The following is a 57671-nucleotide window of genomic DNA, read 5'->3' on the forward strand; positions in this document are numbered from 1 at the left end:
GCGTGGTTTAACGGGGCGCCTAAGATCAAGATCAAAAGCAAGAGCACAGCGGCCTACCGGCCGGCTTGAGTGTTTTAGAGCAACAGCAAAATCAAAAGCTAAAGCGGGCACGGTCCAAATGTGGGAGCGGGCTTGCTCGCGAAGGTCGTTAACGATGACGTGGGCATTCTGAATGAACGCGGCGACCTCAGGTTTTTCGCGAGCAAGCCCGCTCCCACAGAAAAGCAGATCTGTTTTCGCTCTGGATCTTGCCTTTGCTTTTAACACTCAAGCCGGCCGGGAGGCCGCTGTGCTTTTGCTTTTGATCTTGATCTGACTGCCCCATTCAGCCCGAGGCCGAACGCAGGCAGTGCGGAGCGGGTAAACCGGCAGGACGCCGGTTTAGCCGCGCCGGGCCATGGATGGCCCGTCGCGGCGGCCCGCGGAGCAATGCCGGAGTGAGGAAACACCGAGCCTAAGCGAGGTGCCGACAGGCGGGGCAGAGCCCTTTGCTTACTTTGGGGCTTTTCCAAAGTAAGCCGCTGTAAGAGCGGAACCATAGGTGGCCGTTACCTAAATAACGGATATACACACAAACCCCCAGGCATCTATCACCTTCATAGGTGGAGTCAAACCGCCCTACCCCCTAGAATCCCCCCCACGATTAAAGGAGACGACTTCATGCTGACGGTGATTTCACCCGCCAAAACCCTCGATTTCGAGTCAAAGCCGGTCACCCCGCGCTTCACCCAACCGCAATACCTCGACCACTCCCAGGAGCTGATCGAACAACTGCGGGAACTGAGCCCGGCGCAAATCAGCGAGTTGATGCACGTCTCCGACAAAATCGGCGGCCTCAACGCCGCACGCTTCGGCAGCTGGACCCCAGCCTTCACCCCCGCCAACGCCAAGCAAGCCCTGCTGGCCTTCAAGGGCGATGTCTACACCGGCCTCAACGCCGAAACCTTCAAGGACGCCGACTTCACCTACGCCCAGGATCACCTGCGCATGCTCTCCGGCCTGTACGGCCTGCTGCGCCCACTGGACCTGATGATGCCGTACCGCCTCGAGATGGGCACCAAGTTGCCCAACGCCCGCGGCAAGGACCTGTACGCTTTCTGGGGCACCCGCATCAGCGAGTGGCTCAACGAAGCCCTGGCCGAACAAGGCGATGACGTGCTGCTCAACCTGGCCTCCAACGAGTACTTTTCGGCAGTCAAACGCCCGGCACTGAACGCGCGGATCATCAACACCGAGTTCAAGGACTTGAAAAACGGCCAATACAAGATCATCAGCTTCTACGCCAAAAAGGCCCGGGGCATGATGAGCCGCTTTGTGATTGAAGAACGCATCAACGACCCGGCCAGGCTCAAGGAGTTTGACGTGCAGGGTTATCGCTTCAATGCGGAGCAGTCGAAGCCGGATAACCTGGTGTTCCTGCGGGATCACGCACCGGAATAACCTGACAACGAAGACCCAAATGTGGGAGCGGGCTTGCTCGCGAAAGCGGTGGTTCAGTCGATGCGTGTATTGCCTGAGACACCGCCTTCGCGAGCAAGCCCGCTCCCACATTTTGTTTGCATTCCAATCTCCAATTCGCCATTTATTTGGCGTCAAAAATATTTCTTCAGATTTCCTAACATTTATTTCACTCGACATTCGTCAATTTTTTTCGTAGTGGCACGACTCTTTTTAAAGAGTAGTGGCACAAAACTATTTACCCTGCGTAACTCCCCGCAACTACTGGCCCAAATAGCAAGTGCTATCACAATAGTACTAGTGCCATCTTTCCTAATATTTCAAGAAATTTCCGGAAACAGGATGAGTGGGCAGGAACTATGTCCTAAAGCACCGCTCATACCACCGGTAACGATTATCTCTGCAGATGTAAGAGATGAATTACGCGGCGACCAAGGGAAGTAGCAAAGTTGTCATACAGCTTTGACTCAATGGTCAAATCATCAACTGATTAGTTGAAGGCGGACGAAAAGGTTTTACTACTTTCTCCGACAAGGCCAAGGCTGAGCTCACCTGTATGGGTCAGTGAGACAACCCAAGCCGTTGATATATATGGGCTTAAAGCCCCTATCAGCGCCTTGCGGCACTGGCGCCAGGCCCTTCCCCAGGAAGGCTGGCTGCATTTCAGGGCAAGCCCCAACAATAAGGCCAAGTTGCGCACAACTTGAGTGCATTAGTTAGTCACTCGACTTTTAGTATGCCTGCACTGGATATATCGACGTTTATTCGTCGCACTTTCCAGCGCCTGAGTGACGCTTCAAAACATGAACTCCGGCCATCTAGTGGCACGATTAACAATGAGGTAAATGCGATGCGCATCAGCATATTTGGTTTGGGTTACGTCGGCGCGGTATGTGCCGGTTGCCTGTCTGCACGGGGCCATGAGGTCGTTGGCGTAGACATCTCCAAGGAAAAGATCGACCTGATCAACGCGGGTAAATCCCCCATCGTTGAACCGGGTCTGGGCGAACTGTTGAGCCAAGGTATTCAGACCGGCCGACTGCGCGGCACTACCAATTTCGCCGAAGCTATCCGTGATACCGAGCTGTCGATGATTTGCGTCGGCACGCCGAGCAAGAAAAACGGCGACCTGGAACTCAACTACATCGAATCGGTGTGCCGCGAGATCGGTTTTGTCCTGCGTGACAAGACCACCCGCCACACCATCGTGGTCCGCAGCACCGTGCTGCCAGGCACCGTGGCGAATGTGGTGATCCCGATTCTCGAAGACTGCTCGGGCAAGAAAGCCGGCGTCGACTTCGGCGTCGCGGTCAACCCTGAGTTCCTGCGTGAAAGCACGGCCATCGCCGACTACGATCTGCCGCCAATGACCGTTATCGGCGAGTTCGACACCGCTTCCGGCGATGTCCTGCAATCGCTGTACGAAGAACTCGACGCGCCGATCATCCGCAAGGACATCGCCGTCGCCGAGATGATCAAGTACACCTGCAACGTCTGGCATGCGACCAAAGTGACCTTCGCCAACGAGATCGGCAACATCGCCAAGGCGGTAGGTGTCGACGGTCGCGAAGTGATGGAAGTGGTCTGCCAGGACAAGACCCTCAACCTGTCCCAGTACTACATGCGCCCGGGCTTTGCCTTCGGCGGTTCCTGCCTGCCCAAGGATGTGCGCGCCCTGACGTACCGCGCCGGTTCCCTCGACGTGGATGCGCCGCTGCTCAACTCGCTGATGCGCAGCAACGAGTCCCAGGTGCAGAACGCCTTCGACATCGTCTCCAGCCATGACAAACGCAAAGTCGCCCTGCTGGGCCTGAGCTTCAAGGCCGGCACCGATGACCTGCGCGAAAGCCCGCTGGTGGAACTGGCAGAGATGCTGATCGGTAAGGGTTTCGACCTGAGCATCTACGACAGCAACGTCGAATACGCTCGCGTGCACGGCGCCAACAAGGACTACATCGAAGGCAAGATCCCTCACGTGTCGTCCTTGCTCAACTCGGACTTCGACGAAGTGATCAACAACTCCGACGTGATCATCCTGGGCAACCGCGATGAGAAGTTCCGTGCCCTGGCGCACAACGCACCCCACGGCAAGCAAGTGGTCGACCTGGTGGGCTTCATGTCCAAGGCCACCAGCGTGAGCGGTCGTACCGAAGGCATTTGCTGGTAACAGCAACGGCAAGTTTCAAGCGGCAAGCGTCCTGATCCCCGGCGCTTGCCGCTTGAAGCCTCCTTCACTTGCGGATGACGCCTATGTCCAAGTTAAAACACGTACTCCTCCAATCCGCCGGCTGGCTGTTTTTCCTCAGCCTGCTGATGGGTCTCGCCCTGCTGTTGCCGGCGAGTACGTTCGACTCCGAGTCGAAGAATTTTATTTTCCTGATTGGTGCCGTCGGTATCTGGCGCTACTCGATGGGTGCTACGCATTTCTTTCGCGGCATGCTGTTCCTGTACGTGGTCTACCCGCACCTGCGGCGCAAAGTGCGCAAGCTGGGCAAAGCGGCAGACCCGTCCCACGTATTCCTGATGGTCACCAGCTTCAGGATCGACGCGCTGACCACTGCCCAGGTCTACAGCTCGGTGATCCGCGAGGCCATCGAATGTGGCTTCCCCACCACCGTGGTCTGCTCCCTGGTGGAAATGTCTGATGAGCTGCTGGTCAAGAGCCTGTGGGCCAGGATGAACCCGCCCGACCACGTCAAGCTGGACTTCGTGCGTATCGCCGGTACCGGCAAGCGTGACGGCCTGGCCTTCGGTTTTCGCGCCATCTCCCGCCACCTGCCGGACGACCGCGCCGTGGTGGCCGTGATCGATGGCGATACCGTGCTCGCCGAGGGCGTCGTGCGCAAGACCGTGCCGTGGTTCCAACTGTTCGGCAATGTCGGCGGCCTGACCACCAACGAGTTCTGTGAAGTGCGCGGCGGCTACATCATGAGCGAGTGGCACAAGCTGCGCTTCGCCCAACGCCACATCAACATGTGCTCCATGGCCCTGTCCAAGCGCGTGCTGACCATGACCGGCCGCATGTCGGTGTTCCGCGCCAACGTGGTCACCGACCCGGGCTTTATCGCCGACGTGGAAAGCGACTCGCTGCAACATTGGCGCCTGGGCCGCTTCAAGTTTTTGACCGGTGACGACAAGTCCAGCTGGTTCAGTCTGATGCGCCTGGGCTACGACACCTTCTACGTGCCGGACGCCGCGATCCACACCGTGGAACACCCGCCGGAAAAGAGCTTTATCAAGGCCAGCCGCAAACTGATGTTCCGCTGGTACGGCAACAACCTGCGCCAGAACTCACGTGCCTTGGGCCTGGGGATGCGTCGCCTCGGCCTGTTCACCAGCATTGTGCTGTTCGACCAGCGCGTATCGATGTGGACCTCCCTGCTGGGGTTGACCGTGGCAATCATCGCCACCTTCAAATACGGCGGCGCGTTCATCCTCGCCTACCTGCTGTGGATCGGCATCACCCGCCTGATTCTGACCCTGCTGCTGTCGTGCTCCGGCCACAAGATCGGCCCGGCTTACCCGGTGATTCTCTATTACAACCAGATCATGGGCGCGCTGGTGAAGATCTACGTGTTCTTCCGCCTTGATCAACAATCCTGGACCCGCCAGGACACCAAACTGACCCGCGATTTGGCCAGCTTTCAACGTTGGTTCAACACCTGGTCGTCTCGGACCATGACCTTCTCCGCCGGCAGCATTTTCGTCGCCGTGTTGCTGATGATGGTTTGACCCTGCCAAGCCTGAATTAACTAGGAACTAAACACCATGAATAGCCCAGTAAACGCCAACGTTGTCCACGAATCCGAAGCCCAGCGCCAACACGCCCGGGTCAAAATCCCGGCCAAGCTGCGCTTCTTCGGCGCCGACCAAACACCGATGGAAGTGCGGGTCATCGACCTGTCCGCCGGCGGCCTGGCGTTCAACGCTCCGCAGCAGCCGCTGAAAGTCGGCGATGTGCACAAGGGTCGCTTGCAGTTTGTGATCGATAACCTGGGCCTGGCGATGGACGTCGAGCTGCAGATTCGCTCCTACGACCGCCAGACCGGCCGCACCGGTTGCCAGTTCCAGAACCTCGACGCCCAGGACATCTCCACCCTGCGCCACCTGATCACCTCGCACCTGGCCGGCGACATCGTGACCATGGGCGACGTGCTGGCGACCCTGCAACGGGACAACTTCACCAAGGCGCGCAAGGTCAAGGACGGCGGCAGCAACATGACGGCGGCGGGCCGCCTGCGTGCGGTGACCTTCAGCCTCGGGATCTTTGTGGTGGGGTTGGCTGCCTTCGGTTTTGTCGTCAAATCGGTATACGGCATGTACTTCGTCAGCCACGCCACATCCGGCCTGGTGAGCGTGCCCGGGATGAACGTGACCATGCCTCGCGACGGCACCGTACAGAGCCTGATCAAAGGCGATGCGGTCGCCGCCAAAGGCGCGCCATTGGCAACCTTCAGCACCAGCATGCTCGATGTACTCAAGGGCCATCTGGACGAAGACCAGCTGCAACCGGCCAAGGTGGAAGAGCTGTTCGGCAAGCAAATGACCGGCACCCTCACCTCCCCGTGCGACTGCGTCGTGGCCCAGCAACTGGTCGCCGACGGTCAGTACGCCAGCAAGGGCGATGTGATCTTCCAACTGGTGCCGCGTGGCAGCCAGGCCAACGTTGATGCACGCTTCTCCTATCGCCAGTTTGCCGACGTCCGCCCGGGTACCCGCGTGAACTTCCAGGTGGCGGATGAAGAGCAGGTACGTACCGGCACCATCGTCAGCAGCACCAGCCTCAACAGCAGCGAAATGTCTTCCGACATCCGCGTGCAGATCAAACCCGATGCCCCGCTGGACAGCACCTACGCCGGCCGCCCGGTTGAAGTGACCAGCGACCGCGGCCCATCCCTGAACTGGCTGATCGACAAAGCCATGGCCAACGGTCTGTAAGCAGAGGACATGCCTGTGATGACTCTCTCAAAAACACCGCAATCCCTGTGGGAGCGGGCTTGCTCGCGAAAGCAGTGTGTCAGCCAACACATGCATCAACTGACAGGGCCCCTTCGCGAGCAAGCCCGCTCCCACGTGGGAACTGCGGCGTTGCTGGCTGTTGCGGTCAGCCTCGCCGGTTGCGCCGGCCTGCCCGACCAACGCCTGGCCAACGAAGCCTTGAAGCGTGGCGACACGGTCACCGCGCAGCAGAACTACCAGCAACTGGCAGACCTGGGCTACAGCGAGGCCCGGGTGGGCCTGGCGGATATCCAGGTCGGCACCCGCGACCCCGAGCAAATCAAGCAGGCCGAGGCGACCTATCGCGCGGCTGCCGATACCTCGCCCCGTGCCCAGGCACGCCTGGGTCGCCTGCTGGTGGCCAAGCCGGGCGCTACTGAAGCCGAGCACCATGAAGCCGAAGGCCTGTTGAAAAAAGCCTTTGCCAACGGCGAAGGCAACACCCTGATCCCGCTGGCGATGCTGTACCTGCAATACCCGCATAGCTTCCCGAACATCAACGCCCAGCAGCAGATCAGCAAATGGCGCGCCTCGGGCTACCCGGAAGCCGGCCTGGCCCAGGTGCTGCTGTATCGCACCCAGGACACCTACGACCAACATCTGGATGAAGTGGAAAGCATCTGCAAGGCCGCGCTGAACACCACCGATATCTGCTACGTCGAGTTGGCCACGGTCTACCAGAAAAAAGCCGAGCCGGAAAAACAGGCCGAACTGCTCAAGCAGATGGAAGCAGGCTACAGCCGCGGCACCGTCACCGCCCAGCGGGTCGACAGCGTGGCTCGCGTGCTGGGTGATGCAAGCCTGGGCAAGACCGACGAAAAAACCGCCCAGGCCCTGCTGGAAAAAATCGCCCCGGGCTACCCGGCCTCCTGGGTCAGCCTGGCGCAACTGCTCTACGACTTCCCGGAACTGGGCGACGTCGACCAGATGATGAAGTACCTCGATAACGGCCGCGCCGCCGACCAGCCCCGCGCCGAACTGTTGCTGGGCAAGCTCTACTACGAAGGCAAATGGGTCCCGGCAGATGCCAAGGCCGCCGAAGAACACTTCCAGAAAGCCGTCGGCCGCGAAGTGGCTGCCGATTACTACCTCGGCCAGATCTACCGCCGTGGCTACCTGGGCAAGGTCTATTCGCAAAAGGCCCTGGACCACTTGCTGACGGCTGCGCGCAACGGCCAGAACAGCGCCGACTTCGCGATCGCCCAACTGTTTTCCCAAGGCAAGGGCACCAAGCCCGACCCGCTTAACGCCTATGTCTTCAGCCAGTTGGCCAAGGCCCAGGACACGCCGGAAGCCAACGACCTGGCGACCCAGCTCGAAGCTGCGCTGCCCCCGGAACAACGCGCCGAAGGCCAACGCCTGGTGCAACAGGAGCTGGCCGTGCGCGGCACCCTGGCCCAGAGCACGCTGCAATTGCACGCCCTGCAAGAAGAAGACGGCGAGGAATCCCTATGAAGCTCAACCCATTCGTCAAGGCCGGCATCGGCCTGACCTGCGCCCTGCTGTGGTCGTGCCCGACCCTGGCCGCGCTGACTGAAGCCAAGAACTTCGGCCTGGAAGTCAAAGTCACCGGCCAGTCCGAAGATGACCGCGACCTGGGCACCCAGAAAGGCGGCGACGTCAACGGCATCGGCCTTGACCTGCGCCCATGGATCTACGGTGAAAGCGGCAACTGGAGCGCCTACGCCATGGGCCAGGCCGTGACCTCCAGCGACATCATCGAGACCGACACCCTGCAACAGTCCTCGGATGACGCCACCCAACAGACCAGCAATGACGACCGCAAGAGCAAGAAGAACTACCTGGCGATGCGCGAGTTCTGGGTCGCCTACGGCGGCTTCACGCCCTACCCCGGCGAGATCCTCAAGCTCGGTCGCCAACGCCTGCGCAATGACGACGGCCAATGGCGCGACACCAATATCGAAGCGCTGAACTGGACCTTCGACACCACCTTGCTCAAAGCCAATGTCGGTGTCGCCGAGCGCTTCAGCGAATACCGCACCGACCTCAAGGAACTGTCGCCCAAGGACAAGGACCGTCAGCACCTGTACGCCGACGCCGCCTATCAGTGGACGCCAGGCCAGTGGATCGGGCTGCGCGCTCACCACACCCATGACGACGGCAAGCTCGACTATCCGCAACCGGGCGTGGCCACCGACTCACTGGACAAGCGCGAGAACGGCGACCTGACCTGGCTCGGCATCGAAGCCAACAGCGATGCCTATAACTGGCGCAACACCAACACCGTCAACTACTGGGCGAGCGTCACCGGCATGCAGGGCGACCGCGACACGGTCAACGCCTTGAACGCCGACGGCACCCGCCCGGCCAATGCCAAGCGCAGCGATGACGTGAATGGCTGGGCCACCGATTTGGGTGTGCGCCTGCGCCTCGACCCGCAGTGGCAAGTGGGCGCCGCCTACTCCCGCGCCAGTGCCGAATACGAGCAGAACGGCCTGCAAAGCAACCGTTCGAACTGGACCGGTACCCAGTCCCGCGTCCACCGTTTCGGCGAAGCGTTTCGCGGCGAGATGAACAACATGCAGTCCATGAGCCTGTTCGGTTCGTGGCAGTTGCGTGAGGACTATGACGCCAGCCTGGTGTACCACAAGTTCTGGCGCGTCGACGGCAACAAGCCGGTGGGCAGCAACGGCATCGATGCCGTGCAGAACAACACCGATGACGTGACCGGCGCGATCCTGTCCAGCACGTCCCTGCCGCTTGAAGACGGCAAGAAAGACCTGGGTCAGGAGATGGACCTGGTGGTCACCAAGTACTTCAAGAAAGGCCTGCTGCCGGCCGGGCTCAGCCAGTCGATCGACGAACCGTCGGCCCTGGTGCGCTTCCGTGCAGGCGTGTTCAAACCGGGCGACGCCTACGGCAGCCAAGTCGACTCGTACATGCATCGCGCCTTTGTCGACGTGATCTGGAAGTTCTGATGGGAGCCTGCGCAATGAACCCTCAAGCCCTCAAAGGCTCGGTCAGCCTGCTGGTCGCAGCCATGCTGCTGGCCAGCACTTCGGCCTTCGCCGATGTCGCGCAGCAGGTCAAGGCGCCGACCATCGCCAAAGAGCTGCAACAGGCCAAGACCTACACCATCTCCAGCCCGCCGACCGCGCCGCTGGAGTTGGCCAAGCCTGCGCTGCCGGACGTGTCCGGCTACACCGCGGCGAATATCGCGAAAAAAATCGTGCGCAGCAAACCCGGCAAAATCAGCATCCGCCGGATGATGCAGGAAGACGCCCTGAAGGACTTCATCGGCGGCGACAACAAGATGGCTGAATGGGTAGTGCGCCAGCACGGCATTCCCCAGGCGATCTTCGTCGACGACGGCTACATGAACCTCAAGGACCTGCTGAACAAAGTGCCCAAGCAGTACTTCAGCAAAACCTCGCCGGGGGTGTTCCTGGCCAAGTTGCCGATCGTGGTGGGCCGTAAAGGCATCCTCGAAATCGACAAGCAGACCCAGGAGCTGCGCCTGTCCCAGGAAGCCGGTTCGTTCCTGATCAACGACGGCCAACTGTTTGTGCGCGATACCAAAATCACCGGTTGGAAGGAAAAGACCAACGGCCCCGCGACCTTCCAGTCGCCCAAGGAATTCCGTCCGTTCCTACTGGCGTGGGGCGGCACCGAGACCTACATCGCCAACAGCAAGATGGCCAGCTTCGGCTACGCCAACAGTAAGTCCTACGGCGTGAGTATTTCCCAGTACACGCCGAACATGGCCAAGGTGCTCAAGCGCCCTGAGCCGACGGGCTGGATCGTCGACTCCGAGTTCTCGGACATGTGGTACGGCTTCTACTGCTACGAAACCGCCGGCTTTGTGCTCAAGGGCAATACCTACAAAGACAACATCGTCTACGGCATTGACCCCCACGACCGTTCACACGGTTTGATCATCACCGACAACACCGTCTACGGCACGAAGAAGAAGCACGGGATCATCATTTCCCGGGAAGTGAACGACAGCTTCATCTTCAACAACCGCAGCTTCGACAACAAACTCTCGGGCCTGGTGATCGACCGGAACAGCATCAACAACCTGATCGCCGACAACGAGATCTACCGCAACCACACCGACGGCATCACCCTCTATGAGAGCGGCGATAACCTGCTGTGGGGCAACAAGGTGATCAGCAACCGTCGCCACGGCATCCGCATACGTAACAGCGTGAACATTCGCCTGTACGAGAACGTGGCCATGGCCAACGGGCTGACTGGCGTGTACGGCCACATCAAGGATTTGACCGACACCGACCGCGACATCGCCCTCGACCCGTTCGACACCAAGGTCTCGCTGATTGTGGTGGGCGGTGAACTGGCCGCCAACGGCAGCGGGCCGCTGTCCATCGACTCGCCGTTGAGCGTCGAGCTGTACCGCGTGTCGATGCTTGCGCCGACCAAATCCAGTGGCATCAGCTTCTCGGGCGTTCTCGGCGATCGCCAGGAAGAGATTCTCGACTTGCTGGTACGCCAGAAGAAAGCCGTGCTGATCGACCCCGTCGAACGCCAGACCGAAATGCAGGACTGAGGATGACCTTTATGCACCCACACATGATCAAACTGCTCAGCCTTTCGGGTTTGACCCTCGGCCTGCTCGCGGCCAGCCAAGGCGTGCGCGCCGAAGAAGTACAGGCGCCAACCTTCACCGCCGAACCGTGCTGCAGCCTGTGCCCGGCCGCCCACGACGCGAAGAACTACACCACCCGCTACCAGCAGAACTTCACCACCCTGGTGCAAGCCCAGGGCGACTGGTTGTTCCGCACCCAGGAAGACCTGCGTACCGAATTCGACACCAGCCCCGCCGGCTACAAACGCATGCAGCAGTTGCACGATGCGTTCAAGAGCAAGGGCGTGGAACTGGTGGTGGTCTACCAGCCAACCCGTGGTTTGGTGAACCGCAACAAGCTCAACCCTGAAGAAAAAGCCAAGTTCGATTTCGACAAGGCCCTGGGCAATTACAAGACCATGCTCGGCCGTTTCGCCAAGATGGGCTACGTCGTGCCGGACCTGTCGCCGCTGACCAACGAGCAACTGCCGGACGAGTTGCCGGCCCACGATTTCTACTTCCGCGGTGACCAACACTGGACGCCATACGGCGCCCAGCGCACCGCCAAAATCGTCGGTGCCAAAGTACGGGCGATGCCTGAATTTGCCGGCATCCCGCAACGTGAATTCGAGACCAAGCGCTCCGGGCGCATGGGCAAGACCGGCACCCTGCACAACATGGCCGGGCAACTGTGTGGCACCAGCTACGCGATCCAGTACATGGACCAGTTCACCACCGAGCCCAAGGGCGAAGCGGCGGACGGCGACCTGTTCGGTGATTCCGGCAACCCGCAGATCACCCTCGTGGGCACCAGCCACAGCGGCAAGAACTACAACTTCGCCGGCTTCCTGGAACAGGAAATCGGTGCCGACATCCTCAACGTCGCCTTCCCCGGTGGTGGCCTGGAAGGCTCGATGATCCAGTACCTGGGCAGCGAAGAATTCCAGAAGACCCCGCCGAAGATTCTGATCTGGGAATTCTCGCCGCTGTATCGCCTGGACCAGGAGACCATCTACCGCCAGATGATGTCGCTGCTGGACAACGGCTGTGAAGGCAAGACCCCACAGATGAGCGCCAGCACCACGCTGAAACCCGGCAAGAACGAATTGCTGGTGAACAGTTCGAACAAAGACCTGCGCAATGCCAGCCATCAGGTCGACATCCGCTTCGCCGACCCGTCGGTGAAAACCCTGCAAGCCACCCTCTGGTACATGAACGGACGCCACGAGGACATCAAGATCGAAAAACCCGAAACATCCGATACAGACGGGCGTTTCGCCTTTGAATTGCGCACCGATGAAGACTGGGCCACGCAAAACCTGCTGGCCGTGGAAGTGCAGGGCCCTGAAGCGGGCCAGGCCGCGCAGAAAGTCGAAGCGAAAATTTGCACACGCAACGTATTCCCCGCCAGTGGTCAACAGACCGCTTCGGCCGGGCAATGAGGTTACCTATGCAGAAGTTATTGATTCCATCGTTGCTGGGCCTGGCGATCTTCGCCGGCTCCGTCAATGCCGCCGCGCCATTGCGTCCGCCGCAGGGCTATTTTGCGCCGATCGAGGCGTTCAAGACCGGCGACTTCAAGAATGACTGCGACGCCATGCCGGCGCCGTACACCGGCTCGCTGCAATTTCGCAGCAAGTACGAAGGTTCGGACAAGGCTCGTTCGACCCTGAATGTGCAGTCCGAAAAAGCCTTTCGCGACAGCACCGCCGACATCACCAAGCTGGAAAAAGACACCAGTAAACGCGTGATGCAATTCATGCGTGACGGTCGTCCGGAGCAGCTGGAATGCACACTCAACTGGCTAACCAGCTGGGCCAAGGCCGATGCATTGATGTCCAAGGACTTCAACCACACCGGCAAGTCCATGCGTAAATGGGCACTGGGCAGCATGGCGTCGGCCTACGTGCGCCTGAAGTTCTCCGACTCCCACCCGCTGGCCAACCACCAGCAGGAGTCGCAGTTGATCGAAGCCTGGTTCAGCAAAATGGCCGATCAGGTGGTGAGCGACTGGGACAACCTGCCGCTGGATAAAACCAACAACCACTCCTACTGGGCTGCCTGGTCGGTGATGGCGACCTCCATCGCCACCAACCGTCGCGACCTGTTTGACTGGGCCGTGAAGGAATACAAGGTCGGCGCCAATCAGGTGGATGCCCAAGGCTTCCTGCCCAACGAATTGAAGCGTCAGCAACGGGCTTTGTCGTACCACAACTATGCCCTGCCGCCGCTGGCGATGATTGCCAGTTTTGCTCTGGTCAACGGTGTGGACCTGCGCCAGGAAAACAACGGCGCCTTGAAACGCCTGGGCGACAACGTGCTGGCCGGGGTGAAAGACCCGGAGATCTTCGAGAAGAAGAACGGCAAGGAACAAGACATGAAGGACCTCAAGGAAGACATGAAATTTGCCTGGCTTGAGCCCTTCTGCACCCTCTACACCTGCGCGCCGGATGTGATCGAGCGCAAGCACGGGATGCAGCCGTTCAAGACGTTCCGCCTCGGGGGTGACCTGACCAAGGTCTACGACCCGGCGCACGAGAAAGGCAACAAAGGCAGCTAGTCGCTGATCGTTCCCACGCTCCGCGTGGGAATGCAGCCAGGGACGCTCCGCGTCCCAAAAGCGGACGCAGAGCGTCCAGTGAGGCATTCCCACGCAGAGCGTGGGAACGATCACATAGCCCTCTCATTTCGGTGGGGGGGTTGGGGGGGCCGTTGGCCCTTGACTGTTGGTTAAACATGGAGAGATCGGGATGGTTTTCTCGTCCAATGTGTTCCTGTTTCTGTTCTTGCCGATCTTCCTCGGCTTGTACTATTTGAGCGGGCAACGCTATCGCAATCTGCTGCTGCTGGTTGCCAGTTATGTGTTCTACGCCTGGTGGCGAGTGGACTTCCTGGCGCTGTTCGCCGCCGTGACCCTGTGGAACTACTGGATCGGCCTCAAGGTCGGTGCGGCAGGCGTGCGCACCAAGCCGGCCCAGCGCTGGCTGCTGCTGGGCGTGGCGGTCGACCTGTGCATCCTCGGCTACTTCAAGTACGCCAACTTCGGCGTCGACAGCATCAACCTGATGATGAAGTCGGCGGGCCTGGAACCCTTCATCCTGACCCACGTGCTGTTGCCGATCGGGATCTCGTTCTACATCTTCGAGTCCATCAGCTACATCATCGACGTGTACCGCGGCGACACCCCGGCCACCCGCAACCTGATCGACTTTGCGGCGTTCGTGGCGATCTTCCCGCACTTGATTGCCGGCCCCGTGTTGCGCTTTCGCGACCTGGCCGATCAGTTCAACAACCGCACCCACACCCTCGATAAATTCTCCGAGGGCTGCACGCGGTTCATGCAGGGTTTCATCAAGAAGGTGTTCATCGCCGACACCCTGGCGGTGGTCGCCGACCATTGCTTCGCCCTGCAAAACCCTACGACGGGTGATGCCTGGCTCGGCGCGCTGGCGTACACCGCGCAGCTGTACTTCGACTTCTCCGGCTACAGCGACATGGCCATCGGCCTGGGCTTGATGATGGGTTTCCGCTTCATGGAAAACTTCAAGCAGCCGTATATCAGCCAGTCGATCACCGAGTTCTGGCGGCGCTGGCACATCAGCCTGTCCACCTGGCTGCGCGACTACCTCTACATCACCCTGGGCGGCAACCGTAAAGGCACGCTGACCACCTACCGCAACCTGTTCCTGACCATGCTGCTCGGTGGCCTGTGGCACGGTGCGAACATCACCTACATCGTGTGGGGTGCCTGGCACGGCATGTGGCTGGCGATTGAAAAAGCCATCGGCCTCAACACCGCACCGCGCAGCTTCAACGTCGTGCGCTGGGCCTTCACCTTCCTGCTGGTGGTGATGGGCTGGGTGATCTTCCGCTCGGAAAACCTGCACGTCGCCGGCCGTATGTACGGTGCGATGTTCAGCTTCGGCGAGTGGTCACTCTCGGAACTCAACCGCGCCAGCCTCACCGGCCTGCAAGTGGCAACCCTGGTGGTGGCGTATGCAACCCTGGCGTTCTTCGGCCTGCGGGACTTCTACAACAACCGCCCACCGGAAAAAACCAAGCCTGTGGTCAACACCCAGGCCGATGGCCCGGCCACTGCCCAACCCGGCTTGATCAAGGCCGTACCGGGCGATAACCCAGGCAGCATCCACGAGCCCGGCTACACCGTGGGCACCGAGGCCACCGTGCAACCGGCCTACTGGAGCGCCACCTGGCCACGCTACGCCATGCGCGCCGCCGTGCTGCTGCTGTTCGTGGCGTCGATTCTCAAACTTTCGGCGCAGAGCTTCTCGCCGTTCCTTTACTTCCAGTTCTGAGGGAGCCGACCATGACCCGTTCATTACGCGTCCTCTACATCGCCTTGTTCCTCGCCGTGCTGCTGGCGTTGGGCGCCTGGTCGATGCGCAGTTTCCTGGGCTTCAGCACCAACGCCGACGCCACCGTGCTCAACGGTCGCTGGACCAAGGCCGTCGAGACCCATTACGACGACCAGTTCCCGATCAAGCGCCTGGGCACCAACCTCTGGGCAGCGCTGGACTACAAGCTGTTCAATGAAGGCCGCCCTGGGGTGGTGATCGGCCGCGATCACTGGTTGTACAGCGACGAGGAATTCAATCCGATCGTCAACGAAGACCAGAACCTGCAAGGCAACTACGCCCTGGTGGAAGGCGTGCGCCAGAAACTCAAGGCCCAGGGCATCCAGCTGGTGATGGCGATCGTGCCGGCCAAGGTGCGCCTGTACCCGGAACACCTGGGTGAAGTGCAGCCGGCGAGCATCCACGCAGGTCTGTACCAGGACTTCCATGCCCGCATGGCCGCCGACAAGATCATCGCCCCCGACCTGATGGGCCCGCTGCAACAGGCCAAGCTGCACGGCCAGCAAGTGTTCCTGCGCACCGACACCCACTGGACCCCGGACGGCGCTGAAGTGGCGGCCAAGGAATTGGCCAAGACGATTGCCAATAAAACGCCCCTGAACGGCGAGCCTCAACGCTTTGTCACCGAAGCCGAGAAGACCGAGCCACACAAGGGCGACCTGCGCCTGTTCCTGCCCCTGGACCCGCTGTTCGAAAACCTGATGCCACCCAAGGAGCCGCTGCAAAAACGCGTGACGCACCTGGCTGAAACCAAAGGCGACGACGCCCTGTTCGCCGACAGCGAAACCCCGGTGGCCCTGGTGGGCACCAGCTACAGCGCCAACCCGAACTGGAACTTTGTCGGCGCGCTGAAGCAAGCCCTGGGCAGCGACGTCATCAACTATTCCGAAGACGGCCACGGCCCGATCCTGCCGATGCTCAGCTACCTGAAAAGCGACGACTTCAAGAACAGCCCGCCACAGGTGCTGATCTGGGAGTTTCCTGAACGTTATCTGCCTGTGAACAACGAAATCGGCGATGCCGACCCGCAGTGGGTTGCGCAGCTCAAACAAGCCGGTATGCGCCAACAGAACATGGCTATCAACACCCCCGCCGTTAAAAACATGAACTCCGAGACGCCCAACCGGGCGCAAAACTGAAAGAGAGGTAACTCACATGACTTTCACTACTACTCCGCGTCGTCTCGCAAAAACCTTTGCCCTCGTTGCAGGCATGAGCGTTATTTCGATGTCCGCCTTCGCCGGTGGCGACGCCGCCCTCTACGGTCCCGTCGCGCCAAAAGGGTCGAGCTTTGTGCGGGTGTACAACGCCAGCAACCAGGAAGTCAGTGCCACCGTCGGCAGCACCAACCTCAACGAGGTTGCCCCGCTGGCCAGCAGTGACTTCAGCTTCATGCCGGGCGGTGACTACAGCGCCAAGGTCGGCAGCCAGACCCTGCCAGTCAAGCTCGCCGCCGACCACTACTACACCCTGGTCAGCAGCGGCAGCGGCCAGCCGCAACTGATCGAAGAACCGCCGTTCAAGAACAAACAGAAATCCCTGGTGCGCGTGCAGAACCTCAGTGACAAGTCGCTGACCCTGAAAACCGCCGACGGCAAGACCGACGTGGTCCAGGCCGTGGCCGCCAAGGGCCGTGGCGAGCGCGAGATCAACCCGGTGAAGGTCAGCCTGGCCCTGTATGAAGGCGACAAGAAAGTCGGCGACGTGAAGCCGGTCGCCCTGGAACGCGGTGAGGCCGCCGTGCTGTACGTCACCGGCACCGGCGCCAACCTGTCGCCAGTGTGGGTCAAGCGCCCTGTGTCGACCCGCTGATTAGATTTTCAGATTGACGCTGCCCCCTGTGGGAGCTGGCTTGCCTGCTCCCACAGGCTCTAACCCAATTTGATTCAAGGAGAAACACCATGATCCCAGTCATCCTTTCCGGCGGTAGCGGCTCACGTCTTTGGCCGCTTTCGCGTAAACAGTTTCCCAAGCAGTTCCTGGCCCTGACCGGCGAGCACACCTTGTTCCAGCAAACCCTGGAGCGCCTGGTGTTCGAAGGCATGGACGCGCCCATCGTGGTCTGCAACAAAGACCACCGCTTTATCGTCAACGAGCAACTGGCCGCCCGCAAACTGGACACCCAGCGCATCCTGATGGAACCGTTCGGCCGCAACACCGCGCCGGCCGTGGCCCTGACCGCGATGATGCTGGTCAACGAAGGCCGTGACGAGCTGATGCTGGTGCTGCCGGCCGATCACGTGCTGGACGACCAGAAAGCCCTGCAACGCGCCCTGGCCCTGGCCACCGTGGCGGCCGAGCGCGGCGAGATGGTGCTGTTCGGCGTACCGGCCACCCGTCCGGAAACCGGCTACGGCTACATCAAGTCGACCAACGATTCGCTGCTGCCCGAAGGCGTCAGCCGCGTGCAACAGTTCGTTGAAAAACCCGATGAAAAACGCGCCACCGAATTCGTCAAAAGCGGTGGTTATTTCTGGAACAGCGGCATGTTCCTGTTCCGCGCCAGCCGCTTCCTCGAAGAGCTGAAAAAGCACGACCCGGACATCTACGACACCTGCGTACTGACCCTGGAGCGCAGCAACCACACCGCCGACACCATCGACATCGACGAATCCACCTTCGCCTGCTGCCCGGACAATTCCATTGACTACGCCGTGATGGAAAAAACCCAGCTGGCCTGCGTGGTGCCATTGACCGCCGGCTGGAGCGACGTGGGTTGCTGGGCATCGCTGTGGGACGTGAATGAAAAAGACGCCAACGGCAACGTCAGCAAAGGCGACGTGGTAATCCAGGACAGCAAGAACTGCATGATCCACGGCAACGGCAAGCTGGTGTCGGTGATCGGCCTGGAAAACATCGTGGTGGTGGAAACCAAGGACGCGATGATGATTGCCCACAAGGACAAGGTCCAGGGCGTCAAGCAGATGGTCAACACCCTCAATGAGCAGGGCCGCAGCGAAACCCAGAACCACTGCGAGGTGTACCGTCCGTGGGGTTCGTATGACTCGGTGGACATGGGCGGCCGCTTCCAGGTCAAGCACATCTCGGTCAAGCCGGGCGCGTGCCTGTCGTTGCAGATGCACCACCACCGCGCCGAACACTGGATCGTGGTCAGCGGCACCGCCGAAGTCACCTGTGACGAGAACGTGTTCCTGCTCACCGAGAACCAGTCCACCTACATCCCGATTGCCTCGGTGCACCGCTTGCGCAACCCGGGCAAGATCCCATTGGAGATCATTGAGGTGCAGTCCGGCAGCTACCTGGGTGAAGACGATATCGAGCGGTTTGAAGATATCTACGGTCGCTCTACCCCAATCGAGCGTGGCGTGTCGGTGAAAACCATCGCGCAGTAACAACGAGCAGCACAAGAAGCCCCCGTCCCACCGACTGCGTCCCCTATCCGCAGCCGGTGGCTCGGGGGCTTTTTCTTTTGGGGCCGGGGAACCCGAAGATGGTCAACTCCACCTACGCTTAGTTAGGATGCCCGTTCCGCTTTCGAGGTTGTTGCCATGTTCTTTGGTGTCTTGCTGATTATTACCTGGCTGATCCTCCTGCTGCGCTACCCCGCCAAGGCCTTACCGGTTTCCCTCGCGGCCGCCGTCGGCCTGGGCCTGGTGGCGGTATGGGTGGTGTGGCTGGACAACCGCGAGGCCCAGCAATTGGCTCGCCTGGAACTGCGTACTGTCTACGCTCCGAAAGAATGCCCGGCGGATCGCCCGCTCAAGCTCACCTTGAACAACGGCAACAACGTACCGCTGACCGAACTGCGTTGGCGCATCGCCGCTTATGCGCCGGGCGATACGATCAACCTGGCAGACAACGTGTACGCAGCCCCGCGCTATCGCGGCCCCGGCGAACTGCAGGCCGGCGCCACCTGGGAAGACTGCCTGCCAGTGCCACCGCTGCGCCCCGGCTACCGCCCGCAAACCCTGGAGTTTCGTGCCGAGCATTTGCAAGGCAGCTTCTCCGACTAATAACAAAGGACTGACCCATGCCCAACGTACTCATCACCGGCTGTTCCAGTGGCATCGGCCGTGCCCTGGCGGATGCCTTCCAGCAAGCTGGCTTTGACGTGTGGGCCAGCGCCCGGCGCAGCGAGGATGTGGCGGCACTCGGCACCGCCGGCTTTAAAGCGGTGCAACTCGACGTCAACGACTGCGCCGCGCTGGCACAACTGGCGGGGCAGATCGGCGAGCTGGACGTGCTGATCAACAACGCTGGCTACGGCGCCATGGGCCCGTTGCTCGACGGCGGCACCCAGGCGATGCAGCAGCAATTCGAGACCAACGTATTTTCCGTGGTCGGGGTGACCCAGGCGCTGTTCCCTGCCCTGCGTCGCCGTAAAGGGTTGGTGGTGAATATCGGCAGTGTCTCGGGTGTGCTGGTCACCCCGTTTGCCGGTGCGTACTGCGCCTCGAAAGCGGCGGTGCATGCCTTGAGTGATGCGTTGCGCATGGAGCTGGCGCCCTTCGGCGTGCGGGTGATGGAAGTACAGCCGGGGGCCATCGATACCCACTTTGCGAAAAACGCCGGTACCCAGGCTGAGCTGCTGATCAATGAGCAATCGCCCTGGTGGCCATTGCGCGAAAGCATCCGCGCCCGGGCCAAGGCTTCCCAGGATCGGCCGACGCCAGCCAGCCAGTTTGCGGCAGACGTGCTCAAGGCCGTGCAACAGACCACGCCGCCGCGCCTGTTGCGCTCGGGCAATGGTTGCCGGGCGCTGCCGTGGATGGCGGCGCTGTTGCCCAAGGGTTTGCTGGAGACTGTCTTGAAAAAACGATTTGGCCTGAGCGGCCAGCTGTAAGAGCCCCCCGCCACACGGTTTCTCGACTGATCAGCCTTTCATGAAATCAATGAAGGCCCGTACTTTCAGCGGCAGGTGCCGGGTATCCGGATACAGTGCATACACCCCCTGTGGCGCAAATCGATGACCCGGCAGCAGCCGTACCAAACGCCCGGCATCCAGGTCTTCCTGCACCAGCCACTGGGGCAGGATCGCCACGCCATGCCCGCGCACGGCAAAGGCCTGGAGAATGGCGGCGCTGTCCGCAACCAATGAAGCCTTGCCGGGCCCCGGGCGATACAGGTGCTCGACGCCAGCCGGATCAACCACCGCCAACTCCGTCAGCCGCCCATGACCCAGCTTGGGCAATTGCTCCAACTCATCCAGCGTGGCGACCCCGGCAAATTCCGGCGCGGCCACGGCAAAAATCTCGTAGCTCGACAGCTGCACCGCTCGATGATTGGAGTCGAGCATCCGTCCCAATCGAATGGCCACATCAAACCGTTCCGAGATCAGGTCAGCGTGGCTGGAGGATGTGGATAACTGGATGTTCAATTCCGGGTGCAGGCCGCGAAAGGTTTCCAGCGCCGGCACCACCACGGCCAATCCATATTCGACGGTGGTGGTGATGCGCAACGTGCCTTTGAGCTGGCTGTGTTCCGAACGGGCTTCCTCGACCGCCAGGCGCGCCTCCTCCAGCATCCGCGTGCAGCGCAGGTAAAAGCGCTCACCCGCATCGGTCAGTGCCAGTTGCCGAGTACTGCGGGTCAGCAGGGTGACACCCAGTTCGGCCTCCAGGCGCTTGAGGTTGAAGCTCACCACCGCCCGCGTCTGCCCGAGGAAATCAGCGGCTGCGGTCAACGAACCGGCCTCGACCACGGCCTTGAAGGTGTCGAATCGATCCAGGCTGACCATTGGCCTCACTCTCCTTTGTCAAAATATTTTTGACAAACTAACAGTCAAACCGCTGTTTCCCAAGTGCCCGCACCCGCCTACCCTGCCGCCATCCACTGCAGGAACCGCACAATGACCTACCGCTCGAAAGTCACCTGGATCTTTCTACTGGGCTTCGCCCTCGACCTGGTGAACATGTTTGTCGCCACCATCGCCTACCCGGACATCGCCCGGGAGTTGCACGCCTCAGTCACGCAACTGGCGTGGATCGGCAACGCCTATATGCTCGGCCTGACCGTGGTGATTCCCCTGAGCGTCTGGCTGGCGGCCCTGTTGGGCGAACGACGCCTGATTGCCGTAAGCCTGCTGCTGTTCGGTGTGGCCTCGGTGCTGGTGGGCCAGGCCGCGTCGATTGAAGCGCTGATCGGCTGGCGCCTGCTGCAAGGCCTGGGCGGTGGCTTGTTGATTCCTGTGGGACAAGCCTTGGCGTATCGGCATTTTGCGCCGGCAGAACGCAGCCAACTGACGGCCAAAGTCATGCTGGTGGCGCTGCTGATACCGGCGCTATCGCCGGCGTTGGGTGGCTTGGTAGTGGACAGTGTGTCGTGGCGCTGGATCTTTTTCGCCAACCTGCCGCTGGCGCTGATCACCCTGGCGTTGACCTTGTGCTGGCTGGAGGCGGACACGCTCGCGTCGACGCGCCCGGCGCTGGAACTCGGCAAAATAGTGCGTCAGGTTCGGCGCCCGATGCTGCGGGTCGCGATGCTGGTCTACCTGTTCATTCCGGGCGTGTTTATCGGCACCAGCCTGGTGGCGATTCTTTATCTGCACGGCCTCGGGTTTACTGCCAGCCACATCGGCGCGCTGATGCTGCCGTGGGCGCTGGCCTCGGGGCTGGCGATTGCCTTGAGCAAAAACCTGTTCAATCGCTGCGGGCCTCGGCCTCTGCTGTTGGCGGGCATGCTGCTGCAATCCATCGGCATCCTGTTGCTGATCGAGCCACACCCGACAGTCATCGTGCTCGCCTACCTCCTGATGGGTCTGGGCGGCAGCCTGTGCAGCAGCACCGCGCAAACCCTGGCCTTTCTCGACATTCCGGCCGAGCGCATGGGGCATGCCAGCGCCTTGTGGAACATCAATCGGCAATTGAGTTTTTGCCTCGGCGCCGCAGTGCTCAGTGGGGTGCTGGCCGCGCTGGGCTCCTTCACCGCGACCTTCGCGATTGCGGCTGCGTTGACCCTGTTTCCATTATTTGCCGTACTGTGCCTGGATGCGTCCAAGGTCCGGACACTGCTTCATCCTGCCAGCGAGCCCACACGATGATTGATTACCGCGATTTTTTTGATGAAGTGATCCAGGCCCATGTCGAGATCGAGCAATGGTTTGCCGGGACTGCCCCCGAGGGAACACTGGAGATTTTGCTCAGTCGTTTTTCGCCGGACTTTTCCATGGTTACCCCGGCAGGTAAGCAACTGGATTTTGCGCTGCTCAACCAGCTGTTCAGCCAGGCCGGCGGCAAACGGCCCGGGTTCAAGATCAGCCTCAGCGAGTTTGCCGGGATTGATCGACATGCCCGTGGCGCGACAGTGAGTTATCGCGAACAGCAGGTGGATGGCAGCGGTGCCCAAACCGATCGGCGATCGACGGTGGTGTTTGAAAAGCAGGCCAGCGGCGCCCTGCTGTGGCGCCACTTGCACGAGACATTTCTACAGGCCTGACAGGGTCAAAATGTGGGAGCGGGCTTGCTCGCGAATACGGAGTGTCAGCCACTGAATAGAGTGCCTGATCCACCGCTTTCGCGAGCAAGCCCGCTCCCACATTCAGTTCTGTGTTTGGTTGACGATCACGGTGCAGGTGATCCCCGCAGCCAAGAGCACACCCTCCGGCACTTCATCGATGTGAATCCGCACCGGCACCCGCTGGGCCAGGCGCACCCAGTTGAAGGTCGGGTTTACATCGGCGATCAGCTCGCGGCTCTCCGGGTTGTCCCGGTCGTAGATCCCGCGCGAGATGCTTTCCACGTGGCCCTTGAGGGTTTCGCCGCTCATCAGTTGCATGTCGGCCTTGTCTCCGACTTTGACGTGGGGCAGCTTGGTTTCTTCGAAAAAGCCGTACACCCAGAACGAGTTCATATCCACCACTGCCATCTTCGCCTCACCGATGCGTGCGTAGTCGCCGCGGTGCACGTTGAGGTTGGTGACGTAGCCGTCCACCGCCGCCACAACCTGGGTGCGCTTGAGGTTCAGTTCGGCCGCTTCGAGTTGCGCCAGCGCGTGCTGGTAATCCGCCAGGGCCGAGTCGGCGATGTTGCTGGCGTCGTCGCGGTTTTCCTTGGAGATCACCAGCGCATCGAGGTCGGCGCGGCGGTGGGCGTTGACCTTGCGCATCTCCCAGGTGGCCTTGCGTGAAGCTACCAGCGATTGCGCCTGCTTGACCGCAATCTGGTAATGCTCGGGGTCGATCTGCATCAGCAGGTCGCCCTTTTTCACCAGTTGATTGTCACGCACCGGGACATTGACCACCTCGCCGGTAACGTCGGCAGCAACGTTGATAATGTCGGCGCGCACGCGGCCATCGCGAGTCCACGGGGTTTCCATGTACTGCACCCAAAGCGTACGACCCATCCAGATCGCCAGGGCCAGTACCAGCAAGGTCGCGAACAGGCTGAAAAACTTTTTCATCGGGGCATTCTCAACGGTAGACGGTCAGCGCCAGGGCGCCGAACAAGCAAGCGAACAGGCTCAGGCGCAGCAGCGCCGAGTGCCAGAAAAAACGGTACAGGTCAAAGCCGGCCAGAAACCGGTCGATGGCCCAGGCCAGGCCCGCCGCGATCAGAAACATCAGGGTCATGGTGGGCATGTAGACGCCGTGGAAAGCGATTTCACGAGGCATGGGCGGGTCCTTCGGACTTGAGGGCAGCCAGGGGTGATTGCGGATCCAGCAATGAGGTGCGGATAAAGTGCAGGTAACTTTTCACTCGGCGCAGGGCCGAGGTGTCGAAGTGCGGGGCGAAGGGTTCGTCGGTGGCCTGCACCCGGCTGATGGCATGGTCCACGGCGATCAGGCTGCGCTCCAGGTTGCTGGCGCTGGGTTGCAGGAACAGCCGCACCAACGAGCGGCCCATCACCCGGATCGCCTGGCGCCACGGCTGGGATTCGGCATACGCAGGGTGCACCGGCAAGATCGCCTGTTCCTTGCGCAACTCGATAATCGCGTGGCCGACTTCCAGCACCACGAACATCCAGCGCAGCAGGTTGCGTTGCACCTGGGGTTGCCCGGCGGCGAAACCGTAGGCCTGGTGCAGCAGGTCACGGGTGCGGCTTTCGAAACCCGAGGCCAGGCCCTTGAGCTTGCCGCTGATGGCGAACACCACTTGCTCGCGCAGGTCCTGCTCCAGCCGGCGCCACAACCAGCGACTGTTGGGCGGCAGGATGATCGCGCCCGCCGCCGCACACACCAGCATGCCGATGACCATGGCGATGTAGTCATTGATGAAGGTGTAGGGGTTGTAGATCGTGAGGTTGTCCGGCACCGAGCCGGTGCTGAAGAAGATCAGCAACCCGACGCCCACCCCGGCGTACTGCGGCCGCGACGCCAGGAACGAACCGAAGATGATCACTGGGGCGAGCATCACACACAGCAGCGGGAAACCGTCGATCCAGGGGAACACGAAGAACATTTCGACAAAGCCCACCAGCGCGCCGATCAAGGTGCCGCAGGCCATTTGAAACGCCATGCGCTTGGGGTTGGGCGTGGCGGCGGACAGGCCCACCGTCGCGGCGGCGATCAGGGTCATGGTGGCGCCGCTGGGCCAGGCCGTGGCCACCCAGTAGCTGCCGAGGACAATCAGGATAAACGAGGCGCGAATCCCCGAGGCAGCGCAGGCCAGCCAGTTGGTTTTCGGGGTGTAGGGTTCGTCCCAGTGTTCGCGTTCGTGGCTGTGATCCGCCAGGGACGCGTGAGTCTGGGCGTAGTTGTGCAAGTCGTCGACGAAGCGATACAGCAGCTCGTAGGCGGTGTGAAAATCCAACTGCTCGGCGTCGCTGGGCTGACTTTCCTGGAAGCTCGTGCGCAGGCTGCGCACCTTGGCGGGCAGGCCTTCCTTATAGGTATTCAACTGATTGGCCAGGCGCGCCGCGTCGGGGCTGGTAAGGGCGCGGCCGGAGAAACCGTCGAGCAATTCCGCCAGGTCTTGCAGGCCGGGTTTGATGGCGGCCACCACGTGATCGGCCTCTTGGCTGCGCAGGCGTTCGAGCAATTGGTGCAAGGCATTGAAGCGAGTAGTGATGCTCATGAACTCGCTGTTCAAGCGCCTCAGCCGGCCATTGCGCCGACGCATGTGCGGGTCTTCGAACACCGTGATGCTGCGCAGCCCTTCCAGGCCCACGGCTTCGGCGATAAAGCGCACGTTGCTGCGTTCAAACCCTTCACGCTCACTGCGACCGCGCAGGCCGTCGGTGACGAACAGCGCGAACACACCGAAACGTTGGTACAGGGCGTTACGCATCGCGGCGCTGGCGGTTTGCGGCAGGATCGCGGCGCTGACCAGCGTCGAGCAGACAATCCCCAGGGAGATCTCCAGGACCCGCCACACCGCCGCCATAAACGCGCCGTCGGGATGGGCCAGGGCCGGCAGGCCAACCATCGCCGCAGTGTAGCCGGCCAGCACAAAACCGTAGGCGCGAAAGTTGCGATTGCGCGTAGCGCCAGCAGTACAGATGCCCACCCAGATCGCCAGCGACCCGAGGAACAGCTCCGTGTTCTGGGCGAACAAGGCGATCAGAAAAACCATCACCGCCGAGCCCGCCAGGGTGCCAAGGAAGCGGTAGAAACTCTTGGCGAATACCTGGCCGCTCTGCGGCTGCATCACGATAAATACCGTGATCATTGCGGTGCGCGGCTGCGGCAGTTCCAGGCGCATTGCCAACCACAGCGTCAGGAACGCAGCGATCAGCACCTTGAAGATATAGACCCAGGTCACGCCGTCACTGCGTGCCCAGTCGAAGAAACCACGGCGCCACTCAAGGGAGTGCAACCAGCGCAGCGGTGCAGGCAAGGGAGTCATTGCATCCTACTCAGTGATCAAACACGGCGAGGGCCGCCGGGGTCTTGCTCGGAAGCGTCTTGCTGTCTTGCGGCACGTCGCTGCCGGCACCGAGGCCACCGCCCAATGCGGTCACCAGTTCGGCGTGGGCACTAAGGCGTGCGGCCTGCACCTGCTGCTGCACCTGCTGCTGGCGGAACAACAGGCTCTGGGCGTTCAGCACATTGAGGTAGTCGGTGAGGCCGCGCTGGTAGGCGATCATCGCGATGTCATAGGTCTTCTGCGCCGACGCCACGGATTCAGCGGCGAAGGCCTGCTGCTTGTCCATCGACTCGCGGCGGATCAACTGGTCGCTGATGCCCTTCAGGGCGTTCACCAGCGTCTGGTTGTAGTGCGCAACGGCGATGTCGTAGCCGGCGCTGGCCTCACCCAGTTGCGAGCGCAGGCGGCCGCCGTCGAAGATCGGCAGGCTGATGGCCGGGCCGGCGGTGTAGTTGAGCTTTTTACCCGTGAGGAAACTGAGCATCCCACCGCCGGTGGCGACGTAGCCGAGGCTGCCCACCAAGTCGACGTTGGGGTAGAAACCGGCGTGCGCCACGTCAATGCCACGGGCCTGGGCCGCCACTTGCCAGCGACTGGCGACCACGTCCGGGCGCTGGCCGAGCAGTTCGGCGGGCAAGGTCGACGGTAGCTTCAACGGTGCACCGAGGGACAAGGTGGGCCGCTGCAACTGCGCGCCCTCCCCCGGCCCTTTGCCCGCCAGCGCAGCCAGCTGGTTGCGGCTCAGGGCGATGGCTTCATCCAAAGCGTCCAGTTGCCGGTGGGTTTCCGGCAGCGGCGTCTCGGCCTGGCTGACTTCGAAGTGGGTGCCGATCCCGCCATTCAAGCGCTTTTGCGCAAGGTCAAGAATCTGTTGTTGCTGGGCCAGGGTGGCGGCCACGATATCGCGCTGGGCGAAGTGCAACGACAGTTGGATATAGGCGCGCACCACGTTGTTCTGCAATTCGAGCTGAGCCTGGCGCGCTTCGGCGGCGCTCATGTGGGCCATGTCCACGGCACGCTCGGTGGCATTGCTTTCGCGGCCCCAGAGGTCGAGGGCATAGCTCAAGCCCAGGGACGCGTTGTTGTCCCAGGTGGTGGAATTGTCCAGCGCGCCCGGGCCGTAGAACTGATCGCTCGGCCAGTTATGGCGCTTGAGCGTGGCGTCACCATTGACCTGCAACGACTCGGCCGACTCGGCGATCCCGGCCATGGCCCGGGCTTCACGTACACGAGCAGCGGCCATGGCCATGCTCGGGCTGCCTTGCACGGCGAGGTCGATCCAGTGGTTGAGTTGCGGATCGCCGTAGGCTTGCCACCATTGCGCGGTGGGCCAGTGGGCGTCCTGGGCGGCGCTTTTGATCGCCTCGTCGGTGGCCAATGTATTGGCGACGAGTGACTGGCCTTGAGGGGCAATTCCTCCGGTTCCGATGCAGCCGCTGATTGCTAACGATAAGGCCCAAACACTGAGAGTCTTCAGCTCTCTGCTGATGCGACGCGGCACTGCTGCGAATTCCTGAGAGGGTGTTGCGGGGAAGGTGGCGCAATTCTAAGGGGCGGGCCGGATGGCGATAAGGTGGGATTCTTGTGAATCTTTGTTACCGTTCAGGCGATAATCTTTTGGTAGGGATCACTGGATCCTGCAACTTCGTGTCACAATTTGCCATCTCCCCTGAGAGCACCTTAATGGACACCTTGCAAAACATGCGCGCCTTCAGTTGTGTGGCCGAAGCCGGCAGCTTCACCGCCGCCGCCGTGCAACTGGACACCACCACGGCCAACGTCTCGCGCGCGGTCTCCAACCTTGAGGCCCATCTGCAAACCCGTTTGCTCAACCGCACCACCCGCCGTATCGCCCTGACCGAGGCCGGCAAGCGCTATTTGCTGCGTTGCGAGCAGATCCTGGCGTACGTCGAGGAAGCCGAGGCCGAAGCCAGCGACGCTCACGCACGCCCCGCCGGGCAGTTGAAAGTGCACACCATGACCGGCATCGGCCAGCACTTCGTGATCGATGCGATTGCCCGCTACCGCCGCACCCACCCGGACGTGACCTTTGACCTGACCATGGCCAACCGCGTGCCCGACCTGTTGGACGAGGGCTACGACGTGTCCATCGTGCTCGCCAGCGAACTGCCGGATTCGGGGTTTGTCTCGCAACGCCTGGGGATAACTTACAGCATCGCCTGTGCCTCGCCGGCTTACGTCAAGGCCAATGGCTGTGCACAACGGCCCAGCGACCTGCTCAACCACGCCTGCTTGCGCCTGGTCAGCCCGGTGATTCAGCTGGATAAGTGGTCGTTCAACGGGCCCGAGGGCCAGGAGAGCGTGGCGATCAACAGCTCACCCTTCCTGGTGAACTCCGCAGATGCGATGAAGACCGCAATCACCAGCGGCATGGGCGTTGGCCTGTTGCCGGTGTATGCGGCGATTGAAGGCCTGCGCAACGGCACCCTCGTGCGGGTGATGCCCAACTACCGCTCCCAGGAACTCAACCTGTACGCCATCTACCCGTCGCGCCAATACCTGGATGCGAAGATCAAGACGTGGGTGGAATACCTGCGCAGCTCCCTGCCGGAAATCATGGCCGCGCATCAGGCGGAACTGGCGGCCTATGAGCTCAGTGGCAGTTTGGGCGGCGTACGACTGAGTAACTGAGGGGGTCAGCCGCTACACCGGCAGCGTAATGCCAAAGGTGTTGCCGCCGCCCTCGCTGCGTACAAACACATCCCCGCCGTGCATCAGCGCGATCGCCTTGACGATCGCCAGCCCCAAGCCGTGATTCGCCCCGCTATTGCGGCGGGACGCGTCCACCCGATAGAACCGCTCGAACAACCGGGGCAGATGCTCGCTGGCAATCTCATCGCCGGGGTTGGTCACTCCGATCGCCACGTGATCTTCCACTACTTCGATCTTTACCTCGATCACCCGGCCAGGCGCCGTATGCTGCACCGCATTGCTCAACAGATTGATCAACGCCCGGCGCAAGTGCGCCTTCTCGATCTGCACCTGGGCATCACCGCTCACACGCACCTGCACCTGAGCGTCCTCGAGGATGAAGTCCAGATAGTCCAGGGTGGTCGCCACTTCATCCGCCAGCGAACTGCTGATCAACTTGGTGGCCTTGCTGCCCTGGTCGGCGCTGGCCAAAAACAGCATGTCGTTGATGATCGAACGCAACCGTTCCAGCTCTTCGAGGTTCGATTGCAGCACCTCGAAATAATGCTCGGCCGAACGCCCACGGGTCAGCGCCACCTGGGTCTGGCCGATCAGGTTGGTCAGCGGTGAGCGCAGTTCATGGGCCACGTCGGCATTGAAGGACTCCAGGCGCGAATACGCCTGTTCCACCCGCTCCAGGGTCGAGTTGAAGGAATTGACGAACTGCTTCAGCTCCGGCGGCAACGGCGACAATTGCAGGCGCCCGGAGAGTTTCGGCGGCGCGAGTTTCTGCGCCTCATCCGACAGTTTGATCAGCGGCTTGAGGCCGATACGTGCGACCCAGAACCCCAGCAGCGACGCCAACACCACGCCAACAAACGCCAGGCTGATCAGCGCCACCAGCAGTTGATGCTGGGTGGCGCGAAAGTTCTCGGTGTCTACGGCGATCAGGAAACGCAGCGGCGGACGCTGGTCCTTGGCCGGGAACTGGCTGACCAGCACTTTGAATGGATACGCCTGACCCGGCAGGCGCAAGTCCCGCTTGCCCGTCGGCCCTGCGGCGAAAGCGCGAATCTGCGCGTCCGGGTTGCCGTATTCGTAGGTCGGATCGCTGCTCACCACCCAGAAGCGGATGCGCTTGTCTTCCTCACCCAGCAGCTTGAGCTTGGCAGTGATCTTCGCCCAGTGATCCGGCGTACCAAAGCGGTTCACCGAAGACTCCAGCACGCTGTAACGTGCATCCAGCTCGGCACCAGGCAACAGGCCCAGGCCTTTGTCCACCTGCTGATACAGCGCGCCACCGATCAACAGGAAGATCAGCAGCGCCACCAGGGTGAACATGCCGCTCAGGCGCAGGGCGATGGAGTTAGCCGACACTGCGGTTCTCCAGCACATAACCCATGCCGCGGATGGTGTGCAGCAGCTTCTGTTCGAACGGCCCGTCGAGCTTGGCCCGCAGGCGCTTGATCGCCACTTCCACCACGTTGGCGTCGCTGTCGAAATTGATGTCCCAGACCATTTCTGCAATCGAAGTCTTGGACAGGATTTCACCCTGGCGCCGGGCCAATACGCTGAGCAGCGAGAACTCCTTGGCGGTCAGGTCCAGGCGAACGCCGTTGCGACTGGCCTTGCGGCTGATCAGGTCGATCCACAGGTCGGCGATGGTCACCTGCACCGGCTCGTGCCCGCCGCTGCGACGGGTCAGGGCTTGCAGACGCGCCACCAACTCGAGGAACGAGAATGGCTTGCCGAGGTAATCGTCCGCCCCTTCCCGCAGGCCGCGAATGCGGTCTTCCACGCGCTCGCGGGCGGTGAGCATGATCACCGGCGTCTGCTTGCGCGCCCGCAGCGCGCGCAATACGCCAAAGCCATCCAGGCCGGGCAGCATCACGTCGAGCACGATCACCGCGTAATCGTTCTCCAGGGCCAGGTGCAAACCTTCGACACCTTCACGGGCGACGTCGACGGTATAGCCTTGTTCCGTCAGGCCGCGGTGCAGGTAGTCGGCGGTTTTTTCTTCGTCTTCAATAATCAGTACACGCATGAGCCTTTTGTTCCAGGACGGGGCCTCAGCCTCAGTGTGTGGTTGCCAGCTGGGGAGCTGGTTTGGGTCTATGGAAAAACTTCTCAAGGTACAAGTATATGACCGGCGTGGTGAACAGCGTCAGCGCCTGGCTCACCAGCAACCCGCCCACCACCGCAATACCAAGTGGCTGGCGCATTTCTGCACCGGGGCCGGAGCCCAGCATCAACGGTACCGCACCCAGCAGCGCCGCGAGGGTGGTCATGATGATCGGCCGGAACCGCGTGACACAGGCTTCATAAATCGCCTCTTCAGGCGGCAGGCCGCGTACGCGTTGGGCGTCCAGGGCGAAGTCGATCATCAGGATACCGTTCTTCTTCACAATCCCGATCAGCAGCACCAGGCCGATCAGGGCCATGATGGAAAAGTCCTGGCCCATCAGTGACAGCATGATCAGCGCCCCCAACCCCGCCGACGGCAAGGTGGAGATAATCGTCAGCGGGTGCACGAAGCTCTCGTACAGCACCCCCAGGATAATGTAGACCGCCACCAGTGCCGCGAGGATCAGCCAGGGCTGGCTGGCCAACGAACTCTGGAACGCCTGGGCCGCACCCTGGAAGTTGCCGATGATGGTAGTCGGCATGCCGATTTCGTTCTTGGCCTGGTTGAGCATGATCACCGCATCCCCCAACGCCACGCCCGGCGCCAGGTTGAACGACAGGTTGGCCGCCGGGAACATACCGTCATGGCTGATGGACAACGGCCCTATGGTAGGCGGGTCGACCTTGGCCACCGCCGACAGCGGCACCATCTCGTTGGTCAGCGGCGAGCGCAGGTAGAAGTAGTTCAGGCTTTCGGCCTTGCCGCGTTGCTGGGTGTCCAGCTCCAGCACCACTTGGTACTGGTTGATCTCGGTCTGGAATTCGTTGATCTGGCGCTGGCCGAAGGCGTCGTACAGCGCCTGGTCCACATCGGTGGCGGTGAGGCCAAAACGCGCCGCGGCCTGACGGTCGATGCTGATGTGGGTGATGCTGCCACCGAGCTGCAAGTCGTTGGACAGGTCGCGGAACGCTGGGTTGGCCCGCAGTTTTTCGGTGAGGCGCTGGGTCCAGGTGTTCAGGGTCGGGCCGTCGTTGCTCTTGAGCACGTACTGGTACTGGGCGCGGCTGGGGCCGGAGCTTAAGTTGATGTCCTGGCCGGCACGCAGGTACAGCACGATGCCCGGCACTTTCGCCAGTTTCGGGCGGATCCGGTCGATAAACTGGCTGGCCGACACGTCGCGGTCCCCGCGATCTTTCAAGGCGATCCAGAATCGGCCGTTGGCGATGGTCTGGTTGCTGCCGGTCACGCCCACCGAATGGGAAAACGCTTCCACCGCCGGGTCATCCTTGACGATCTCGGCGATCGCCTTGTGCTTGGCGACCATGTCCGGGAACGACACGTCGGCCGCCGCTTCGCTGGTGCCGAGGACGAAGCCGGTGTCTTGTACCGGGAAGAAACCCTTGGGGATAAACACGTAGCCGACCACCGCCAGCGCCAGGGTCACGATAAAGATCGCGGCCATGGTGCGTTGGTGGGCCAGGGCGCGGCGCAGATTGCGCGCATAGCCGGCGAGGAGGCGTTCGCTGAAGCCGGGTTTGTCATGGGCGTGATGGGTCGGGGCGCGCATGAACAGCGCGGCCAGGGTCGGCGCCAGGGTCAGTGAGACCACCACCGAAATCAGGATGGTCGAGGTGGCCGTCAGTGCAAACTCCTTGAACAACCGCCCGACCACACCGCCCATGAACAACAGCGGAATAAACGCCGCCACCAGCGAGAAGCTGATGGACACCACGGTAAAACCGATTTCACCCGCGCCCTTGATCGCCGCTTCGCGCTTGTCGAGGCCGGCTTCCAGGTGGCGGTGAATGTTCTCCACCACCACGATGGCATCGTCCACCACAAACCCCACGGCGATCACGATCGCCACCAGGGTCAGGTTGTTCAGGCTGAAGCCCATCAGGTACATCAACGCAAAACTGGCGACCAGCGACACACCGAGCACGCTGGACACGATCAACGTGGCGGACAACTGGCGCAGGAACAGCGCCATCACCGCCACCACCAGCAGGATGGCGATCAGCAGGGTCACTTCCACTTCGTGCAGGGACGCGCGGATGGTCTTGGTGCGGTCCGTCAATACGCTGACCTGCACCGAGGCCGGCAACATGGCTTGCAGGCGTGGCAGCTCGGCTTGAATGCGGTCCACGGTCTCGACGATATTCGCGCCGGGCTGGCGAGAGATCACCAGGTTGACCCCGGGCGTGTCGCCGGACCAGGCCTGCACGTAGGCGTTTTCCGAACCGTTGACGACTTTGGCGATATCCCGCAGTTGTACCGGTGCCCCATTCTTGTAGGACACAATCAGTTGGGCGTAATCCTCGGGATGGAACAACTGGTCGTTGGTCGACAGGGTCGACACGCTGTTCTCGCCGTAGATCGCGCCCTTGGCCAGGTTCAGGCTCGACTGCTGGATCGCCAGGCGCACGTCTGCCAGGGTCAGGCCGATGGCCGCGAGTTTATCGGCCGACGCCTGCACCCGGATGGCCGGGCGTTGCTGGCCGGTGATGTTGATCTGGCCGACGCCGTCAATCTGGCTGATCTGACGGGCCAGCAGGGTTTCCACGTAGTCACTCAGCTCGGTGCTGGGCATGCTGTCGGAGCTGACGCTGAGAATCAGCACCGGGCTGTCCGCCGGGTTGACCTTCTTCCAGGTCGGCAGGCTCGGCATGTCGCTGGGCAGTTTGCCGGACGCGGTGTTGATCGCCGCCTGCACTTCTTGCGCGGCGGTGTCGATGCTCTTGGTAAGGGTGAATTGCAAGGTCAGGAGGCTGGAGCCCAAGGCACTGCTGGAGGTCATCTGGGTCATGCCGGGGATGGCGCTGAATTGCACTTCCAGCGGTGTGGCCACGGAGGACGCCATGGTGTCCGGGCTGGCGCCGGGCAGCGTGGCGCTGACCTGGATCGTCGGAAACTCGGCTTCCGGCAGTGGGGCGATGGCCAGCCGTGGGAAGGCAATCATCCCGAGCAGTACCAGGGCGAAGGTCAGCAGCAAGGTGGCGACCGGGTGGTCGACGCACCAGGCCGACGGCGAGCGACTGCCACTCATGGCTGCACCTTGGCATCAACGGTCTGGATCACCTGCGGCGGTTCCTTGAGCACGTCGACCTGAGCGCCTGCCTTGAGCCGTGACTGGCCGTCGCTGACCAGCACGTCGCCGGCCTGCACACCCTGGAGGATGTTCATGTCGCTGTTCTGATACAGCACCTGCACCGGCACCACCTCTACCTTGTCACCCTTGAGCCGGTACACGAAGTGCGAATCCAGGCCGCGCTGCACCACAGTGGGTGGCACAACCAGGGCGTTCTTGTGCAAGGCGGTCTGGATGCGGATTGTCACCAGTTGCCCCGGCCAGAGTTTTTGCGCCCCGTTGCTGAACTCGGCCTTGGCGCGGATGGTGCCGGTGGTGCCGCTGATCTGGTTGTCGATCAGGCTCAGACGACCTTCCCCCAGCAGGTCGCCGGTCTGGCCGTCGGTGTCGGCGCCCATGTAGGCGTTGACGTCGGCGGGCAGTTGCGCGGCGATCAGGCGTTGCAGGGTCGGCAGCATTTGTTGCGGCAGGGAGAACTCGACGGCAATCGGGTCAATCTGGGTCACGGAGAACAAGCCCTGGGTATCGCTCATGCGCAGGAAGTTGCCTTCATCCACCGTGCGAATCCCGACGCGCCCTGTGACCGGAGAGCGGATTTGCGTGTAGGAAAGCTGCACCTGGGCCGAATCAATGGCCGCCTGGTTACCTTGTACCGTGGCCTTGAGCTGGTTGACCAGGGCTTGTTGCTGGTCATAGGTCTGCTTGGACACGCCGTCGTCGATGCTCAGTTCCTTGTAGCGCTTGAGGTTGACCAGCGCGACTTGCAGTTGCGCCTGGCTTTCCCCGAGTTGCGCCTTGGCCTGGTCCAGGCTGGCGCGGATCGAGCGGTCATCAATGGTGGCCAGCAGGTCACCGGCCTTCACCAGCTGACCTTCCTTGACCAGCAATTTGGTGAGGATGCCGTCGATCTGCGGGCGAATCACCACGCTGTGCAACGACAGCACCGAGCCGATGCCGCTGACAAACCCCGGGATGTCCTGCTGTTTGACGCTGATCACACGCACCGGAATCGCTGCTGACGCAGTCAGTTTGGTCTTGGCCGGGCGGGTCACCACCCAGGCAACCACGGCCAGTACCACAAGGACGCCCACGATCAAGGCAGGTTTTCGTTGAATGTGCATGGGGTGAGGCGCCAGGGCAAAGGATCGGAAGAATGATGGTTCTTTATAGCCCGCCAACCCGGTCAGCAAAGTGACTGCTAACTGACAGCGCCGTCAGTAAAGTCCGACCATTCGTACGAGCAGTGGTTAAAGATCCGAGGCGCGCAGGTATACTGCGCGACGGTGTGGCCTGCAAGTCGGGCCCGCGTCATTTTCAGTACTCCCCGGAGCTTCCATGAATTCCCCGACACAACCCGCTGTTGAAGCGGTCGACATCGACCAACAGGCCAATCCTGACAGCGTCGAAGGCGAAACCAAGGCCGAGATCCCGGCATTCAAGTTTCCGTTCAAGCCGGGCGAACTGGCCGGGGCGAAAAACGCCAGCCAGCCGTGGTACAAAAATGGCGCGAAGAACGGCCATACCAAGAGCCCGGGCATGGCACCACCCGGCACCCGTCGCTCGATGGGCAAGCGCTGACCGGTAATAAATCCTTCGCAATGACGATTTATGCCTACAACAGTTACTGAAGTTTCGCCTTGTAGGCCTGCGGCCAATTCTTGAAAGCTTGCACGACACCCACCTGCCCCGACGCTTTTGCTCGGGGCCAGGCGGGGTAAAGCTGGTTTTCCGGAAAAGGACGTCCCCGTGTTTCCTATACGCACCTGTGTCGTACTGTTGTCGCTGATGGTCAGCGTTTTCTCCACCACTGCGGCCAGTGATCAACCACGGCGCGAAATTCGTTTCGCCGTCGCCGCACAATTCCCTCCTTTCCAAAGCCGCAATCAAGAGGGCCAACTGGTCGGGCTGAACATCGAATTGGGCAACGCCCTGTGCATACAGCTCAATGTGCGGTGCACCTGGGTCGACCAAATCCTCGTGGAAAATTACCCTGCCCTTGAAGCCAGGCAATTCGACGCAATCATGGGCATGGCCCCAACGTCGAGGCGGCACCAGCAGGTAAATTTCACCGATGACCTTTATCCGATCACCACGCGTCTGGTGGCCCGCAGGAAATCAGGTTTAAAGCCAACTCCAAAGTCGCTGAAGGGCAAGCGCGTGGGCGTGCTGGTAGGCAGCAACCGCGAAGCCTTTGCCCTGGCGAAGTGGGCGCCGAAAGGCGTCATCATCAAGGGTTTCTGGCGCAACGACGAACTGATCCGCAGCCTGTTGGCGGGGGACATCGATGCCACCTTGCAAGGTATGGTGGAAATCCGTGAGGCGCTGCTCGACACCCCCGAGGGCCAGAATTTCGACTTCCTCGGCCCCGCCATCTCTGCCGAACTGTTGGGCAACGGCGTGGGGATTGCGTTGCGCAAGCCCGATACGGCATTGCGCAACACCCTCAATTGTGCCCTTGAGCAACTGAAGCAAAGCGGCGAGTACCAGCGCATCCTCGAGCCCTACCGGCTTGATGCACCGCCCGCCAGGCCGTAATGGCCAATTAATTGCACCGAACATGAGCTGGATCAGTATTTGCCCAACCCGTGCGCTTAGAGTCGACGCCCTGCCGACTCCTCCAACAATCACGAGCGCGCGTTTCCATGAAGATCAATTTGCCCGTCACCGGTCGAAATGTGGACTTTGCCCCCGGCGCCAATATCCTCTCGACCACCGACCTGACTAGCACAATTACCTACGCCAACCAGGACTTCATCGATATCAGCGGCTACAGCCGCGAAGAGCTGTTGGGGACGCCGCACAACCTGCTGCGTCACCCGGACATGCCACCCGCTGCCTTTGCGCACATGTGGCAGGTGTTGAAGAGCGGCCGCTCGTGGATGGGCATGGTGAAAAACCGCTGCAAGAACGGCGATCACTACTGGGTCAGTGCCTACGCCACGCCGGTCACCCGGGACGGCGTGACGGTGGAGTATCAGTCAGTGCGCACCAAGCCCGATCCCCGTCGGGTGCAAATGGCCGAGCAGCTCTATGCCCGGTTGCGTGCCGGCACTCGGCGAGCACGGCCCGTGGTGGGCACGACCTTCAAGCTGTCGGCATGGGTCTTGGGGACCTGCGCCGCAACCTGGGCATTGGGCCTTGGGCTGGCAACTTATCCGCTGACCTGGCAACTGCTGGCGGTCACGGCGGTGTGTGCCGTAGGGGTGATGGGCGTGCATGGTTTGTTGCGGCCCCTCGCACAGTTGAACCAGCGGGCCCGGTTGATTGCCGACAACCCGCTGAGCCAGGCGATCTACACCGGACGCGGGGATGAGTTCGGGCGCATCGAGTTCGCCATGCAGATGCTGGAAGCCCAGGTGGGCGCGGTGGTCGGCCGGATTGGCGATGCCTCGCAACGCCTGTCCGGGCACGCCGCAGCGCTGGTGCAACAACTGGACAGCAGCCACACCAGCAGCCTCGGCCAACAGTCCCAGACGGACCAGGTCGCCGCCGCAATCAATCAAATGGCCGCCAGCGTGGCGCAAGTTGCCGAGCATGCGCTGCAGGCCTCCAAGGCCGCTGACCAGGCCGGCAGCGAGACCCGGGAAGGTCATCAACGGGTGGATGAAAGCCGCGACGCGGTGCTGCGGTTATCCCAGGAGCTGGCGCGCGCCACCGACGTGATCCATCAACTGGAAAGCCACAGCGGCGATATTTCCGGGGTGCTGGAAGTGATCCGGGCGATTGCCGAGCAGACCAACCTCCTGGCGCTCAATGCCGCCATTGAAGCCGCACGGGCCGGAGATCAGGGGCGCGGGTTTGCCGTGGTAGCCGATGAAGTGCGTGGGCTGGCCCAGCGTACGCAGCAGTCGACCAATGAAATCCAGCGCATGATCAGCACCCTGCAAGGCGGCGCCCGGGATGCGGTGCAGGCCATGGCGCAAAGCAGCCAGCATGTCGAGGCCAGCGTCGACCAGGCCCAACGCGCTGCCGCCGCGTTGGACGGGATCAGCCAGCGGGTGACGCAGATTACCGCCATGAGCCAGCAGATTGCGGCGGCGGTGGAAGAGCAAAGCGCGGTCAGCGAGGACATCAACCGCAACATCATCGGCATTCGCAATGCAGGGGAAGTGACGGTCAACGCGGGTCAGCAGAGCCAGCTCAGCTCAGGGGATGTGGCGGGGCTGGCGGATGACCTGCGGCGGCTGGCGGAGGAGTTCTGGGGCAAGCGACGCTAGGCCAAAAAAGTCCGACTGGATTTTGAGTCAATTCCTACGGGAAGAAAGGAAGCGCCTTGATTGAAGGCCTGGGTGTGGCTGTTGAAGCTCCCTGGGGGGCAGGCGCCGGTAACGGGGCCAGAGGCCCCTCCACTTTTCTTCCTACAGGACAGGCAAATGATATCCCTGAGAATGCTATTGGCACTGGTTTTATCTGCGGTCACAGGCACCTTGTGCTCTGTAACGTACGCGACAGAAAAAGGGCTGACCGAGATACGCTTCGGAGTTGAGGCGCTGGTACCGCCGTTTGAAAGCCGCAATGCCCAAGGTGAGCTAGTCGGGCTGAACATAGAGCTGGGCAACGCTCTGTGTGCCGAACTCAAGGCGCGTTGCGTGTGGGTCGATCAAGATTATGCAACCAACCTGGCAGCACTCGAGGCGCGTCGATTCGATGCGATCATGCCCATGTCGGCTACCCCGGCACGGCGGCAGAAAATCGACTTCACCGATAATCTCTACCCTCTGGAAACCAAGCTGGTCGCCCGCAAACGTCTTGGGCTTGTGCCTGATCCCAAAGCGCTTCAAGGCAAACGGATTGGCGTCCTGGCGGGCACCAGCCGAGAAGCCTATGCCTTGGCGCGGTGGGTACCCCATGGCGTGGTGGTACGCAGTTTCAACCTGAATGCCGAGCTGATCAGCAGCCTTCTGGCAGGCGGTATCGACGCAACCCTGCAAGACACCATCGAGATCTCCGACGCGTTGCTGAAAAAGCCCGAGGGTGCCGATTTTGAGTTCGCGGGCTTGGGCATTGTCGATGAAATGCTCGGCAGTGGCGTCGCCATCGGGGTTCGCAAGAACGAACCCGACCTGCGTATGGCGCTGAACCAGGCGCTGCAACGCTTGAAAGACAGTGGCCAGTACTCGCTGATTACCCAGCGTTATCTGCAGGCGTCAAACAGCGACCCAGTCCCGATGTTGTACACGCCGGCGGAGGGTGGATTGCCTTTCTCGCAAACGGTACAAGTGGGGCAAACCCTCTACATCTCCGGGCTGCTGGGACTCGATGAGCGCGGCAAACTGGTCAACGGAGGCATTGGCGCACAAACAGCCAAGGCCTTGGAAACATTACGCAGCACACTCAAGGACAAAGGGCTGGGCATGGACAGGGTCGCCAAATGCACGGTGATCCTTGCCGACATCAACGACTTCGCGGCCATGAATAAGGTCTATGCCCGCTACTTTCCAGCGGATCGTCTTCCTACTCGGACGACCTTTGCGGCGGGCGGATTAATACTGGATGCCCGGGTTGAAATCGAGTGCCTGGCCAGCGTTTAGCTCAAGCCACCCGCAACGAAATGAACGCATAGTTGGCCGGCACCTCGGTGGCAATCCGGGCGCCGGCGTCCAGCAATTGCTCGGCAATATCCATCCCGGACACATGAAACACCCACTCATTGGCCGGCACGGCCTCTTGGGTCGCCAATTCGATCGCCTGGGCAAACAGGCCCATGTCCGGCAGGTACGCGGTAAATCCATCACCCTTGAGTGCCGTGGTATGGATGCCCAGCAACCCACACACCGCTTCCTTGGCCTGGATATCGTCGCGATCAGCCTGGCGTGACCGGCTGATCAACTCGGCCAGCTCCTTGTCCATCAACTCGCCCCCCACGATCAGCGCCGGCCCCTGCTCCCAGGATTCCGGCGGGCAGTCCTTGGCGCCCGGGTTCAGCGGGATGTGCGGGTTGATCTCCATCGGGTAGATGCGGCACACCAACGGCCGCCGCTCGTAAATGCGGCAAAGGTTGTCCTCGTCAAGATTCCGGCAGCGCCCGGCGTTATAGGCGGCAAAGGTGATGGCCACATACGCTTCGGTATTGCCGCTGGGCACGATGGCGGAACGGCGTTGTGCGTGCTCGCGCTGCAACTCGGGCAGGCCAAGGCCGGTGCCCAGGAAACCCTCCACCAGCACGATGACATTACCGCCGTCAGCCGCCCAACGGCGGGCTTCTTCGAGGGTCAGGGGCACATGGTGGTCAGTGCAGCATTTGCCGCAACCGACGCAGGAAAAGTGGGTATTCATGGAGGATCTGTCACCAGGCAAGGTCAGAAGGCACTCATGAACGGCGGCGGGTTTTTGCCTCTGTTCACCGTTCTGCCTCTGTGCAAAGCAAGTTATGCGCCAGCGTCCTCAGTCTTCGGGGACAAGGTCCCGAAGCACAAACACCATCCCGGCATTTTCATACAGGCGGCGGGCCCGCAGGTTGGACTCCAGCACCTTGAGGTCGACAAACGCCTCGCCCCGTTGCTTGAACACCTGGAAGGTGTGCAGCAATAACGCCCGGCCCAACCCCATGCCCTGGGCACAGGGATGAATAGCCAGGTTCTTGATGTAGGCGCTGGTCCAGCATTGGGACACACCCAGGATGCCGCTGGCGTTACTCGCCACCAGGCACAGTTTTGGATCGAACTCGGCATCGGTAACGAACTGCTGACGCCAATGCTCAAGGGAACCGACACGTCCGCCGCCTTGTTCCTGGACCAGGCTCAATACCGCGTGGATCGCCGGAGCCATGGCTTCGTGGTAATGATCCAGCTGGATGTCCGCCGGCCACTGCGGAGCGGGCAGGCTACCGGTGAGGTCGCGACGCAGCAGCTGGAAATACGCTCCCACCGGTCAGAGGCCCTGCTGTGCAACGGTCTGGGCGGCGATCACCAGGCACTTGGTCAGTTCGGGGGAGGAGAACTTGGTCAGCACCGCGTTGGCGCCGGCCAGGCGGGCTTTTTCGCTGTTCATCGCACTGTCCAGGGAGGTGTGCAGCAGCACGTAGAGGTCCTGGAAGTCCGGGGTTTCCCGCAGGGTACGGGTGAAGGCGTAGCCGTCCATTTCGGACATTTCGATGTCCGAGACCACCACGTTGATTTGCTCGACGGTGCCTTGCAGTTCCAGCAAACGGTCAATCGCCTCCTTGGCACTGCGGGCCGTGTGGCAGGTGAGGCCGAGGTTGCGCAGGGTGTGCACCGATTGCTGCAGGGCCACCTGGCTGTCGTCCACCACCAGGATTCGGGCGTTGCCCAGCACTTCGGCTTCTTCCATGGTCAGATCGGTGGGCGCCGCTTCGATCTGCGCCGGAGCGATGCCGTGGATGACTTTTTCGATGTCCAGCACTTGCACCAGGGCGCCTTCGACCTGGGTCACGCCGGTGATAAACGAACGCGTGCCGCCCGAGCCAAACGGCGGCGGGCGAATGTCGGTGGTCAGGCAGTGCACGATCTTGCTCACTGCCTGCACATGCAGGCCCTGCTTGGAACGGCTGACATCGGTGACGATCAGGCAGCCGCCGTCGGGGTCTTGCAGGGGCATTTCCCCCAGTGCCCGGCTCAGGTCGATCACCGACAAGGCGGCGCCGCGCAAGGTGGCGATGCCTTTGACGTGGGGGTGCGACTCCGGCAGCTTGGTCAGCGGCGGGCAGGGAATGATTTCACTGACTTTCAACAGGTTGATCGCCATCAGCTTGCCACTGCGCAAGGTAAAGAGCAGAAGCGAGAGTGAGTCTGCGCGAGCTTTGGTGGTGGACATAAAAACCTTCTGTGGATCACGAATGACGATCTATAGACCGTTATCGACTCGCACGCTGAAAACTGTAGGAGCCGGCTTGCCCGCGAAGAACGTCAACGATAACGCGGGCAGCCTGAATAAACACATGGCCTTCAGGTTCTTCGCGAGCAAGCTCGCGCCTACCTACAACAAGCAGTGATCAGCCCTTCCACACCTGCGGGTTCACCAAATCCTGCGGACGCTGGCCCAACAGCGCACTGCGCAGGTTTTCCAGGGCACGGTTGGCCATGGCTTCGCGGGTCTCGTTGGTGGCCGAACCGATGTGCGGCAGGGTCACGGCATTGCTCAGCTGGAACAGCGGCGACTCGGACAGCGGCTCCTGCTCATACACATCCAGGCCGGCGCCACGGATGGTCTGGTTTTGCAGGGCCTCGATCAGCGCCGGCTCATCCACCACCGGGCCACGGGAGATGTTCACCAGGATCGCACTGGACTTCATCAACCCCAGCTCGCGATGGCTGATCAGGTGGCGGGTTTTCTCACTCAGCGGCACCACCAGGCAGACGAAGTCGGCTTCGGCCAGCAACTGGTCGAGGCTACGAAATTGCGCGCCGAGTTCCTGTTCCAGTTCGGTCTTGCGGCTGTTGCCGCTGTACAGAATCGGCATATTGAAACCCAGGCGACCCCGACGGGCGATGGCCGCGCCGATGTTGCCCATGCCGACAATGCCCAGGGTCTTGCCGTGTACATCACAGCCAAACAACGGCGCGCCGACGCTGGCTTTCCACTGGCCGGCCTTGGTCCAGGCGTCCAGTTCGGCGACGCGGCGGGCGCTGCTCATCAGCAGGGCAAACGCCAGGTCGGCGGTGCTTTCGGTGAGCACGTCCGGAGTGTTGGTAAGCATGATCCCGCGCTCATTGAAGTACGCCAGGTCGTAGTTGTCGTAGCCCACCGACACGCTGGAAACCACTTCCAGTTTGCTCGCGCCTTCCAGTTGCGCGCGGCCCAGCTTGCGGCCTACGCCGATCAGGCCATGGGCATGGGGCAAGGCTTCGTTGAACTGGGCATTGATGTCGCCCAGCTTGGGGTTGGGGGCGATGACATCGAAATCCTGTTGCAGGCGTTCGATCATTTCCGGGGTGACGCGGCTGAAGGCGAGGACAGTCTTTTTCATGGAAGGCGGGCTCATCGACTACGTGGGAATGGCAAGCACGCTAACATTCTTGGGTAGGGGTTGTCAGGACGCCCCACACCCGCAAAGCCAGACTGTTGCGATTTGGGCAACAGTCATTATCTTGTTACACTCTATATCGCACCGCTCACCTGCGCTAATTTGTCGCATCGACGAGCGCAGCGGTTAAGACTGACCCGCTCTCCCCCGATTTCCCTCGACTTATTTCCAGGGCTCTACACTGGGAATCTGTCTTAAAGCCGCTGAGTTCAGCGGCTTTTTTTTGCGCTGAAAAAAGGCCAGGAACCCCAACAACACTGGCCGGTTTCGATTGACCCAAAGGAGCTCCACCGGTGAAAACCTCGCTGACGTTCACCCCGTTATTCCTCGCGATTGCTGCAACGATCGTTCCCCTTGCCCACGCGGCAGACACCCCGGCCACCGACGGTTTCGTCGAAGGTTCCAGCTTCAAGATCAACACCCGCAACTACTACATGAACCGCGACCGCCGCAACACTCACACCGATGACAGCAAGGAATGGGGCCAGGGCGTTATCGGGATTTTTGAATCCGGCTACACCCCAGGCATCGTCGGCTTTGGCCTGGACGCCAACGCCATGCTCGGCCTCAAGCTCGACGGCGGTGGCGGCACCGACGGTTCCAGCATCCTGCCGGTGAGCTCCGGCAACGGTAAAGCCCCCGGCTCGTTCTCCACCGCCGGCGCCACCCTGAAAATGCGCGCCTTCGACACCGAGCTGAAAGCCGGCGACCTGTTCCTCAATAACCCGGTGATTGCCGGTGGCATGACCCGCATGCTGCCCCAGACCTTTCGCGGCGTGAGCCTGACCAACCACAGCCTGGACGGCTGGATGTTCGAAGGCGGCCAGGCCAGCTTCACCAAGCTCTACAACCAGAGCGGCCACCGACGCATCGGCACCAGCTACGGCGCCTTGCCCAACGGTGAAGACAGCCAGCACCTGGACTGGGCCGGCGTGTCCTTCAGCGGCCTGCCGGGGCTGACCAGCAACCTGTACGCGTCCGAACTCAAGGACATCTGGAACCAGTACTACTACGACCTGGACTACACTTGGCAACTGAACGAACTGGTCAGCTTGAACCCGGGTCTGCACTACTATCACACCCAGGACACCGGCAAAGCCCTGCTGGGTAACATCGACAACAACACCTACAGCCTGCATTTCACCGTCGGCGTGGGCAATCACAGCGTCACCGCCGCCTACCAGCGGGTCAACGGCAACACGCCGTTCGACTACATCAGCCAGGGCGATAGCATCTACCTGGATAACTCCCAGCAATACTCGGACTTCAACGGCCCCAACGAACGTTCGTGGAAGCTCAAGTACGCCTATGACTTTATCGGGCTGGGCCTGCCGGGCCTGACCTCGGCGGTGTCGTACATCAGCGGCAAGACCGACCTGACCACGGTGGATCCGGACAGCCGTGGCTACTCATCCTGGTACAGCGCCGACGGCAAGAACGCCAAGCACTGGGAACGGGACATCGACCTCAAGTACGTGGTGCAAGGTGGCAAGGCCAAAGATTTGGCCGTGCGCCTGCAATGGGCAACCAATCGCGGCGGCAATGGCTACGGGGCAGTGGACCGGGACGTGGATGAATACCGGGTAATCGTCGACTACCCGATCGACGTTTTTTAACCTTCAGGCATTCTTTTAGCGGCGACGACTTATTTTTCACAACATGGAACTAAACTGCCAGCATCTTGAGTGCCGAAGTCAGTCCCATGAGTCAACGCCGCACCTTCACCCCGCCTGCACGCCCGGAGCTTTTATTGATTCTGGGCAGCGGCCTTACGGTCGTACTGATCGTGATCATTGTTGCCACACTGCTGATTCGCGAACACGCCAGCGCCCTGCTGACGGCCCAGCGCTCCACCACCAATATCACCCAGTTGATCAACGCCGATGTATTGCGCAACGTCGAACTCTACGACCTGGCCCTGAACGGCCTGATTGTCGCGACCACCCGCCATGACTTACCCCTGGTCTCGGCCGACATCCTGCATATGGTGCAGTTCGACCAGTCCACGGCCGCCCCTTTCAAAGGCGAGGTCCTGCTGCTGGACAAGGCCGGCACGGTCACCGCCGACTCCTCCACGCTGAAGCCCACGCCACGCAATTTCGCCAATCGCGACTATTTCCAGATCCACCAGCAGAACCCTAACGCGGGATTGTTCATCAGCCGGCCCTTCAAGATTCGTTGCGAGTGCGATCAGGTCTGGCGTATTGCGTTCAGCCGTCGGGTTCCCGGGCCCAATGGCGAGTTTGCCGGTGTGGCAGTGGCGACCATGCGCCTGGCGTATTTCGACCAGCTGTTCAATAGCCTGAGCATCGGCAGCGGCAGCAGCATCAACCTGCTGAACAACGACGGCATTCTCCTGGCCCAGCAGCCTCTGCTCGAAAGCGACATGATCAACAAAGACCTGAGCATGCGGCCAAACTTCAAAAGAATGCTGCGCGAAGGCAGCGGCAGCTTCAGCGGCGTCTCCTCCATCAGTGGCAAGCAACGGCTGTACACCTTCACCAGCGTCGGCGCGCTGCCGCTGATTGTGGTAGTGGCGCTGTCCAACGATGACGTGTTTGCCGCCTGGAGACGTGCCACCGTGCTGATCAGTGGCGCCACCGGCGTGCTGTGTATAGGCCTGCTGTGGCTGACCTGGATGCTGCGCCGGGAACTGCGCCGCCGCTATCGCGCCGAGAAGGTGTTGTCGGAACTGGCGGCCACCGACGCCCTCACCGGCTTGGCCAACCGCCGCACCCTCGACCAGCGCCTGCGCCTGGAATGGGAGCGCGCACAACGCTCGGGCGAGCCGCTGGCCTTGCTGATGATCGACGTCGACCACTTCAAGGCCTTCAACGACCGCCACGGCCACCAAGGCGGTGATGAGGCACTGCGCAACGTCGCCCGGGTCATCGGCAGCAATATTCGTCGCCCCGCCGACCTGGCGGCCCGTTACGGCGGCGAAGAGTTCGCAGTGATCCTGCCGGACACCGACAGCGACGGTGCGAGCATCATCGCCGAGCATATCCGCAGCGCGGTGGAACACTTGCCACCGGCTGACGGGGATGCGTTGTCGGTCACTGTCAGCATCGGCCTCAGTACCTGGGACAAACGCCGCCGTGGTTCACTGGAAGAGCTGCTGCTGAGTGCCGACCGGGCGCTGTATGACGCCAAGCACTCCGGCCGCAACCGCACGGTTCACAGCCAGGCCACATGAGCCGTTATCAGCAACTACGCTAAGGGCATCCTCGAAGCAGAAGTACGCCCGATGAGCCCAAGCACCACCCGCCCGCCCCGCCCGACCCACCGTCCGGAGCTGCTGCTGATCATCGGCAGTTGCGTCACGGTGCTGCTGATCATGTTGGTAGTCGCAGTGCTACTGACCCGCGAGCACGCCAACACCTTGCAGGCGGCCCAGCGCACGGCCAATAACATCACCCAACTGATCGATGCCGACGTGCTGCGCAACGTCGAGCTGTACGACTTATCGATCAAAGGCCTGATCGCGGCCACCGAACGCAGTGATTTGGCCGGAGTGTCGGCCAGCATCCGCCACCTAGTGCTGTTTGATCGATCGGAAGCGGCGCCGTACAAGGGTGACATCCTGCTGCTGGACAAGAACGGCGAGGTGATTGCCGACTCCTCGCTGCTGACGCCCAACGCTGCCAACTTCGCCGACCGTGATTACTTTCATGCCCACCGGCAGAATCCCGACCTGGGCCTGTTCATCAGCCGGCCCTTCATGGCGCGCTGCGTGTGTGACGACCAATGGCGCATCGCTTTCAGCCGCAGGGTCTCCGGGCCCGACGGGCGATTCCTCGGGGTGGCCGTGGCCTCCATGCGCCTGTCGTATTTCCAGCAACTGTTCCGCAGCCTGAATATCGGCAACGACAGCACCATCAACCTGATCAACCAGCAGGGCATCCTGCTGGCCCAACAGCCGTTGCTGGAACGGGACATGATCGACAAGGACCTCAGTCAACGCCCCAACGTCGCGCGCATACTGAAAGAGCGCGACGGCAACTTTCGTGGCACGTCCAGTGTGGATGAGGAGAACCGCCTCTATACCTTCTCCACGGTGGGGAATTTACCGCTGATCGTCGTGGTGGGCCTGTCCACGGATGAAATATTCGCGCCCTGGCAGCGTGCGGCGCTATTGATCAGCGGGGCCACCGGGGTTTTGTGCATTGGCCTGCTGTGGCTGACCGGGATGCTTTGCATGGAACTGCGCAGGCGCCACCGCGCCGAGCAGGTGCTGTCAGAACTGGCAGCCACCGACGCCCTCACCGGTCTGGCCAACCGCCGCACCCTGGACCAGCGCCTGCGCCTGGAATGGGACCGCGCCCAGCGTTCAGCCGAGCCGTTGACGGTGCTGATGATTGATGTGGACCACTTCAAGGCGTTCAACGACCGACATGGCCATCAAGGTGGCGACGAGGCATTGCGTACGGTGGCGCAGGTGATCGAGGGCAATATCCGCCGCCCTGCCGATCTCGCGGCCCGCTATGGCGGCGAGGAATTTGCGGTGGTGCTGCCGCATACCGACAGCCAGGGTGCGCTGGTGATTGCTGAACATATCCGCAGCAGCGTCGAACACCTGCCGCGGGTGGGCGGGGATACGGTGCCGATTACCGTCAGCATTGGCCTCAGTACCTGGACCAAAAACAGCCGTACCACGCTGGAGGAATTACTGCTCAACGCCGACCAGGCGCTGTATGAGGCCAAGCATACCGGGCGTAATCGCGTTGTTGATGCCGGCGCTTTAAGGCCGTGACGCGGAGCGTCACAGGAGGCGTTACTACGCAGAGCGTGGGAACGATCAAAAAAAAAGGCAACCCGAAGGCAGCCTTTAAAAACAAAAGGAAAGAGAGTTGTTACTTACACCGCCGCGACGGGACGCATGTAAGAGATCGGTGCGGTGCTGGCATCTTCGAAGGTCACGACTTCCCAAGCGTCTGTCTGCTCAATCAACTTGCGCAGCAGCTGGTTGTTAAGGGCGTGGCCCGACTTGAAGCCTTTGAACTCGCCTATCAGGCTATTGCCCAGCAGGTAGAGGTCACCGATTGCATCGAGGATCTTGTGCTTCACGAATTCGTCTTCATAACGAAGGCCGTCTTCGTTCAGTACACCATCCGCGTCGACCACAATGGCGTTTTCAACGCTGCCGCCGAGTGCGAGGTTGTGCTTGCGCAGGTACTCGATGTCACTCATGAAACCAAAGGTACGGGCGCGGCTGACTTCTTTTACGAACGAAGTGCTGGAAAAATCCACGCTTGCACTTTGTGTGCGGTCACGGAATACCGGGTGATCGAAATCGATCTCAAAGCTCACTTTAAAGCCTTCGAACGGGACGAAGGTGGCGCGCTTGTCGCCGTCTTCTACTGTCACTTCCCGCAGAATGCGAATGAACTTCTTGGCTGCGTCCTGTTCTTCCAGGCCGGCAGATTGAATCAAGAATACGAAGGGTCCGGCGCTGCCATCCATGATTGGGACTTCGGACGCGGAGAGCTCGACGTAGGCGTTATCGATGCCCAGACCGGCCATGGCCGAGAGCAAGTGCTCCACCGTGTCCACTTTGACGTCACCGTTGACCAACGTGGTCGACATCGTGGTTTCGCCAACATTTTCCGCGCGAGCAGGAATCTGCACCACAGGGTCCAGGTCGGCACGAACAAACACGATGCCGGTGTCGACAGGTGCGGGCTTGAGGGTCAGGTATACCTTCTCCCCGGAGTGCAGACCTACACCTGTGGCACGGATAATATTCTTCAGGGTGCGTTGTTTAATCATGGCTTGGACCGCTTCAGCGCAAATTGCGAACTGGTATCAACAAAGGCTGGCGATAATAGCAGACCAGACCTTTGCTGAACACCAATCACCTTCATAGCCCTGATACATTCCATTAATCGGCCTGACGACGCAGGAAAGCCGGGATGTCCAGGTAGTCCAGGTCATCTTGCGGATTCGGGCTACGGGACGCAGCAGCACCGGCCTGAGCCTGGTTGCGCATCACGGTCGGACGATCCAGGTCACGATAGTTCACAGACGGCAGTTCCTGGCGCGCAGGCGCTGGAGCGGCAGCTTGCTGGCTGGCGTGGCTGGTATGGACGGTATTGTCGATCACCTTCACAGGCTTCTCGATTTTTGCACCCAGGCCGGTAGCAACCACGGTCACGTGCAGTTCGTCGCGCATGTCTGGATCAATAACCGTACCGACCTTGACCATGGCGTGCTCGGAAGCGAAGGCTTCGATGATGCTACCCACGTCGGAGTACTCACCCAGGGACAGGTCAGGACCGGCGGTGATGTTCACCAGGATGCCGCGTGCGCCTTGCAGGTTCACGTCTTCCAGCAACGGGTTGCGGATGGCCGCTTCGGTAGCTTCGCGTGCACGGTTCGGACCGCTGGCGCAGCCAGTGCCCATCATCGCCATGCCCATTTCGCTCATCACGGTACGTACGTCGGCAAAGTCGACGTTGATCATGCCCGGACGCTTGATGATGTCGGAGATACCGCGAACGGCACCGGCCAGTACATCGTCAGCCTTGGCGAAAGCCGACAGCAGGCTGGCGTCCTTACCGAGGATGGTCAGCAGCTTCTCGTTGGGAATGGTGATCAACGAGTCGACGCTTTCGGACAGCAGACGGATGCCTTCATCGGCGATCTGCATGCGCTTGCGACCTTCGAACGGGAACGGACGAGTCACGACGGCAACCGTCAGGATCCCCATTTCCTTGGCCACTTCGGCAATGATCGGCGCAGCACCGGTACCGGTACCACCGCCCATGCCCGTGGTGATGAACACCATGTTGGTGCCTTGCAGCACTTCAGCAATGCGCTCGCGGTCTTCCAGAGCGGCTTGACGGCCGACTTCCGGGTTCGCGCCGGCACCCAGGCCCTTGGTCACGGCTGTGCCCAATTGCAGGATGGTGCGTGCACCGATGCTTTTCAGGGCCTGGGCGTCAGTGTTGGCGCAGATGAATTCAACGCCTTCAATGTTGCTCTTGACCATATGGTTGACAGCGTTGCCGCCGCCACCGCCGACGCCGATCACTTTGATGACCGGGCTTGCGGGGATGTTGTCTACGAGTTCGAACATTTTCCCTCTCCTTTCATTTCTCTAGTTTTTTCGCCTACTACTTGAAACGGTGTTGCGGTAAATCTTTAGAAATTGCCTTTCACCCAAGCCTGCAACCGCTCGAACAACGGCGCTTTCGCTTCGTCGTCGCTTCTGTAGCTGTCGCGGTTGCTCGGGCCCGACAGGGAGATGCCGTCGGTCTGCTTTTGCAGCCCGTACAACAGCAAGCCCACACCGGTGGAATAAATCGGGTTGCGCACCACGTCGCCCAGGCCTTTCACGCCATGGGGCACGCCCAGGCGGACCGGCATGTGGAAGATTTCCTCGGCCAGTTCGACCGCGCCTTCCATCTTCGAGGTACCACCGGTCAGCACGATGCCGGCCGGGATCAAATCTTCGTAGCCGCTGCGGCGCAGTTCAGCCTGGATCAGGGTGAACAGTTCGTCGTAGCGCGGCTCGACCACTTCGGCCAACGCCTGGCGCGACAGTTCGCGCGGTGGACGGTCGCCCACGCTCGGCACCTTGATGGTTTCACCGGCACCGGCCAGCTTGGCCAGGGCGCAGGCGTAACGGATCTTGATTTCTTCGGCGTACTGGGTCGGTGTGCGCAACGCCATGGCGATGTCGTTGGTCACCTGGTCACCGGCAATCGGGATCACGGCGGTGTGACGGATCGCACCCTCGGTGAAGATCGCGATGTCCGTGGTACCGCCGCCGATGTCCACCAGGCACACGCCCAGTTCTTTTTCGTCGTCGGTCAGTACCGAGTAAGCCGAAGCCAACTGCTCGAGAATGATGTCGTCGATTTCCAGGCCGCAGCGGCGCACGCATTTTTCAATGTTCTGTGCAGCGTTGACGGCGCAGGTCACTACGTGAACCTTGGCTTCCAGGCGTACGCCCGACATGCCCAAAGGCTCGCGAACGCCTTCCTGGTTGTCGATCACGTAGTCCTGCGGCAGCGTGTGCAGCACGCGCTGGTCAGCCGGGATCGCCACGGCTTGCGCTGCGTCGAGTACACGCTCCAGGTCAGCCGAGCTGACTTCGCGGTCGCGGATCGCCACGATGCCGTGGGAGTTCAGGCTGCGGATGTGGTTACCGGCAACACCGACGAATGCCGAGTGAATCCGGCAACCGGCCATCAGCTGCGCTTCTTCGATGGCGCGCTGGATCGATTGCACGGTGGATTCAATATTCACCACCACGCCCTTCTTCAGGCCCCGGGACGGATGCGTGCCGATTCCGACGATTTCCAGCGTGCCGTCGTCCGCGACCTCGCCTACCAGCGCCACCACTTTGGAGGTGCCGATATCCAGACCGACGATCATTTTGCCGCTTTGCACGTTTGCCATGGGTCCTGCCTCTTCTTAATTCTTCGCGACAGCAGGTTGCGCTGCCGTGGGCGCCGCAGGGGCCCGCCAGCCGACGGCAAGGCCGTTGGCGTAACGCAGGTCGATGCTCGCAATGTTCGTAATCTGTTCTTTCAAGGTCTTTTCATAGATGGCGATAAAACGGCGCATCTTTTCCACCAGGTTGCCGCGTCCCAGCAACAACTCGATGCCCGGGCCGGAACTGCCTGCACCCGTGGTCAAAAACCAGCTGCCCCGCTCACGCAATTCCAGTCGCGCAATCGAGAAGCCCAACGGCCGCAGCATCTGGCTCAACGCCTGGTACTGCTGCATCACTTGCTGCTGCGCCCGCTGCGGCCCGAACAACTGCGGCAGGTGCTCGTAATTCGCCACTTCTCGCGGTGCAAACGCCTGGCCCTGGTTGTTCAACAACTGTCCATCGCCCCAACGGGCTACAGGCAGTTGTTCTTCCAGGCGGATCGTTACCTGATCCGGCCACACGCGACGCACTTCGGCGTGGGCAATCCATGGCATCTGTTCCAGCTCGGAACGCATGCCTGCCAGGTCGATGGTGAAGAAGCTCGACGCCACAAACGGGGCGATTCGCTGCTGCACGGCTTGCTGGCTGATGTAGCTCAAATCGCCCTGCACACTGATCTTGGTGATCGGCCGGTCGGCATACGGCAGCAGACGCTGGGCGCCTTCGTACGTACCAAACCCCAACGCCACCAGGATCACCGGCCAGAACAGCGCCTTGAGAAAACCAAAGTTGGCTTTCGGCATGCGCGCCGACATCGGCTCTCTAGCCACCATTCGGCTGGCACCACGCGGCACCGGCTTGCGGCCGGGAGCGGGTTGCTGATGACGAAGCGATGCGCCGTTCATGGTCTTAGCCTCGAGGCTCAATGCTTGCTGCCAGGATCGCCAGCACCAACTGCTGGAAATCCAAACCGGCTGCACGAGCGGCCATAGGTACCAGGCTGTGATCGGTCATACCGGGTGCGGTGTTGACCTCAAGGAACCAGAAATTCCCTTGGTCATCCTGCATCACGTCTGCCCGCGCCCAACCGGCGATACCCAGCGCCTCACAGGCTTTCGCCGTGAGGTCCATCAATTCCTGTTCCTTGGCTGCATCGAGGCCGCACGGGATCCGGTACTGAGTATCGGAAGCCACGTACTTGGCGTCGTAGTCGTAAAAGGTGTGGGGCGTGCCCAATGCGATAGGCGGCAATACCTGGCCACGCAGCGTAGCGATGGTGAACTCGGGACCTTGAATCCACTGTTCCACCAACACTTGCGAATCGTAGGTACTGGCCGCTTTCCATGCGTCAATCAATTCGGCGGCTGAGTTCACTTTAGCCATGCCGATACTGGAGCCTTCATGGGCTGGTTTGACGATCAAAGGCAGGCCCAGTTCCTTGGCTGCAGAAATACAATCGTCTTCGCTGCACAGCACGCTGTGACGCGGGGTCGGAATACCCAGGCTGTGCCACACCTGTTTGGTCCGCAACTTGTCCATGGCCAGCGCCGAAGCGAGGATCCCGCTGCCGGTGTACGGAATGCCCAGGCATTCCAGCAGGCCCTGCATGCTGCCGTCTTCACCGCCACGGCCGTGAAGAATGATGAAGGCGCGGTCGATTTTCTCGGCCTGCAGGCGCGACAGGAAGTCATCGCCCACGTCGATGCCGAACGCATTCACGCCGGCACTTTGCAGCGCTTCCAGTACGGCATTGCCGGACTTCAGCGACACTTCACGCTCAGCACTCTTGCCGCCGAACAGCACCGCAACGCGGCCGAAGTCGGCAGGTTGAATGGTGGAGAACAGGGAGCCGTAGTCAGTGGTCATTTCGACTTCCCCTGTGGAGCGGCAAACAGCGGGCTCGCCAGCAATTTAGGGGCGAGGCCGCCGATATCGCCGGCACCCTGGCACAGCAGGATGTCGCCGGCGCGCAGCAGCGGCTTGACGATCGGCGCCAGGTCCACACCGCGCTCGATGTAGATCGGGTCCAGCTGGCCACGTTGACGGATGCTGTTGCACAGCTTGCGGCTGTCGGCACCCGGGATCGGTTCCTCACCGGCCGGGTAGACTTCCATCAGCAACAACACGTTGGCGTCCGCCAGCACATTGACGAAATCGTCGTACAGGTCGCGGGTACGGCTGTAGCGGTGCGGCTGGTACACCATCACCAGACGGCGCTCCGGCCAGCCACCGCGTACGGCCTTGATCACCGCCGCGACTTCGGTCGGGTGGTGACCGTAGTCGTCCACCAGCATCACGTTGCCACCGTCTACCGGCAGTTCGCCGTAGACCTGGAAGCGACGACCCACACCGGCAAAACCCGACAGGCCTTCGACGATGGCTTCATCGCTGACGCCTTCGTCGGAGGCGATGCAGATGGTCGCCAGGGAGTTGAGTACGTTGTGGTTGCCCGGCATGTTCACCGAGACATCCAGCGGCTCGCGGTCAGGGCGCAGCACGGTGAAGAAGGTCTGCATGCCCTGCTGGCGCACATTGATTGCGCGCACGTCGCAGTCTTCGCTGAAGCCGTAGGTCACGGTCGGACGCTTCACCAGCGGCAGGATTTCGCGCACCACCGGATCGTCCAGGCACACCACGGCCAAACCGTAGAACGGCAGGTTGTGCAGGAACTCGACGAAGGTTTTCTTCAGTTTGTTGAAGTCACCGTCGTAGGTCGCCATGTGGTCGGCGTCGATGTTGGTCACCACAGCCACCAGCGGTTGCAGGTGCAGGAAGCTGGCGTCGCTTTCATCGGCTTCGGCGATCAGGTAGCGGCTGGTACCGAGCTGTGCATTGGTGCCGGCTGCATTCAGGCGGCCACCGATCACGAACGTCGGGTCCAGGCCACCGGCAGCGAACACCGAGGCGATCAGGCTGGTGGTGGTCGTCTTGCCGTGGGTACCGGCGACGGCAATGCCGTGGCGGTAGCGCATCAGCTCGGCCAGCATCTCGGCGCGCGGCACCACGGGAATGCGGCGTTCAAGAGCGGTGGCCACTTCCGGATTGGAGGTGTTCACGGCACTGGAGACCACCAGCACGTCGGCTTCAGCAGCGTTCTCGGCGCGGTGGCCAATAAAGATTTTCGCGCCAAACGACTCGAGGCGCTCAGTGACCGGCGACATTTTCAGGTCGGAGCCGGACACCTGGTAACCCAGGTTCAGCAACACTTCGGCGATCCCGCACATGCCCACGCCGCCGATACCGACGAAGTGGATGCGACGGATGCGGCGCATTTCCGGTTGTGGCATGGCTTTCTGATTCTCAACCATGGGCCACCTCCAGGCAGATATCGACCACGGTGCGGGTTGCGTCAGGTTTGGCCAGGCGGCTTGCGGTGCTCGCCATGCTGTTCAGTCGTTCCGGTTGCATCAAAACCTCGGTCAGGCGTGCGGCCAAATCGGCGGCGCCAGTCGTTCTTTGCGGCAGCAGGAAGGCAGCGCCCTCCCCGGCCAAATATTCGGCGTTGCGGGTCTGGTGATCGTCGATCGCGTGGGGCAAAGGCACCAGCAAGGACGGCAGACCGGCGGCAGCCAGTTCACTGACGGTCAACGCACCTGCGCGACAGACCACCAGGTCGGCCCAGCCATAGGCTTGGGCCATGTCTTTGATGAAGGGCTGCACATTCGCCTCCACACCCGCTTCGCGGTAGCGCGTGGCGGTCACTTCATCGTGGTTCTTGCCGGCCTGATGGAAGATCTCGGGGCGCAGCTCCTCAGGGAGTTGCGACACCGCTTCAGGCAGCAATTTGTTCAAGGGTTCGGCGCCCAGGCTTCCGCCCAGTATCAACAGGTGCGCCTTGCGACCGGCCAACGGCTGGCGGGCAATGTCCATGAACAGCTCGGTACGCACCGGGTTGCCGGTGGTGCGCAGTTTGTCCGCGGCATCAAAGGTCTTCGGGAAGGCCTCGCACACCCGGGCAGCCAAGGGCACCAGCAGGCGGTTGGCGGTGCCGGCCACGGCGTTCTGCTCATGGACGATCACCGGCACACCGGAGAGTTTTGCCGCGACACCGCCAGGGCCGGTCACGTAACCGCCAAAGCCCAGCACGCATACCGGCTTCACTTCACGGATAACCTTGCGCGCCTGCCACACCGCCTTGAGCAACACGAACGGCGCCTTGAGCAGGGACAATTTGCCCTTGCCACGCAGGCCGGTGACGTTGATCAAATGCAGTGGCAAGCCGGCATTCGGTACCAGATCGTTTTCGATGCCGCGCGGCGTGCCAAGCCAATGCACGCTGTAGCCGCGGTTCTGGAACTCGCGGGCACAGGCCAGCGCCGGGAACACGTGGCCACCGGTGCCGCCTGCCATGATCAGCACGTTAGCGCCCATGGTTCGGCTCCTCGGCGAAGTCGCTTTCGCTGAACTCCATCTCTTCGCTGCCCAGGTGGGTTCGACTCTCCCACTCGATGCGCAGCAATAACCCGAGACAGGCGCAGCAAATTACCAACGAACTGCCACCGTAACTGAGGAACGGCAAGGTCAGGCCCTTGGTCGGCAGCAGGCCGACGTTCACCCCGATGTTGATCAGGAACTGGCCGATCCACAGGAACGACAAGCCGTACGCCACGTAAGCGGCGAAATATTGCTTGGCCTTTTCAGCCCACAAGCCGATGTACATGCCGCGAACACACACGAACACGAACAGCGCGACGGTGCACAGCGAGCCGACCACGCCCAGCTCTTCGGCGAGTACCGAGAACACGAAGTCGGTGTGGGCTTCCGGCAGGTAGAACTGCTTCTGCACGCTGTTGCCCAGGCCAACGCCCAGCCACTCGCCGCGACCGAAGGCGATCAACGCCTGGGTCAACTGGTAGCCGGAACCGAATTGATCGGACCATGGGTCGGTAAAGGTAATCAGACGCGCCATCCGGTAGGGTTGCGCCTGCACCAGAATGGTCACGGCGGCCACCGCCAGCACCACCATCAAGGTGAAGCGGAACAGGCCCACACCTCCGAGGAACAGCATCGCCGCCGCCGCCCCCATCATTACAACGGTGGCACCGAAGTCCGGCTCCATCAGCAACAGGCCAGCCATGGGCAGCAGCACGATGAACGGCTTGAAGAAGCCCATCCAGCTTTCGCGTACTTCTTTCTGGCGCCGCACCAGGTAACCGGCGAGGTAGATCACCACGAACACCTTGGCGATTTCCGACGGCTGCACGTTGAACGCGCCGAAGCCAATCCAGCGCATCGAACCGTTCACCTCACGCCCGATGCCGGGCAGGATCACCATCACCAGCAGGCCGAACGCGCCCACCAGCATCAGCCAACCCAGACGCTGCCAGGTGGCGATCGGGATCATCATGGTGACGATGCACGCACCAAGGCCGATCACCAGGTACACCAGGTGACGGATCATCATGTACAGGGTGTTGCCCGACTGCACGGCGGCCACTTCCGAGGACGCCGAGGTAATCATTACCAAGCCAAGCCCCAGCAGCGCGAGGCAACCGGCAAGCATCGGGAAATCCAGGTCGATACCGCGCCCGGTAATGATCGGCGACGGGTACGGCTTGATGATGTTCCGGAAATTGATACTCATGCCAAGGCCTCCACGGCGCGGGCGAACAGCTGGCCGCGCTCTTCGTAGTTCTTGAACATGTCGAAACTCGCGCAGGCAGGCGACAGCAGCACCACGTCACCCGGCTGGGCCAGGGCCCGGCACTGGGCGATGGCGTCGTCCAGGGACTGCGCGCGCACCTGCGGTACGGCGTCGCCCAGGGCATCGGCGATCAAGCCGGAATCACGGCCCATCAACACCACGGCGCGGCAGTTGGCAGCGACCGGGCCTTTAAGGTCCTTGAAGTCGGCACCCTTGCCGTCGCCACCGGCGATCAGCACGACCTTGCCTTGAATGTCGGCACCCAAACCTTCGATGGCAGCGAGTGCCGCACCGACGTTGGTGGCCTTGGAATCGTTGTAATAGCCAACGCCATCCAGCTCGCGAACCCACTGGCAGCGATGCTCAAGGCCGGCAAAACTACGCAGGGCCGAGAGCATGGCGTCGAACGGCAAGCCGACTGCGTGACCGAGTGCCAGCGCCGCCAGGGCATTCGCCTGGTTGTGCGCACCACGGATTTTCAGTTCACGCACCGGCATCAGGTTCTGGAATTCGAAGGCCAGGTATTTCTCGCCATTCTCTTCCCGCAGGCCGAAGGCCTTGAAGTCAGGCTTGTTCAGGCCGAAGGTCCAGCACGGCAACCCTTCGCCGATCAACGGACGGCTCAGGGCATCCTGGCGGTTCACCACCACTT

Annotated in this window: 49 protein-coding genes (1 of these 49 running past the window's edge); 26 read left to right on the forward strand and 23 right to left on the reverse strand. The window is 61.4% G+C overall.

Annotated features, from left to right (window positions below):
- The coding region (locus D109_RS1000000134745; RefSeq protein ID WP_218187382.1) for a hypothetical protein at positions 1-267 on the reverse strand (267 nt) is incomplete at its 3' end.
- 393 nt (positions 268-660) lie between these two features.
- On the opposite strand from D109_RS1000000134745, the gene yaaA reads away from it, so the two are divergent.
- The 15 genes from yaaA (at position 661) to D109_RS0115160 (ending at position 20185) form a co-directional block, all read left to right on the forward strand.
- Positions 661-1440 (forward strand): peroxide stress protein YaaA, encoded by a 780-nt coding sequence (yaaA, locus tag D109_RS0115090; RefSeq protein ID WP_017477648.1) that lies wholly within the window; start codon positions 661-663, stop codon positions 1438-1440.
- Positions 1441-2308: 868 nt separating this feature from the next.
- Positions 2309-3625, forward strand: a complete 1317-nt coding sequence (locus D109_RS0115095) for a nucleotide sugar dehydrogenase (RefSeq protein ID WP_017477649.1) — start codon at positions 2309-2311, stop codon at positions 3623-3625.
- 83 nt (positions 3626-3708) lie between these two features.
- Complete coding sequence (gene alg8, locus D109_RS0115100; RefSeq protein ID WP_017477650.1) at positions 3709-5190, forward strand: mannuronan synthase; 1482 nt, start codon at positions 3709-3711, stop codon at positions 5188-5190.
- Between the two features lie 36 nt (positions 5191-5226).
- A complete protein-coding gene (locus D109_RS0115105; protein ID WP_017477651.1) occupies positions 5227-6396 on the forward strand; it encodes an alginate biosynthesis protein Alg44 in 1170 nt (389 codons plus the stop codon).
- 90 nt (positions 6397-6486) lie between these two features.
- Positions 6487-7911 (forward strand): alginate biosynthesis TPR repeat lipoprotein AlgK, encoded by a 1425-nt coding sequence (algK, locus tag D109_RS0115110; protein ID WP_218187383.1) that lies wholly within the window; start codon positions 6487-6489, stop codon positions 7909-7911.
- The gene (locus D109_RS0115115; RefSeq protein WP_017477653.1) at positions 7908-9395 is read left to right on the forward strand and encodes an alginate export family protein; all 1488 of its coding nucleotides are present in this window, start codon (positions 7908-7910) and stop codon (positions 9393-9395) included. Before algK ends, D109_RS0115115 begins: the two co-directional genes overlap by 4 nt.
- Complete coding sequence (gene algG, locus D109_RS0115120) at positions 9395-10987, forward strand: mannuronan 5-epimerase AlgG (RefSeq protein ID WP_026077990.1); 1593 nt, start codon at positions 9395-9397, stop codon at positions 10985-10987. Before D109_RS0115115 ends, algG begins: the two co-directional genes overlap by 1 nt.
- 11 nt (positions 10988-10998) lie before the next feature.
- A complete protein-coding gene (locus D109_RS0115125) occupies positions 10999-12447 on the forward strand; it encodes an alginate O-acetyltransferase (protein WP_026077991.1) in 1449 nt (482 codons plus the stop codon).
- An 8-nt stretch (positions 12448-12455) separates the two neighbouring features.
- Entirely contained in the window at positions 12456-13565 is a 1110-nt protein-coding gene (locus D109_RS0115130) for a mannuronate-specific alginate lyase (protein ID WP_017477656.1), read from the forward strand.
- Between the two features lie 190 nt (positions 13566-13755).
- Positions 13756-15321 (forward strand): MBOAT family protein, encoded by a 1566-nt coding sequence (locus D109_RS0115135; RefSeq protein WP_017477657.1) that lies wholly within the window; start codon positions 13756-13758, stop codon positions 15319-15321.
- Between the two features lie 11 nt (positions 15322-15332).
- Positions 15333-16520, forward strand: coding sequence for an alginate O-acetyltransferase (locus D109_RS0115140; protein ID WP_017477658.1), 1188 nt, complete (start codon positions 15333-15335; stop codon positions 16518-16520).
- Positions 16521-16536: 16 nt separating this feature from the next.
- Positions 16537-17193: an alginate O-acetyltransferase AlgF gene (locus D109_RS0115145; protein WP_026077992.1), complete on the forward strand. Its 657-nt coding sequence runs from the start codon at positions 16537-16539 to the stop codon at positions 17191-17193.
- A gap of 89 nt (positions 17194-17282) precedes the next feature.
- On the forward strand, positions 17283-18734 hold the full coding sequence (locus D109_RS0115150; protein WP_017477660.1) for a mannose-1-phosphate guanylyltransferase/mannose-6-phosphate isomerase: 1452 nt from the start codon (positions 17283-17285) through the stop codon (positions 18732-18734).
- A gap of 156 nt (positions 18735-18890) precedes the next feature.
- A complete protein-coding gene (locus D109_RS0115155; protein ID WP_017477661.1) occupies positions 18891-19355 on the forward strand; it encodes a hypothetical protein in 465 nt (154 codons plus the stop codon).
- A gap of 17 nt (positions 19356-19372) precedes the next feature.
- Positions 19373-20185: an SDR family oxidoreductase gene (locus D109_RS0115160; RefSeq protein WP_017477662.1), complete on the forward strand. Its 813-nt coding sequence runs from the start codon at positions 19373-19375 to the stop codon at positions 20183-20185.
- Between the two features lie 30 nt (positions 20186-20215).
- Here the strand turns inward: D109_RS0115160 and D109_RS0115165 are convergent, their stop codons facing one another.
- Entirely contained in the window at positions 20216-21079 is an 864-nt protein-coding gene (locus D109_RS0115165) for a LysR family transcriptional regulator (RefSeq protein ID WP_017477663.1), read from the reverse strand.
- A 111-nt stretch (positions 21080-21190) separates the two neighbouring features.
- Here D109_RS0115165 and D109_RS0115170 point away from each other — a divergent pair, with 111 nt between their 5' ends.
- Positions 21191-22381, forward strand: coding sequence for an MFS transporter (locus tag D109_RS0115170; protein WP_017477664.1), 1191 nt, complete (start codon positions 21191-21193; stop codon positions 22379-22381).
- Positions 22378-22776, forward strand: coding sequence for a hypothetical protein (locus D109_RS0115175; RefSeq protein WP_017477665.1), 399 nt, complete (start codon positions 22378-22380; stop codon positions 22774-22776). Before D109_RS0115170 ends, D109_RS0115175 begins: the two co-directional genes overlap by 4 nt.
- A gap of 102 nt (positions 22777-22878) precedes the next feature.
- Here D109_RS0115175 and D109_RS0115180 read toward each other — a convergent pair whose 3' ends face one another.
- Genes D109_RS0115180 through D109_RS0115195 form a run of 4 tightly spaced genes read right to left on the reverse strand, consistent with a single transcriptional unit; the run spans position 22879 to position 27645 of the window.
- Entirely contained in the window at positions 22879-23739 is an 861-nt protein-coding gene (locus D109_RS0115180) for an HlyD family secretion protein (protein WP_017477666.1), read from the reverse strand.
- A 10-nt stretch (positions 23740-23749) separates the two neighbouring features.
- Positions 23750-23950 (reverse strand): DUF1656 domain-containing protein, encoded by a 201-nt coding sequence (locus tag D109_RS0115185; RefSeq protein ID WP_017477667.1) that lies wholly within the window; start codon positions 23948-23950, stop codon positions 23750-23752.
- Positions 23940-26123: an FUSC family protein gene (locus tag D109_RS0115190; RefSeq protein ID WP_017477668.1), complete on the reverse strand. Its 2184-nt coding sequence runs from the start codon at positions 26121-26123 to the stop codon at positions 23940-23942. Before D109_RS0115190 ends, D109_RS0115185 begins: the two co-directional genes overlap by 11 nt.
- A gap of 10 nt (positions 26124-26133) precedes the next feature.
- Entirely contained in the window at positions 26134-27645 is a 1512-nt protein-coding gene (locus tag D109_RS0115195; RefSeq protein ID WP_026077993.1) for an efflux transporter outer membrane subunit, read from the reverse strand.
- A gap of 182 nt (positions 27646-27827) precedes the next feature.
- Between D109_RS0115195 and D109_RS0115200 the strand changes: the two genes are divergently transcribed.
- Positions 27828-28796 carry a LysR family transcriptional regulator gene (locus D109_RS0115200; RefSeq protein ID WP_003216257.1) on the forward strand — a complete coding sequence of 323 codons (969 nt, stop codon included), beginning with the start codon at positions 27828-27830 and terminating at the stop codon, positions 28794-28796.
- Between the two features lie 12 nt (positions 28797-28808).
- On the opposite strand, the gene D109_RS0115205 is transcribed toward D109_RS0115200, so the two are convergent.
- The 4 genes from D109_RS0115205 to D109_RS0115220 are packed head-to-tail and all read right to left on the reverse strand — an operon-like array spanning position 28809 to position 35130.
- Positions 28809-30173 (reverse strand): heavy metal sensor histidine kinase, encoded by a 1365-nt coding sequence (locus D109_RS0115205; RefSeq protein WP_017477670.1) that lies wholly within the window; start codon positions 30171-30173, stop codon positions 28809-28811.
- A complete protein-coding gene (locus D109_RS0115210; RefSeq protein ID WP_003216255.1) occupies positions 30163-30840 on the reverse strand; it encodes a heavy metal response regulator transcription factor in 678 nt (225 codons plus the stop codon). The genes D109_RS0115205 and D109_RS0115210 overlap by 11 nt, the downstream gene beginning before the upstream one ends.
- Before the next feature lie 31 nt (positions 30841-30871).
- Positions 30872-33967 (reverse strand): multidrug efflux RND transporter permease subunit, encoded by a 3096-nt coding sequence (locus D109_RS0115215; RefSeq protein WP_017477671.1) that lies wholly within the window; start codon positions 33965-33967, stop codon positions 30872-30874.
- Positions 33964-35130 (reverse strand): efflux RND transporter periplasmic adaptor subunit, encoded by a 1167-nt coding sequence (locus D109_RS0115220; protein ID WP_017477672.1) that lies wholly within the window; start codon positions 35128-35130, stop codon positions 33964-33966. The genes D109_RS0115215 and D109_RS0115220 overlap by 4 nt, the downstream gene beginning before the upstream one ends.
- Before the next feature lie 214 nt (positions 35131-35344).
- On the opposite strand from D109_RS0115220, the gene D109_RS0115225 reads away from it, so the two are divergent.
- From D109_RS0115225 to D109_RS0115240, 4 genes are all read left to right on the forward strand, one after another.
- Positions 35345-35587: a hypothetical protein gene (locus D109_RS0115225; RefSeq protein WP_003216247.1), complete on the forward strand. Its 243-nt coding sequence runs from the start codon at positions 35345-35347 to the stop codon at positions 35585-35587.
- A gap of 168 nt (positions 35588-35755) precedes the next feature.
- Positions 35756-36544, forward strand: a complete 789-nt coding sequence (locus tag D109_RS0115230; protein ID WP_017477673.1) for a transporter substrate-binding domain-containing protein — start codon at positions 35756-35758, stop codon at positions 36542-36544.
- A gap of 107 nt (positions 36545-36651) precedes the next feature.
- Entirely contained in the window at positions 36652-38226 is a 1575-nt protein-coding gene (locus D109_RS0115235; RefSeq protein ID WP_017477674.1) for a PAS domain-containing methyl-accepting chemotaxis protein, read from the forward strand.
- Between the two features lie 171 nt (positions 38227-38397).
- A complete protein-coding gene (locus tag D109_RS0115240) occupies positions 38398-39540 on the forward strand; it encodes a Rid family hydrolase (RefSeq protein ID WP_017477675.1) in 1143 nt (380 codons plus the stop codon).
- A gap of 1 nt (position 39541) precedes the next feature.
- Here the strand turns inward: D109_RS0115240 and D109_RS0115245 are convergent, their stop codons facing one another.
- The 3 genes from D109_RS0115245 to D109_RS0115255 form a co-directional block, all read right to left on the reverse strand.
- Positions 39542-40285: a YkgJ family cysteine cluster protein gene (locus D109_RS0115245; protein WP_017477676.1), complete on the reverse strand. Its 744-nt coding sequence runs from the start codon at positions 40283-40285 to the stop codon at positions 39542-39544.
- Positions 40286-40393: 108 nt separating this feature from the next.
- Positions 40394-40876: an N-acetyltransferase gene (locus D109_RS0115250; RefSeq protein WP_017477677.1), complete on the reverse strand. Its 483-nt coding sequence runs from the start codon at positions 40874-40876 to the stop codon at positions 40394-40396.
- 3 nt (positions 40877-40879) lie between these two features.
- Positions 40880-41782 (reverse strand): chemotaxis protein CheV, encoded by a 903-nt coding sequence (locus tag D109_RS0115255; RefSeq protein WP_017477678.1) that lies wholly within the window; start codon positions 41780-41782, stop codon positions 40880-40882.
- A gap of 22 nt (positions 41783-41804) precedes the next feature.
- Here D109_RS0115255 and D109_RS1000000134625 point away from each other — a divergent pair, with 22 nt between their 5' ends.
- Positions 41805-41960, forward strand: coding sequence for a hypothetical protein (locus D109_RS1000000134625; RefSeq protein ID WP_017477679.1), 156 nt, complete (start codon positions 41805-41807; stop codon positions 41958-41960).
- On the opposite strand, the gene D109_RS0115265 is transcribed toward D109_RS1000000134625, so the two are convergent.
- Entirely contained in the window at positions 41961-42935 is a 975-nt protein-coding gene (locus D109_RS0115265; RefSeq protein ID WP_017477680.1) for a D-glycerate dehydrogenase, read from the reverse strand.
- A 350-nt stretch (positions 42936-43285) separates the two neighbouring features.
- Between D109_RS0115265 and D109_RS0115270 the strand changes: the two genes are divergently transcribed.
- From D109_RS0115270 to D109_RS0115280, 3 genes are all read left to right on the forward strand, one after another.
- The gene (locus D109_RS0115270) at positions 43286-44608 is read left to right on the forward strand and encodes an OprD family porin (RefSeq protein ID WP_017477681.1); all 1323 of its coding nucleotides are present in this window, start codon (positions 43286-43288) and stop codon (positions 44606-44608) included.
- A gap of 86 nt (positions 44609-44694) precedes the next feature.
- Positions 44695-46188, forward strand: a complete 1494-nt coding sequence (locus tag D109_RS0115275) for a sensor domain-containing diguanylate cyclase (protein ID WP_017477682.1) — start codon at positions 44695-44697, stop codon at positions 46186-46188.
- Positions 46189-46239: 51 nt separating this feature from the next.
- The gene (locus D109_RS0115280; RefSeq protein WP_017477683.1) at positions 46240-47745 is read left to right on the forward strand and encodes a diguanylate cyclase; all 1506 of its coding nucleotides are present in this window, start codon (positions 46240-46242) and stop codon (positions 47743-47745) included.
- Positions 47746-47849: 104 nt separating this feature from the next.
- Here the strand turns inward: D109_RS0115280 and lpxC are convergent, their stop codons facing one another.
- The 9 genes from lpxC to murD form a co-directional block, all read right to left on the reverse strand.
- Complete coding sequence (gene lpxC / locus D109_RS0115285; RefSeq protein ID WP_003171886.1) at positions 47850-48761, reverse strand: UDP-3-O-acyl-N-acetylglucosamine deacetylase; 912 nt, start codon at positions 48759-48761, stop codon at positions 47850-47852.
- A 112-nt stretch (positions 48762-48873) separates the two neighbouring features.
- The gene (gene ftsZ, locus D109_RS0115290; protein ID WP_010170471.1) at positions 48874-50070 is read right to left on the reverse strand and encodes a cell division protein FtsZ; all 1197 of its coding nucleotides are present in this window, start codon (positions 50068-50070) and stop codon (positions 48874-48876) included.
- A gap of 65 nt (positions 50071-50135) precedes the next feature.
- Positions 50136-51398 (reverse strand): cell division protein FtsA, encoded by a 1263-nt coding sequence (gene ftsA, locus D109_RS0115295; RefSeq protein WP_003216224.1) that lies wholly within the window; start codon positions 51396-51398, stop codon positions 50136-50138.
- 15 nt (positions 51399-51413) lie between these two features.
- Positions 51414-52280: a cell division protein FtsQ/DivIB gene (locus D109_RS0115300; protein ID WP_026077995.1), complete on the reverse strand. Its 867-nt coding sequence runs from the start codon at positions 52278-52280 to the stop codon at positions 51414-51416.
- Positions 52281-52284: 4 nt separating this feature from the next.
- Positions 52285-53241 (reverse strand): D-alanine--D-alanine ligase, encoded by a 957-nt coding sequence (locus D109_RS0115305; protein WP_003216220.1) that lies wholly within the window; start codon positions 53239-53241, stop codon positions 52285-52287.
- Positions 53238-54683 carry a UDP-N-acetylmuramate--L-alanine ligase gene (gene murC, locus D109_RS0115310; protein ID WP_017477685.1) on the reverse strand — a complete coding sequence of 482 codons (1446 nt, stop codon included), beginning with the start codon at positions 54681-54683 and terminating at the stop codon, positions 53238-53240. Before murC ends, D109_RS0115305 begins: the two co-directional genes overlap by 4 nt.
- Positions 54676-55746, reverse strand: a complete 1071-nt coding sequence (gene murG, locus D109_RS0115315) for an undecaprenyldiphospho-muramoylpentapeptide beta-N-acetylglucosaminyltransferase (RefSeq protein WP_017477686.1) — start codon at positions 55744-55746, stop codon at positions 54676-54678. Before murG ends, murC begins: the two co-directional genes overlap by 8 nt.
- Positions 55736-56959 (reverse strand): putative lipid II flippase FtsW, encoded by a 1224-nt coding sequence (gene ftsW / locus D109_RS0115320; protein ID WP_003216215.1) that lies wholly within the window; start codon positions 56957-56959, stop codon positions 55736-55738. Before ftsW ends, murG begins: the two co-directional genes overlap by 11 nt.
- Positions 56956-57671: the 3' portion of a UDP-N-acetylmuramoyl-L-alanine--D-glutamate ligase gene (murD, locus tag D109_RS0115325; protein WP_017477687.1), read on the reverse strand. The gene runs 631 nt beyond the window's last position; the window shows 716 of its 1347 coding nt (coding positions 632-1347); its start codon lies off the right edge, out of view; it ends in the stop codon at positions 56956-56958. Before murD ends, ftsW begins: the two co-directional genes overlap by 4 nt.

The sequence above is a fragment of the Pseudomonas sp. PAMC 26793 genome, assembly GCF_000313235.1.
GTDB classification, from domain to species: Bacteria; Pseudomonadota; Gammaproteobacteria; order Pseudomonadales; family Pseudomonadaceae; genus Aquipseudomonas; species Aquipseudomonas yamanorum.

Bases quoted from the DNA above. Each gene is read 5' to 3' on its own strand.
- D109_RS0115115 (WP_017477653.1), top strand. From the start codon at position 7,908: ATGAAGCTCAACCCATTCGTCAAGGCCGGCATCGGCCTGACCTGCGCC.
- D109_RS0115200 (WP_003216257.1), top strand. From the start codon at position 27,828: ATGGACACCTTGCAAAACATGCGCGCCTTCAGTTGTGTGGCCGAAGCC.
- D109_RS0115215 (WP_017477671.1), bottom strand. From the start codon at position 33,967: ATGAGTGGCAGTCGCTCGCCGTCGGCCTGGTGCGTCGACCACCCGGTC.
- D109_RS0115175 (WP_017477665.1), top strand. From the start codon at position 22,378: ATGATTGATTACCGCGATTTTTTTGATGAAGTGATCCAGGCCCATGTC.
- ftsW (WP_003216215.1), bottom strand. From the start codon at position 56,959: ATGAGTATCAATTTCCGGAACATCATCAAGCCGTACCCGTCGCCGATC.
- D109_RS1000000134625 (WP_017477679.1), top strand. From the start codon at position 41,805: ATGACGATCTATAGACCGTTATCGACTCGCACGCTGAAAACTGTAGGA.
- yaaA (WP_017477648.1), top strand. From the start codon at position 661: ATGCTGACGGTGATTTCACCCGCCAAAACCCTCGATTTCGAGTCAAAG.
- D109_RS0115235 (WP_017477674.1), top strand. From the start codon at position 36,652: ATGAAGATCAATTTGCCCGTCACCGGTCGAAATGTGGACTTTGCCCCC.
- D109_RS0115275 (WP_017477682.1), top strand. From the start codon at position 44,695: ATGAGTCAACGCCGCACCTTCACCCCGCCTGCACGCCCGGAGCTTTTA.
- algG (WP_026077990.1), top strand. From the start codon at position 9,395: ATGGGAGCCTGCGCAATGAACCCTCAAGCCCTCAAAGGCTCGGTCAGC.
- murG (WP_017477686.1), bottom strand. From the start codon at position 55,746: ATGGGCGCTAACGTGCTGATCATGGCAGGCGGCACCGGTGGCCACGTG.
- D109_RS0115105 (WP_017477651.1), top strand. From the start codon at position 5,227: ATGAATAGCCCAGTAAACGCCAACGTTGTCCACGAATCCGAAGCCCAG.
- D109_RS0115225 (WP_003216247.1), top strand. From the start codon at position 35,345: ATGAATTCCCCGACACAACCCGCTGTTGAAGCGGTCGACATCGACCAA.
- D109_RS0115190 (WP_017477668.1), bottom strand. From the start codon at position 26,123: ATGACTCCCTTGCCTGCACCGCTGCGCTGGTTGCACTCCCTTGAGTGG.
- algK (WP_218187383.1), top strand. From the start codon at position 6,487: ATGCATCAACTGACAGGGCCCCTTCGCGAGCAAGCCCGCTCCCACGTG.
- lpxC (WP_003171886.1), bottom strand. From the start codon at position 48,761: ATGATTAAACAACGCACCCTGAAGAATATTATCCGTGCCACAGGTGTA.
- D109_RS0115255 (WP_017477678.1), bottom strand. From the start codon at position 41,782: ATGTCCACCACCAAAGCTCGCGCAGACTCACTCTCGCTTCTGCTCTTT.
- alg8 (WP_017477650.1), top strand. From the start codon at position 3,709: ATGTCCAAGTTAAAACACGTACTCCTCCAATCCGCCGGCTGGCTGTTT.
- D109_RS0115305 (WP_003216220.1), bottom strand. From the start codon at position 53,241: ATGACCACTGACTACGGCTCCCTGTTCTCCACCATTCAACCTGCCGAC.
- ftsZ (WP_010170471.1), bottom strand. From the start codon at position 50,070: ATGTTCGAACTCGTAGACAACATCCCCGCAAGCCCGGTCATCAAAGTG.
- D109_RS0115135 (WP_017477657.1), top strand. From the start codon at position 13,756: ATGGTTTTCTCGTCCAATGTGTTCCTGTTTCTGTTCTTGCCGATCTTC.
- D109_RS0115130 (WP_017477656.1), top strand. From the start codon at position 12,456: ATGCAGAAGTTATTGATTCCATCGTTGCTGGGCCTGGCGATCTTCGCC.
- D109_RS0115185 (WP_017477667.1), bottom strand. From the start codon at position 23,950: ATGCCTCGTGAAATCGCTTTCCACGGCGTCTACATGCCCACCATGACC.
- D109_RS0115265 (WP_017477680.1), bottom strand. From the start codon at position 42,935: ATGAAAAAGACTGTCCTCGCCTTCAGCCGCGTCACCCCGGAAATGATC.
- D109_RS0115220 (WP_017477672.1), bottom strand. From the start codon at position 35,130: ATGCACATTCAACGAAAACCTGCCTTGATCGTGGGCGTCCTTGTGGTA.
- D109_RS0115245 (WP_017477676.1), bottom strand. From the start codon at position 40,285: ATGAATACCCACTTTTCCTGCGTCGGTTGCGGCAAATGCTGCACTGAC.
- D109_RS0115155 (WP_017477661.1), top strand. From the start codon at position 18,891: ATGTTCTTTGGTGTCTTGCTGATTATTACCTGGCTGATCCTCCTGCTG.
- D109_RS0115140 (WP_017477658.1), top strand. From the start codon at position 15,333: ATGACCCGTTCATTACGCGTCCTCTACATCGCCTTGTTCCTCGCCGTG.
- D109_RS0115280 (WP_017477683.1), top strand. From the start codon at position 46,240: ATGAGCCCAAGCACCACCCGCCCGCCCCGCCCGACCCACCGTCCGGAG.
- D109_RS0115300 (WP_026077995.1), bottom strand. From the start codon at position 52,280: ATGAACGGCGCATCGCTTCGTCATCAGCAACCCGCTCCCGGCCGCAAG.
- D109_RS0115165 (WP_017477663.1), bottom strand. From the start codon at position 21,079: ATGGTCAGCCTGGATCGATTCGACACCTTCAAGGCCGTGGTCGAGGCC.
- D109_RS0115145 (WP_026077992.1), top strand. From the start codon at position 16,537: ATGACTTTCACTACTACTCCGCGTCGTCTCGCAAAAACCTTTGCCCTC.
- D109_RS0115240 (WP_017477675.1), top strand. From the start codon at position 38,398: ATGCTATTGGCACTGGTTTTATCTGCGGTCACAGGCACCTTGTGCTCT.
- D109_RS0115095 (WP_017477649.1), top strand. From the start codon at position 2,309: ATGCGCATCAGCATATTTGGTTTGGGTTACGTCGGCGCGGTATGTGCC.
- D109_RS0115170 (WP_017477664.1), top strand. From the start codon at position 21,191: ATGACCTACCGCTCGAAAGTCACCTGGATCTTTCTACTGGGCTTCGCC.
- D109_RS0115160 (WP_017477662.1), top strand. From the start codon at position 19,373: ATGCCCAACGTACTCATCACCGGCTGTTCCAGTGGCATCGGCCGTGCC.
- D109_RS0115180 (WP_017477666.1), bottom strand. From the start codon at position 23,739: ATGAAAAAGTTTTTCAGCCTGTTCGCGACCTTGCTGGTACTGGCCCTG.
- murC (WP_017477685.1), bottom strand. From the start codon at position 54,683: ATGGTTGAGAATCAGAAAGCCATGCCACAACCGGAAATGCGCCGCATC.
- D109_RS0115210 (WP_003216255.1), bottom strand. From the start codon at position 30,840: ATGCGTGTACTGATTATTGAAGACGAAGAAAAAACCGCCGACTACCTG.
- D109_RS0115125 (WP_026077991.1), top strand. From the start codon at position 10,999: ATGCACCCACACATGATCAAACTGCTCAGCCTTTCGGGTTTGACCCTC.
- ftsA (WP_003216224.1), bottom strand. From the start codon at position 51,398: ATGGCAAACGTGCAAAGCGGCAAAATGATCGTCGGTCTGGATATCGGC.
- D109_RS0115150 (WP_017477660.1), top strand. From the start codon at position 17,283: ATGATCCCAGTCATCCTTTCCGGCGGTAGCGGCTCACGTCTTTGGCCG.